Origin of the sequence: Kribbella sp. NPDC051718 (assembly GCF_040681515.1) — a bacterium.
Lineage (GTDB): Bacteria > Actinomycetota > Actinomycetes > Propionibacteriales > Kribbellaceae > Kribbella.
Genome location: NZ_JBFAYZ010000009.1, coordinates 342,597 through 394,439, shown reverse-complemented (window position 1 = coordinate 394,439; position 51,843 = coordinate 342,597). Strand labels below are relative to the sequence as shown.

Genomic DNA, 51,843 nt, shown 5'->3' with positions numbered 1-51,843 from the left:
TTCCTTCTTGATGGAACCACGGCACCCGCCCGGCGAAGTACTGGCACTGGCGGGCGATCCGACGGCGTAATCCGTTCCCTTCTCTCTCGAACAACAACTACTGGTACTTCAACTGCAACTACAAACAGCTACTGCGACTACGGAACTGCGAACTGCTACTTCGATCCGTCAAGCCGGGAACCCTTTCCAACCACTGGCTCCACAGGCTCTGACCTTGGCGTGAAACCCGGGCCCCTTCACTGATCGGCCCGGCGGAGTCCGCCGTCGTACCTACTTCACAACCTTGGACAGATCGTTAGCTGTCCACGTCAGCTTCGCTGTTCTTCTCTGTCAACGAGAAGAACACTACACACGCCACCAGGCAATGTCTAATCCAGCCACCACAGATATTGGATGTGTCTTGGATCAGCTTCGGCATCGCTGGTGGGGACATGCCATCGGCCGTTAACGTCTGGAGGCAAGAGCAAGACCGATGCGGGCCTGATCAAGAGGATGCCGAGTGCCGACACTTTTCGAGTTTGCAGGCGGGATCGAGGGGCTGCACCGCCTGGAGCAGACGTTCTACGACAGCGTGCTGAGTGACGCCGTACTACAGCCCCTGTTCGGGGCGGGGAAGCCTGAACACGTCGATCACCTGACGGCGTTCACCGCCGAGTCCTTCGGCGGCCCGGATCAGTTCTCTCGCGAGCTGGGCTTCGCGCACCTGATCGAGGTCCACCGTGGCCTGCAGATCACCGAGGCTCAGCGTCAGCGGTTCGTCGACCTCTACATGGACGCGCTCGACGCCGCCGACTTGCCACCCGATCCGGCGTTCCGCGAGGCGGTCCGTGAACACGTCGAGTTCGGCTCGCGCGTAGCGATGCAGAATTCGAACGCTGCAACTGACGCCGACCTTCACCCTCTACGCGACGTCCCCCGCTGGACCTGGGCCGGCGACACCAAACCCTAGCCTGGAAGGCCCGGGCCAACTCCAGCCCAACGGGCCCGTCCGCTCACCTGGTTCACGGACCGGGGCAGGGAGGTATTCCTACTTCGTTTCGTCCGCGAGGGTTTGCAGCAGCTCAGTGAAGCCGACACGCTGATCCGCTGGGATGCGTTCGATCAGCAAAGTGCGGACGGCTGCAGCATGAACGGGACGGGCAAGCTCAGCAACTGTGCGGCCCTCATCGGTGATCTCGACCTCGACGCCGTTGTCGACTTCGAGCCGTCGGACCAGTCGCCGGTCGACCATGCGGGTGAGCTGATGCGAGAGCCGACTGCGATGCCAGCCCATGGACGCGGCGAGTTCGTTCTGCCGCATGCTGCTGCCCGCGTCGACGATCCGGGTGACGATCCCGAAGTCCGCGTCGGACAGCCCCGTCTCGCGCGTGATCTCCGCCGCGATCCGGCCGCGCACGATCTCAGCGGCACGCTTGAACGCATGCCACAGGGCGATCTCGGTCTCGGTCAGCGGGGTGGTGGCCACCGCTCCATGTTGTCACATCAACACCTCCAGCAGTACCGTGTTGTCATGACAACACGATGAACGGCATCACTCATCACGCACTCATCACCGGCGGTAGCCGGGGAATCGGACTAGGTCTCGCCGCCCGACTCCTGGCACGGGGCGACCGCGTCCTCGTGACCGGGCGTTCGACACGGCTCCTTGCGGAAACCGCGGAGGCGCATCCCGGGCTGCAGACCTTCGCCGGCGACCTGAGCAATCCGGCAGACCGCGAGGCGCTGGCGGCGCACGTCCGCGAATCGATGCCCGGCCTCGACCTCCTGGTGAACAACGCCGGAATCCAGCGACGCGTCGCGCTCGCTGAGGACAACGCGCCCTGGGCAGAGCGACAGGCGGAGATCGACACTCTGCTCGCGGCACCCGCACACCTGGACCACCTGCTGATCCCCGTCTTACTGGCGCACGGCCGACCGGCAGCGATCATCGAGGTCACCTCCGGAGGCGCTCTGATCCCCCAACCGTTCGCGCCCCTCTACAGCGCCTGCAAGGCCGCACTGCACAGCTACTCCATGACCCTGAGGCACGCCCTCGCCGGCACCCCCTGCCGAGTCATCGAACTGATGCCACCAGCAGTCGCCACCGAACTCGCAGTGCCAGACAACACCCATGGCGCACCAGTCGACGACTTCTGCGACGCCGCACTGGCCGGAATCGACGCCGCCCTCGCAGGCGGACCACAGGTCATCGGGTACGGCCCAACCGCCACGGACGAAATCACCCAGCGCTTGCAGAGCGAGCAAGCCACCTTCGACAACAGCACCGCCCGATTCCCCGTGACGACCTACTAAGCAGCGAGGCATCTACCCGGCCATCTCGGGCCTTCCTGGTCAGGTAACGGAGCCGGCGCAGGCAACGCTAGCCGCAAGGGCTTCGGCGGCCTCTCCGGGATTGAGGGGAACATCTGTTCGAATGTCGGGTATGGTGGGGGCATGGGTGCTGATCTTCAGGCCTCCCTGCTGGATGCGTTCGAGGATCCCGCGTTGGGGTCGTTGGACGGGATTCGGCGGACGGAGCTGAGCCAGGGCGCGTGGATCGACGTGCTGCCGCGGTGGTTGACCGGGGCGGACCAGGTGTATGAGCGGCTGGCTGCCGACGTGCCCTGGCGGGATGAGCGGCGGCAGATGTACGACCGGGTGGTCGATGTTCCCCGGTTGCTGTGCTTCTACGGGGAGAATCAGGATCTGCCGTTGCCGATTCTCGATGAAGCGCGGGATTTGTTGAGTGAGCATTACGCGGAGGAGCTGGGTGAGCCGTTCCGGACGGCCGGCTTGTGCTTCTATCGCGATGGGCGGGACAGCGTCGCTTGGCATGGGGACAAGATCGGTCGGGGTAGTCGTGAGGACACGATGGTGGCCATCCTTTCGGTGGGTGAACCGCGGGTTCTTGCATTGCGGCCCAAGCCGGGTAACAACAGTGGGCCGGTGAGTTCGACCATTCGCTATCCGCTGGGGCATGGGGATCTGATCGTGATGGGTGGCAGTTGCCAGCGCACCTGGGAGCACGCGATTCCCAAGTCCTCCGGACACATCGGTCCGCGGATCAGCATCCAGTTCCGTCCCCGAGGCGTCCGCTGACGCCCAGCCCGACCGAGGCGAGTGGTCGGCTCGCCAGCGGTGGTGGGCTAGGCGGTCTTGGTCGGGTGGCCAGCGGCGGGCCGGGCGGAAGCGGCGGGGTGGGCGGGAGCGGCGGGGTGGGTAGGGGGACGGCTTGGACGTTGGTGGGGGTGGCCAGGTAGAAGGCCAGGAGGCGGATCGAGGCTGTCCGGCAGGTTTGGATGGCCGCTTGGATCCAGTCGTGATCTGAGGGTGGGTCTGGTTCGGGGCGGCCCAGGGCGAGGATCAGGGCGCCGTCGGGGCGGCTCTCCAGGACCGGGATCAGGGGTGCCAAGGCTCTGCTGCAGGACTTGGGTGAAGCCAGTGGGGCGTCGCGCGGTAGGTCAAGCAGGATCGACGCACGGAAGCGTGCTCGGCGGTCGCAGATCAGGGCTGCCAGGACGCCTTGGCGGCGCTCGGCCTCGGTGACGAAGAGGTCGACGGCGTTGGCGGCGAGAACGGGGTCGGTGAGTGGACGGGTGCGCCAGTTGATGGGGAGATCGCTGAAGGTCATACCTAGAACATGCCGTCGTTTTCCAGCCGATTCGCAGTTGTCCACAGGCCAATTGCGAGCACCTGAATTGGCCCATCGGATCTGCGGCGAAGTGGACCTCACGCGTGGGCCGATCGGCTTCTAGGCTCGAGGTACCAAAGAGCCGAGGGAGACCGAAATGACCACCACCCGCAGCACGAAGGCCGGTTCGCTGCTACCGCCGGCCGGGGCCGCTCGCAATCTCGCGTTCGCGCAGCTGGCCAACTCGGTGGGCGACGGCGCGTTCATCGTCACCTCCGCGCTCTTCTTCACCCGCGTCGTCGGCCTGTCCACCGCGCAGGTCGGGCTCGGCCTCACGATCGCGTGGCTGGTCGGCTTCCTGACCGGCGTACCGCTCGGCAACCTCGCCGACCGCAAAGGCCCCCGCGGCGTCGCCATCCTGCTGGCGCTGTCCACCGCGGTCTCCGTCGGTTCGTTCCTCTTCGTCCGCAGCTTCCCGCTGTTCCTGATCGCGGCCATCGCCTACGCGAGCAGCCAGACCGGCCTGACCGCCGCTCGCCAGGCGCTGCTGGCCGGCCTGGTCCAGCCGGCCGAGCGCACCAGGATCCGCGCCTTCCTGCAGTCGACGGTCAACGCCGGTCTCGCAGTGGGCGCCGCGTTCGGTGGTGTGGCGCTGCGATTCGACACTGCACCGGCGTACCTGACGGTATTCGCCATCGACGCCGCGAGCTTCCTGATCGCCGCAGCGCTGATCCACCGGGTTCCCGCAGTCCAGCCCGTCAAGCTCCGGGTCGCCGGCGAGCCCCGGCTGGCAGTACTGCACGACCGCCCGTACGCCGTACTGGCTCTGCTCAACGCCGTGATGCTGATGTTCATGCCGCTGCTCAGCCTGGTCGCCCCGCTGTGGATCGTCGAGCGCACCAACGCCCCCGGCTGGGTCGTCGCCTCGCTGCTGATCATCAACACGCTAGGCGTCACCTTCTTCCAGGTACGGATCGCTCGCTCCGTCACCAACCTCCGTACTGCGACCCGCTCAGTCCGCTTCGCCGGTGTCGCGATGCTGGCCGCCTGTGGGGTCTTCGCCCTCTCCGCCATCGGGATGGCCCCCGCCGGCGCGGCCGTAGTACTGGCTGTCGCTGCAGCGCTGCTGACGCTGGGCGAGATGAAGCTGGCCTCTGGCGCTTGGGAGATCAGCTTCGGCCTGGCGCCCGCCGACAAGCAGGGGCAGTACCAGGGCTTCTTCGGAACCGGCCCCGCGATCGCCCGGATGCTCGGCCCCGCGCTGCTCACCACGCTGGTCCTGGGATGGGGTCCGGTGGGCTGGATGATCGTCGGTGCGCTGTTCCTTGGGACCAGTGTGGTGACTGGTCCCGCCGTACGATGGGCAGCACGGACGCGGTCCGCCGGCCAGGTGACCGAGCCGTCTCTGGAGGAGGAGCAGGCCGCCTGATGGACATCCCCGGACTGGTCGAGATCACCTCGCAGGAAGAGCTGCGCGAGGTGGTCCCGGCGCCGTTGCAGGCCACCGCGGACAAGGTGCGCAAGGAGCTCCACGAGCTCGACAAGGAGTGGCTGGCCGCGTCGCCGTTCTGCCTGATCGCCACCTCGGCCGCCGACGGCAGCTGTGACGTCTCCCCCAAGGGCGACCCGGCCGGCTTCACCAAGGTGCTGGACGACTGCACGATCGCGATCCCGGAGCGGGCCGGCAACCGGCGGATCGACGGCTTCCTCAACATCGTCAGCAACCCGCACGTCGGGCTGATCTACCTGCTGCCGGGCCGCGGTGAGACGCTGCGGATCAACGGCCGGGCGCGGATCATCAAGGAAGCCCCGTTCTTCGACGACATGATCGTGAAGGGCAACCGGCCGCAGCTCGCGCTGCTGGTCGAGATCGAGGAGATCTTCCACCACTGCTCCAAGGCGTTCCTGCGCTCGAAGCTGTGGAAGACCGAGAGCTGGAACCCAGAGGCGGTGCCGAGCCGGGCCGAGATCGCCAAGGCGACGGACCGTCAGGACGCCGACCTGGCCGAGCTGAAGCAGTACTACGGTCCCAGCTACGAAGAAGGCATCTACAAGGTCAAGTACTGAGGTACTGCGAACGGAGCAGTCCGAAGTACTCCGTGGCGACGATGACACCGGACCGGCCCGACCTCTACGGTTCGAGGGTGAGCACTACTGAGCTGATCTCCGACGGCCGCCTGAGGCGGGTGCTGCTGCCTGCGGTCGTCACGGTCATCGCGGTGTTCGGGTCGTTCGGGTCGTCCAACAACCAGGAGGGGCGGCGGCACGGCGACTGGATCATGGTGCTGCTGGTTCTGATCGGCTCGGTGTCGCTCTACTGGCTGCGGAGTCATCCGATACCGGTGCTGTGGGCAACAGTCGTCTCGACGCTCGTCTACATGTTGATGCAGTACGGGTACGGGCCGGTGATCTTCGGCTTTGTGATCGCTGTCTTCACGGTGATCCGGACTGGGCATCGGCTGGCCGGTTGGGTCGGCCTGGTCACGCTGTACGCCGGGCACGTGCTCGGGCGGCTGGTGCTCGGCACCAACGATCAGAACGTCTACCAGGTACTCCTGGTCGGCACCTGCTTCGTGGTGCTGGGCTTCATGGCCGAGCTGTTCCGTGGGCATCGCGAGCGGGTGATGGCGGCCAACAAGACCAGGCGTGAGGCGGAGCTGCGGCGGGCCGGTGAGGAGCGGCTGCGGATCGCGCAGGAGTTGCATGACGTGGTAGCGCATCACATCTCGCTGATCAACGTGCAGGCGTCGACCGCGCTGCATCTGGTCGACCGACAACCGGAGCAGGCCGGGCCGGCGCTGGCGGCGATCAAGGACGCCAGCAAGGAGGCGCTGGTCGAGCTGCGGTCGATCGTCGGCGTACTACGGCAGTCCGACGAGTCAGCACCACGCCAACCGGTCGCCGGGCTGGACCGGCTCGATCACCTGATCAGCCGTACGTCGATGGCCGGGCTGGAGGTACACGCGATCGTCCACGGAGATCCCCGCCCGCTCCCGACCAGTCTGGATCGCGCGGCCTTCCGCATCATCCAGGAGTCGCTCACCAACGTGGTACGGCATGCGCAGGCGACTGCGGCGACCGTGCGGATCCAGTACGGCGAGGAGTCGCTGGTGCTGCAGGTGGATGACGACGGCTCGGCGTTGGCCGGGCCGCCACGCGAGGGAAACGGCATCGTCGGCATGCGAGAACGAGCCACCGCCCTGGGCGGCACCCTGACCGCTAGTCGCACTCCGACTGGCGGTCTACGAATCGTCGCAAACCTGCCGATCTGACGACCGACGCGCCGATCCGCCGCGTCGCCGGGGTCGCCGGATCGGCGGGGTCGCCGGATCGGCGGGGTTGCCGGATCGGCGGGTCGGCGAATCGGCGGGTCGGCGGACGTAGTACCGGCTGTCAGGGTAGGCGGACGTGGCCTGGGTTGAGGTCTGCGACCTTGTCCACGCCGAGTAGGGCCATGGTGCGGCGGACCTCGGTGGTGAGGATCTCTGCGGCTCGGGCTACTCCTCGTTCGCCGCCGGCCATCAGGCCGTAGAGGTACGCCCGGCCCACAAGGCAGGCGTCCGCGCCCAGGGCGAGGGAGGCGACGATGTCAGCGCCGCTCATGATGCCGGTGTCCAGGTAGATCTCAGCGTCCGTACCGATGGCCTTGCGGACCTCCGGGAGGATGCGGAGCGGCGTAGGAGCCCGGTCCAGCTGGCGACCGCCGTGGTTGGACAAGACGATGGCGTCGGCGCCTGCATCGACTACCCGGCGGGCGTCTTCGACGGTCTGGATGCCCTTGATGATGAGCGGGCCGTCCCAGATCGAACGGAGCCAGTTCAGGTCGTCGATGGTCATCGTCGGGTCGAAGAGCTGGTTCAGCAGGTCGGCGACCGTACCGCCCCAGCTCGACAGCGAGGCGAAGGTGAGCGGGCGGGTGGTGAGCAAGTTGGCCCACCAGGCCGGGTGCATCGAGGCGTCCAGCACTGTCTTGACCGTCAGCGACGGCGGGATGGTGAAACCGTTGCGGACATCACGAAGGCGGGCGCCTGCGACCGGTACGTCGACGGTCAGCATCAGCGCCTCGTACCCCGCGGCGGCTGACCGCTTCACCAGGTCCTCGCCGGCGGCGCGGTCCTTCCAGACATACAGCTGGAACCACTTGCGCGCGTCCGGTCCGGCCACGGCGACGTCCTCGATCGAGGTCGTACCCATCGTCGACAGCGCGTACGGGATGCCGATGTCCTGGGCGACCTTGACGACCGCACTCTCGCCCTCGTGGTTCATCATCCGGGTGAAGCCGGTCGGCGCGAATGCGAACGGCAGCTCCGAGCGCCGGCCGAGGATGGTCGTGCCGAGATCGATCTCGGAGACGTTGCGCAGGATGGACGGCTGCAGCTCCATCTCGCGGAACAGCCGCCGGGCGCGGCTCAGGCTGATCTCGGCCTCGGCGGCGCCGTCGGTGTAGTCGAAGACCGAGCGCGGCGTACGGCGCTTGGCGACCGCGCGCAGGTCGGCGATCGTGAGCGCCTTCGCCAGCCGGCGATCGGTCGCGTTCAGGGTGACCGGCTTCGGGCGCAGCAGCGGCTTGAGCTCGGACCAGCGCGGTATCTGGCGATCAGTCATCGGTGCTTCCCTCGGCAGGCGAACTGTGTGGTCGGACCACAGCATAGTCTGTGGTCCGACCACAGGGCTACACTCCGCTCTGTGAAGAACTACGAGCTGGTCCTGCACCGGGTCGAGGCCGATCTCGCGGCCGGTCGGCTGCGACTCGGCGAGCGGCTGCCCGGAGAACGCTCCCTGGCAGAGCAACTCGGGATCAGCAGGCCATCGGTGCGGGAGGCCGTGCGGGTGCTGGAAGCGATGGGGGTCGTCCGTACCGCGACCGGCTCGGGACCTGAGTCAGGCGCGGTGATCGTCGCCGAGCCGGCGTCACCGTTGACCGCGTTGCTGCGGCTGCACCTCGCGACGAATCACCTGCCGATGGGCGACATCGTGCAGACGCGGGTGCTGCTGGAGTCGTGGACGGCACGCGAGGCGGCGCATCATGCGGGGGCCGGGGATCTGGTGGCGGCTGAGGAGCTGCTGGATCGGATGGATGCTCCGGGGTTGTCGCCGGAGGAGTTCCATCTGCTGGACGCTGAGTTTCATGTCGCGTTGTCCGCGCTGGCTGGGAATGTGCTGATCGCGGCGGTGATGTCGTCGTTGCGTACGGCGATTCATGGGTACGTGCTGGCCGCGGTACCGAACCTGGCGGACTGGGACGCGACTGCGGTGGGTTTGCGAGCCGAGCATCGGTCGATCGTGGGGGCGATTCGGGCTGGGGCGGGCGACGAGGCGGCGAAGCTGATCACCGCGCATATCGAGGGGTTCTACCGGGCGGCTCAGCTGCGCTAGGGGTATGCGGTTCCGGCGATGAAGGGGATCTTGAACAGGCCGGAGGCGGTGTAGCGGGTCAGGTCGACGTCCGCAAAGGCGGCTTCGATCTCGGGGGCGAGATCGCGGCTGGGATCGCAGCCCCGGTCGACTACGCGGGTGATCGGGGCGATCATGCGTTGCATGCGCCGGAAGGCGCTCCCTGGTGGGGCTGCTACGTGTTCCATGAACACGAAGCGGCCGCCGGGGCGTAGTACGCGATGGACTTCGGACAGTACTGCGCTCAGGTTGTCGACCGAGCACAGTACTGCCGTCGAGAGAACCACATCGATGCTTGCTGAGGGCAACGGGATCGCCTCGGCGTGGGCGTCGAGGATCCGACGGGGGCCGGGCGCTGCCGTGGCGGCTTGGCTGAGGGCGCGGCGAGCTCGAGGATGGGGCTCGAGGCCGGTCCAGTCGATGGCGGGTGGGAGGAGCGGGAGGTTGGCGCCGTTGCCGGCGCCGATCTCCAGGACCTGGCCGGTGAGGGTGGCTAGCAAACTGCGTTTGAGAGATTGGTAGCCGGGCCAGGTGGTCATGTCGGGGTCCTCAGGCGGTCGGGTTGCAGCGGGCCTTGGTGGAGAGGGCTGTGCGGCGGAGGCCGAGGATGATCAGGCTACCGACCACGAGGTGGAGGGAGGCAAGACCGAGCTTGGCGCCGATGCCGATGCCCGCGGTGAGAGGGCTGGTGAGGGACAGGGCACCGGCGATCGTGGCGGTGATCGTCCAGGCTTTGCGGGCGGCGATGGTGTTGTGTTCGAGGATGGCGAGGAGAGCCCAGCCGGCCAGGGACATCACCAGCGACGCGATCAGGACCGACGGAGCGCCGATGTGGATTGTGCCGCCTTGTTTGGCTTCGAGGGTGAGGTCGAAGGCTTGAGTGAGGACGGCCCACCAGGCGACGGCGACGATCGTGGTGGTTCCGGCGACGGCGAGCCGGCTACGACCCTCGACACGGGTGGGGCGGGCTGCGGCGGTGCTCTGGGTTGTGGTCATGGGGTAAGGATTGGCGCGGGTGTGGGTTGGCGGCATCGGCCTGCGGGCTGGAGTGGGGTGGTCTCAGGTCGATGTGGCATCGACTTTGGTCGGTGGTGGGTCGAGCGGTAGGCGGCTTATGGTCGGCGGCATGGAGGAGATCTGCAGGCCGCCCAGGCATGAGCGCTGGGCCAACCTCATTGCGGTGACTGCCGTGGGAGCGCTGTCAGGAATGACGATCTTCGGGCGGCAGGCGGGAGACCTGCAACCGGGGTGGCTGGCTCTCGACGTCGCGGTCGGGATCGTTGCCTGTGGCCTCATTCCGGTACTTGGCCGATACCCGGTCCAGGGCGCCCTGGCGCAGGCTGCGTTGGCGATGCTCTCCCCCGCTGCGACGCCGCCGTCGACGGTCGGAACGTTGACCGTCGCGCAGCGTCGTACGGTGAAGACGGCCGCGCTCGTCGCTGCGGCCGGAGTTGCCGGCCATCTCGTGCAAGAGCTCTGGCGGCCGATCAACGGACTCGATCTCGGCTGGTACATCGTGCTGGATGTCGCCGTCCATGCCGCCCTGCTCGGCTGGGGGCAGTGGATGCAGGCCCGCCGGCAATTGCTCAATTCGCTGCGAGAGCGCGCTCTCCGGGCTGAGAACGAGCAAGGGCGGCGGGTCGCGGAGGCCCGGATGTTGGAGCGGACGAAGATGGCGCGCGAGATGCATGACGTGCTGGCGCATCGGCTGTCGCTGCTCGCGACGTACGCCGGCGCGCTCGAGTACAGGCCGGATTCCTCGCCGGAGAAGCTTGCCAAGGCGGCCGGGGTGATTCGGACCGGGGTGCATCAGGCGCTGGAGGAGTTGCGCGAGGTGATCAGCGTGCTTCGCGACAGCGAGATCGACGAACTTCCGGGCGGACGGCCGCAGCCGACGTTCGGCGATCTGGCCGGGCTGGTCGCCGAGTCGCGGGATGCCGGTGCGGAGATCCGGTACGCAGAATCGGTCACCACACCCGAATCGTTGCCACCGGCAACCGGGCGGACGGCGTACCGGGTGGTGCAGGAAGGGTTGACGAATGCGCGCAAGCACGCGGCCGGGCATCCCGTCACGCTGGTCGTCGACGGCAGGCCTGGTGAGTCGTTGCGGATCGAGCTCAGCAACCCGAGCGGCAACGGCGTACCGCTGGCGCCTGGGAGCGGTACAGGGCTGGTCGGGTTGACTGAGCGCGTACATCTCGCGGGCGGAACCCTGGATCACGGGCGCGCGCCCGACGGACGGTTCCGGCTGGAGGCGTCGCTGCCGTGGCCGGCGTGAGTCCCGCTACCGTGGCCGGTGTGAGTGAGACGATTCGGGTCCTGGTGGTGGATGACGACGCGTTGGTGCGGGCCAGTTTGGAGATGATGCTGGATGGGGCCAACGGGATCTCGGTCGTCGCGCAGGCTGCCGACGGGGATGAGGTGCCGGCGGCCGTCGATGCGCATTTTCCGGATCTTGTGTTGATGGATCTGCGGATGCCGCGGGTCGACGGGATCGTCGCGACGCGGCGGTTGCGGGCCCGGAAGAATCCGCCGGAGGTGATCGTGCTGACGACCTTCGACACCGATGAGAACGTGCTGCATGCGTTGCGTGCGGGGGCCAGCGGGTTTCTGCTGAAGGACACTCCGCCGGCGCGGATCGTCGAGGCAGTACGCCGGGTGGCCGCGGGTGATCCGATTCTGTCGCCGGCCATCACGCGGCGGTTGATGGACCAGGCGGCGACGCAGGCCGATGCGCATACGCGGGCTCAGGAAGCGTTCTCTCGGTTGTCGCCGCGCGAGTACGACGTGATGCTGGCGGTCGCGCAGGGCAAGGCGAACGCAGACATCGCGACCGAGCTGTACATGAGCGTGGCGACGGTGAAGGCGCACATCTCGCACATCCTCGGCAAGCTCGAACTCGGCAACCGCACGCAGATCGCCCTGCTGGCCCACGACGCCGGCCTCGCCTGACCGGCGGATGCTCTAGGTTTGCAGCATGATCCGGGTGTTGCTGGCTGATGATCAGGCGTTGGTGCGGGCGGGGTTTCGGTCCTTGCTGAATGCGGAGGACGACATCACCGTGATCGGTGAGGTCGCGGACGGTGCTGCCGCGTTCGAGCTGGCCAAGGCGGAGAAGCCCGACGTCGTTCTGATGGATATCCGGATGCCGGGGATGGACGGGCTCGAGGCGACCAAGCTGATCGGGGCCGAGGAAGCGCTCTCCGACGTGCATGTGGTGATCCTGACGACCTTCGACCTGGACGAGTACGTGTTCGAGGCGCTGCGGGTCGGGGCGAGTGGGTTCCTGGTCAAGGACACCGAGCCGGTCGAGCTGTTGCAGGCTGTCCGGGTCGTCGCTCGCGGCGATGCGCTGCTCTCCCCCGGCGTCACCCGGCGCCTGGTCGCCGAGTTCGCGAGCCGGAGCCGGCAGCCGCACGCCAGCAAAGAGCTTGATGTACTGACCGATCGCGAGCGAGAGATCGTCGCACTCGTCGGCGAGGGCCTCTCCAACGACGAGATCGCCCAGCGTCTCGTGCTCAGCCCGGCCACCGCCAAGACCCACGTCAGCCGCGCGATGGTGAAACTCGGCGTCCGCGACCGTGCCCAACTCGTCGTCATGGCCTACCAGACCGGCCTCGTCCGCCCCGGCTGGCTCGGCTGACCGCTCACCACCTGACGTACACTGTTCGTTGATCGAACAGTGTTCGCGATGAGGAGCTGGTGAGCGTGTCCAAGGTGATTGTCTTCGGAGCCGGTGGTGGCACCGGTCGGCAGGTAGTCGAGGAGGCCAGGTCGGCCGGGCATGACGTGACGGCGGCGGTACGCGATCCAGCGAAGGTGACGCTTGACGGCGTGCGGGTGGTCGCCGCCGACATCCGCGACGCGGCCAGCGTGCGGGCGGCGGTTGCGGGGCAGGACGCGGTGGTCAGCGCGGTGGGCACGCCCGGGAGGCGAGCGCTCGGCTTGTACTCCGAGGGCGGGCGGACGCTGGTGGCCGCGATGGAGTCAGCGGGAGTAGGTCGGCTGATCGCGATCACCTCCGCCGGAGTACGGCACGACGATCCGAGTTTCCCGCTCTGGTACCGGCTGGCAGCCCGGACGCTGATGCGCGAGCAGTACGGCGACATGGCGCGCTTGGAGGAGATCGTACGAGCTAGCAATCTCGAGTGGACGCTGGTCCGGCCGACCCGGCTGGTCGATGAGGATCCGAGCGGCGACTATCGCGTCCAGGATGCCGAGACGCCCAGGGGTGGGTCGCAGGTGAGTCGGGCGGATCTGGCGCGGTTCATCGTCGGTGAGCTCGACAAGCGCGAATGGGTGGGCGCGACGCCTACTATCGCGAGGTAGTTCTCTACTCCTCGTGAGGTAGCCGAGGTCACTCCTGGTGGGCGACGCGCTGAGGCGGCGTCGACCGGCACTGTCTAAGGCATGAACGCAACCGCTGCCCCGCTGGTCGAAGTTTCTGGGCTGACCAAACGCTATGGCGACACCTTGGCTGTCGATGGTGTCGATCTGACTGTTCTGCCGGGCGAGGTCTACGGCTTCCTCGGGCCGAACGGCGCAGGCAAGACCACGACCCTGCGCATTCTGACCGGGCTGATCTCGCCGACCAGCGGTACGGTCCGCGTGCTCGGCGGTACGCCTGGTCAGGCGCAGGTCCTCGCCCGGACCGGCTCGATGATCGAGTCGCCCGCCTTCTATCCGTACCTGTCGGGGCTCGACAACCTCCGCGTTCTCGCCGAGTACGCCGATGTGCCCCGCGCCCGGATCACCGAAGTACTCGCCCTCGTCGATCTGGCCGATCGCGCCCGCGACCGTTTCTCGACGTACTCGCTGGGGATGAAGCAGCGACTCGGTGTCGCCGCGGCTCTCCTCAAGGATCCCGAGCTGGTCATCCTCGACGAGCCCACCAACGGACTCGATCCGGCCGGGATGCGCGACATGCGCCGGCTCATCCGCGAGCTGGGCGCCGACGGCCGGACCGTCCTGTTGTCCAGTCACCTGCTCGGTGAGGTACAGCAGATCTGCGACCGCGTCGGCATCATCAGCGAAGGCCGGATGGTCGCCGAGCACACCGTCGACGAACTGCGGACCGAGCAGGAACTGGTGATCCGGGCGACGCCCCGAGAGAGCGCTCGCTCGCTTCTCATCGAGGCACTCGGCGCCGCCGCCGTCCATCTGTACGACGAAACCCTCAGGGTCAAGGTCGCGCCCGACCGCGCCGCCGAGGTGAACCGCCTGCTGGTCGAGAAAGGGATCGCGGTCTCCGAACTGCACAGCACAGAACGCGCTCTCGAGGATGTCTTCTTCGAGCTGACCACCGCCACGGACAAGGAGAAGACCCATGCTGGGTAGTTATCGCGCCGAGCTGCTCAAGCTCCGCAAACGATCAGCCGCCTGGGTGCTGTTCGGGGCCGGGCTCGTCCTCAGCCTGATCTTCGGTTACCTGCTGCCCTACCTCGGCTACGTGACCGGCGACGGCAACCAGCAGACCGACGGTATCCCGCGCGCCGAGGTACTCCGCGGAGTTCTGCCGGAACGCGTGCTGGACAACACGATCGGCGGCTTCCCCGTCTTCGCGGGAGCGCTCGCTCTGGTGCTCGGCGCGATCGTGGTCGGCGGCGAGTACACCTGGGGAACGCTGAAGACCATCCTCACCCAGCGCCCTGGCCGAGGCACGTTGCTGGCCGGCCAACTGCTCGGTCTGCTGACCATGCTGGCCGTCTGGGTGCTCGGCATCTTCGTCGCCTGCGCCCTGTGCAGTATCGGGATCGCCGCGGCCGAGAATGCGCCGATGGCTTGGCCCGGTCCGCTCGCCCTGATCAAAGGACTCGCCGGCGGCTGGCTCGTCCTCAGTTCCTGGTGCCTGGCCGGCGCGGTACTGGCCGTTGCCTTCCGCAACGTCGCGCTCCCGATCGGGCTCGGCGTGGTCTGGATCCTCGGGATCGAGACGCTGCTGGCCGGGGTGGTCAGCAGCCTGCTTCCCGATCTCGAGGTCCTGTCCGACGCGCTACCGGGTGCCAACGCCGGCGCGCTGGTGTTCAGCGTGACGGGGATGAATTCGGCAGACGCGCCGCCCGGAGTACGGGATGCCGTGTCGGGAGATCGCGCTCTCCTGACCGTACTCGGCTACGCCGCCGTCTTCGTCGTACTGGCCGTCGTCACCACCCGGCGCCGGGACGTCAGCTGAGCTTGAGCCCCGCGTGGCTGAGGCAGAGCTCGCAGAACATCGCGTTGGCCCAGGAGAACCACTCCCGGGTGAAGTTGGCCGGGTCGTCGGTGTGGAACGACTCGTGCATCTGCCCGGTCCCACCAGTGGTGTCGCGCAGCAGCTCGAGCAACTGTTGCCGCTCGGCAGCCGACGTGCTGGTCAGGCCTTGGACGGCCAGCGCGATCGGCCAGATGTGGTCCGGCGGGGTGTGCGGGCTGCCGATCCCGGCGCCGTGAGTACCGCTGTAGTAGTACGGGTTCTCCGGGCTGAGCAGGAGTGAACGGGTCGCCAGGTACGTCGGGTCGTCGGCCGCGGCGAACCCCGTCATCGGCGCCGACAGCAGGCTCGGCATGTTCGCGTCGTCCATCAGCAACCGCTCCCCCGAGCCGTCCACCTCATAGGCGAAGACCCGGCCGAGCGACGGGTGGTCGACCGTGCCGAACTGGGCGATCCCATCGTCGATGGTGACCTTCAGCTCCTTGGCGCGATCGCCGAGCGCGGCGTCGTCGAGCACCTCGCTCGCGATCGCCTGCAGGTAACCGAGTACGACCGAGGCGAACATGTTGCCGGGCACGTTGAAGCCGTGCTCGGTGGCGTCGTCACTCGGCCGGAAAGCGCTCCACGACATGCCGGTCCGCTGGGTCGGCTGCCCGAGACCGGCACGGATCAGCGAGTCGCTCGGCCGGTCGTCGTGCCGCTGGAACCGGTACGGCGACTTGGCGTCGTGATCCAGCTCGGTCTCCAGCACCTCCAGGGCCGCGGCCGCCGCCACCCGGAAGCGATCGTCGATCACGTCCTTGCGTCCGGTGATCCGCCACAACCGGTAGGCCAGCTCGATCGGGTAGCACAGCGAGTCGATCTCGTACTTGCGTTCCCACACCCACGGCGACATCTCGGTCTCGTCGGTGGTGTGGCCGGCGCCGTTCGCCTCGCGGTTGAAGGCGTTCGCGTACGGGTCGAGCGCGATGTACTCGAGCTGGCGGTGCAGTACGCCGATCAGTACGTCCTGCAGGGCCGGGTCGTCGGCGCAGAGCACCAGGTACGGCCGCAACTGGGCGGCGGAGTCACGCAACCACATCGCGGGGATGTCACCGGTCAGCACGAAGGTCGTACCGTCCGGCAGCCGCTCCGCGACGGCGGGCAGGTTCTCCGCCATCGACCGGTGGAACATGTCCGCGATCACCTGGTCGCCGGTCGCCTGGCGGACCTTCTCGGTGGCGCGGGCTAGTACCTCGGGATCGATACCGGTCATCAAGACATCACCTTTCAGCGGACCCGACTACGACAGGTGGAGCGCTCTCTGCGGGTCCGAGCAGGAGCACTGAGGGGTTGGGAGAGAACGTGTGGTCGAGCACCAGGCTGGCGGCGCCGACCGCACCGACGTCCGCGCCGAGCGCGGTCCCGGTGACGACGAAAGGATGCACGGAGCGAACGAGAAAGCGCTCTTCCAGCGCGGCCCGGACGGCCTGGTCGAAGAAGGGCGCCAGCTGGTCCCAGTGCGGGCCGCCGAACACGACGCGTTCCAGATCGAGCAGGTTCGCGATGTCCTCGACCACCTTGGCGATCCGTTCGGCCAGTGCGGCGATCAGCTCGCGCGCCACCTTGCCGCCCGGCGCGTCGCCGCTCGGCGCGCTGCCATCCGCCTGCCTGCCACCGGCCGCGGCCTGGTCGCAAAGGTCGGCGAAGGCGACGTCGACCGCGTGCCGGTCGTCGAGATCGATGCCCTTGGCAAGTACTCCGGCCTGGATCCCCTGCTGGACGAGATAGCGCGGCTGGCTCGTCTCGCCGACACAACCGCGGCGTCCGCAGAAGCAGACCGGCCCGTCGGGATCGACCATCACGTGGCCGATCTCGCCGACGTTGCTGCTCGAACCGCGGACCACCTCGTCACCGATCACCAAGCCGACGCCTACCCCGGTACCGAGGTAGAAGAAGACGAAACTACCGCGACCGTTCGGGCCGCCGGCCCACTTCTCGGCGGATGCGGCCGCAGTGACGTCCTTGTCCAGCAGGACCGGGAGGCCGGTCAGCACCCGCAGGGCGTCGCGCAACGGGACCAGGTGCCAGGCGCTCAGGTTCGGCGGGTTCACCACGACACCGCGCTCGACGTCGATCGGCCCGGGTGCCGCGATGCCGACGCCGACCACGCGTTCCCGCGGCGCGCCTGCCTCGGCGATGACCTGCTCGACTGTGGCAGCGATTCCCGCGATCAGTACGTCGGGGTCGTCGGATGCCGGCGTCTCCGCGCGGCGGCGGACCACGACCTGGCCGGTCAGGTCGAGGACGACCGTCGTGACGACCGCTGGGTCGAGATGCACACCGACGGCGTACTGGCCGGTGGGCTCGAGCTCGAGCAGGGTGCGCGGTTTGCCGAGGCCGGTGCTCTTCTGGCGGCCGGCCTCGCGGACCAGGCCGGCGTCGAGCAGTCGGCGGGTGATGTTGGAGATGGCCTGGCCGGAGAGACCGGTCGCGGCCGCGATCTCGACCCGGCTGAGCCGTTCGTCGGCCCGCCGGATCGCGTCCAGCACCACCGTGTCGTTGAAGCCACCCACGCGATCGAGATTCGTACCCCGGCGCACTACCGCCGGCGGCTGGTCGCTGCTCACCACTCCCCCTGTCTCCACTGCCCCACCCACCCCTGCACCGCTGCTCACGCCTCAGCCGGCGGCCGGGTCCGCGCCCCAGGGGCGGGACCAGTCGTAGCGAACCGTGTCGGTGCCGGCCCGCCAGGCGGTCGGCGTGGTGTTCACCAGCCAGTCGAGCGGCTCGATCCCACCATCCGCGGCGTTGCCACCACTGAGCGCCAACCGTATACCGTCGCCAAGATCGCGGTCCGTCTGCGGCGTCCTGCCCGCCGGGTCGACGGAGACGAAGAGAGCGCTCCCCGACCGGGCGACGAGGTCGAGGAACTGGCGGTTGAGTTCCCAGGGCGTCTGCGGCGTACAGGGCACGCAGTCGGCGTCGACGGTGAAGAACCGGCCGTGCTGCGGCAGCCGGAAGGCCAGCGAGTTGATGCCCATCTTGCGGGTCCGCTCCCAATCGCGGCCGGAAGTGTCGTCGCCGGTGCGCTGCACGTCGACCAGGCCGGCGGCCAGATGGCCGACGGTGTTGCAGCCGATGAGGACGAGGTCGTCGGCGGCGGCGCGGATCTCGGCGTACAGGTCGAGGATGATCTCGGCGGTGGTACGGGTGGTGTCGTGGAACTGCCAGCCGTCGTCGGTCAGGTGCGCACCCATCGCGGGGCCGAAGCGGCCGAAGAGGTCGTAGGTGCTGAAGTCATGTTTGACGAGTTCGAAGCCCCAGTCCTTGAAGCGGCGCAGGTCGGCTCTCAGGAGGTCGAGGACCTCGGGGTGGGTCGGATCGAGGGCTCGGCCGAAGCCGTCGGACTGGCCGGCGCGGCGCCACGGACCGTCTTCGCGCGAGAGCAGTGGGCGGAACCAGAGGCCTGGTCGGGCACCCAGGTCTTTGACCGCTAGAGCTGTCCTGGCCATGTCGTCGAAGAGGCCCGAGATACCGCTCTCCCACGGGCCGCCGGAGCCGTTCCCGCCGGGGTTCCAGCCGTCGTCGACGACGCTGAAGGGTTTGACGGGGTGGCCGTCGGCCAGTTCGACGACGGTTGCGGCGTCTTGCAGTACTGCCTTTTCGTCGAAGCCTTCGCCATACGCGTAGTACCAGTTGTTGGCGCCGACGACGGGGCCGATGTCTCGCGGGGTGATGCCTGTACTCATTGCTTCGACGGCGGTGTGGAGGGTGCGCCACGGCGTACCGGCGTCCTCGAAACGGCGGACTGTTGCTGCCTTCAGTTGGCGACCGTCGAGTTGGGTCGGACCGCCGCCGTTGCGGAGGTCGAGCCAGAGAGTGAAGCCGGTCTGGTCGACGGTCCAGGAGCAGAAGGCGCCCGGGTGGACATCGACGCCGGCGCCGAACGTCTTGCCGGTCTTCTGGTCGTGCCCCAGCCAGTACCACGGAAGAAACCGCTCGGGCTGGAGATGCCGCCACTGGAGATCACCGTACGACCGCTCCCACGCATCCCCGAGGATGAGCGCCTCAGCCGGAATCGGCTCGTCCCAGCGCAGCGCTACCCGCGAGACAGCGCCGGCAGTAACCACCACTTCACCAGCTGACCAATTCACCTCGGATTTGCTGGCCAGGCGCAGGTCGTCCGTTGGGGTGGGCTGGAGGAAGACCTGGGTGGGCTCGTTCACGGGAAAGAGCCTACCCAGATTTACCCCATCGAGTTGATTTAGTACGTCTTGTAATAGATCAGTTCGCCGGACTCACCGGTGCCGGCGCCTTCGCTGGGGATGAAGAGCGTCATCACCAGCGCCGGCTGACCGTTGGGAGCGCGGAGGGCGGTGATGGTCGGGTTGGCGAAGGCGGTGCTGCCGGCGTCGGTGCGGATCGTCGTACGGTCCGCGTTGCCGGTCTGGTAGTCGTAGACGAAGGTGCGCCAGGAGCCGAAGTCGCCCTTGGTGTACTGACCCTCGATCAGGCCGAAGCTGTAGCCGCGGAAGCTCACCTGGTCGCGGTCGCCGATGTTGCCGCCGACGTTCCAGTACAGCAGCGCGTTGTCGAAGTTCGGCTGGGCCGACGTCGTCCAGGAGCTGAAGTTGGTCAGCCGGCCGCGTTGCTGGCGGTCGCGGTCGCAGTTCCACCAGTAGTGGCCGCCGAGGTCGATCGTCGAGTGGTCGATGTCCGGAGAGAGCGTGATCCCGTAGATGTTCGGGGTGCCCTCGGCGCAGGACGAGAGCCGGCGGGGTGCGTCGAAGGAGCGGGTCACGCGGCCGGCGAGCAGGTCGGCGCGGTTGGCGAAGTACCGGAAGGCCAAGTGGTTGTTGCCGCCGCCTGGTTGCTCCTGCTCCCAGGCCATCACGAAGCCGCCGTTCGATGCCTGTGCGATGGTCGGTTGGGAGGCGGGGCCGGTGTTGCTGCCGGCCAGTTCGCGGACCCAGTGCCAGTTGAGGAGGTCGGTCGAGGTGGCGAGGTTGACGCGGAAATGGCCGTCGCTCGCCATGTGGTGCGAGACGGCGAGGTAGCCGCCGGTGGTGTCCTGGATGATCTTGACGGTGTCCATGACGTGACCGGCGTCGTCTTTTGCGGCGTACCGCTTGCCGGTTGCTCCGACCACGTTCTCGACGATCCCGCGCAGCTCGGCTCGCGCCGGATCAGAAGCAGCAGTCGTGCTGGCTGTGGCGAGGGAGGTGGGGGTTGCGATAGCGGTGAGGGCTAGTGCGGCGAGTAGCAGGCGGTCGATGCGCATGTCAGGTCCCCAGGGTTTCGATCGCTTCGACCAACCGGTCGACGTCGGCTTGATGCGTGTACGGCGCCAGACCGACGCGGACCGCACCGGTGTCGCCGAGGCCGAGATGGCGGGACGCCTCCAGCGCGTAGAACGATCCCGCCGGTGCGTTGACGCCCGACTCGGCCAGCTTGGCGGCGACGGCGCGCGAGTCCCAGCCGTCGACGGAGAACAACAGCGTCGGCGTACGCCGCTGCGCGTGGCCGTAGAACGTGATCCCGCTGATCGCGCCCAGCCGGGCCTCGAGGTCGACGCGCTGGGCGTCCTCGTGTTCCTCCACCAGCGCCAGCGAACTCAGTAAGCGCTCTCTGCGATCGCCGGACGCCACTCCCCCGAGCCCCGCGATGAAGTCGACGGCCGCGGTGGTACCGGCCAGCAACTCGTACGGCAGGGTGCCGAACTCGAACCGCTCCGGCACCACATTGCTTGCCGGAAGCAACTTGTCTGGATGCAGCTCCTCGAGCAGGCTCGGCGCGGCGGAGAGCACTCCACAGTGCGGGCCGAAGAACTTGTACGGCGAACAGGCGTAGAAGTCGGCGAACGACGCGTCGATCGCCGAGTGCGCGGTCAGGTGGACGCCGTCGACGTATACCAACGCGCCGGCGTCGTGGACGAGCGTCGTGATCGCCTCGACGTCCGGGCGGGTGCCGATCAGGTTGGACGCGGCCGTGACCGCAACCAGCCGCGTCTGCGACGAGAGCAGCGGCGCGATGTCGTCCAGCTCCGAGGTCTCGGGATCGAACTCGAGCCACCGGACCGTCGCGCCGACCGCTTCGGCTGCCTGCACCCACGGCCGGATGTTCGCGTCGTGGTCGAGCCGCGTGACGATCACCTCGTCACCCGGACCCCAGTTCTTGGCGAGCGTACGGGCGAAGTCGTAGGTCAGCTGCGTCATGCTCCGGCCGAAGACGATGCCGCCCGGATCGGTCCCCAGCAGATCTCCCATCGCCTGCCGCGCGTCGACCACGATCGCGTCCGCCCGCCGCTCGGCGGCGGTCAACTGCCCCCGATTGGCCAACGCCGACACCATCGTCGCCGCCACCACGTCAGCCACCACCTGTGGCGTCTGCGACCCACCGGGCCCGTCGAAGTGCGCGGCCCCTTCACTCAACGCCGGGAACTGCTTGCGGACGGCATCCACCTCAAAGCCCATGCCGCCATCCTGCCCCGAAGCACCGACAACAAGCCGCCCACCGAGTGTCGTCGACCTGTTGAGCAGTGCCGCCGCCACCTCCCCCAAATCTCCGCAGTGGGAACCTGGCACACCAGCCGTCCACCATCGGAACACCCGGCCTCTGTCCCGCCTGACCATCTGCTTGCGCGCTGTTTCGGGGATCCTGTCCCGAGCGACAGGTAGTGCACTCCGAGACGGTGTACACGGGATGAAAGTTTACGCTCAAGGTGCACTAGCTGCCGTTGCCTATGTCCTGTCGATCGGGACATGTCCGGGGTCGCAGCTGCTGAGCTGCGCCGAGGGGGCGCGCGGGTTTGGGCGGCATTGCTCACGGTTGCCCGATTGTGGGCAGGAAGGGGAAATTGTCGGAGGGATGATGCAGGATGTCAGGAGTGAGCACCCTTTCGACTCCTGACAGTGTTCCGGTTCGGGCTTGGCTGCCGACCATGTTGACCCTCGGCGCGATCTGGGGGTGCAGCTTCCTGTTCATCTCGGTCGGGGTGCGGGAGTTACATCCGGCGTACCTCGCACTGGGGCGGGTGATCGCGGGGTCGTTGGTGCTGCTGACGATCCTGTTGATCAAGCGGGAGTCGTTGCCGCGGTCGCCGCGGATCTGGGCGCACAACTTCGTCGCCGCGGCGGTCGGCTCGGCCATCCCGTGGACCTTGTTCGGGTACGGCGAGCAGCGGGTGCCCTCGCTGCTGGCCGGAATCTGGAACGGGATCACCCCGTTGGTCGTGCTGCCGATCGCGGTTTGGGCGTTCCGGACCGAGAGGTTCACCCTGCAACGGGTGCTCGGCCTGCTGATCGGCTTCGCCGGCATGATGGTCGTGCTCGGCGCCTGGCAATTGCACGGCGGGTCGGATCTGACCGGTCAGCTGTTCTGTATGGCGGCTGCCGTGTCGTACGGCATCGCCATCCCGTACCAGAAGAGGTTCATTGCCGGCAGCAACCTGTCCGGGACCGCGTTGTCGGCGACCTTGCTGATCTGTTCCACAGTGCAGCTGGCGATCGCGGCGCCGATCCTGACCGGCCAGGCCCCGCCGGTGCCGTCGTCGCTCTCGCTCGAGGTGATCGGCAGCGTGATCGCGCTCGGCGCGCTCGGCAGCGGAGTTGCGTTCGTGCTGAACCTGCGGCAGATCCGGCTGGTCGGCGCGAGTATGACCTCGATGGTCACCTACATCATGCCGATCTTCGCGATCCTGGCCGGCGTGCTCGTGCTGGGCGAGCACCTCACCTGGTACCAGCCGGTCGGCGCGGTGATCGTGCTGGCCGGGGTCGCGGTGTCCCAAGGGGTCGTCAGTTCGGTCCGATCGCGCAGGCGGCCGAAAATCGCGGCTGAGCCGGAGCCCGCTCCGGTACGGTGAAAACGCCGGGCCGCGCCGGTCGGGGGGAGACCTTCCGGCGCCGGCGCCCGGCGTACCGGGGAGGAAAGCATGAGCACGACCGCAGTACCTGACACGCACGAAATGGTGATCATCCACCGGGTGTTCCGGCGCGAACTCGGGCTGCTGCCCGGCCTGATCAGCCAGGTGACCGTGGGCGACACCGGGCGCGCGGCGCTGGTCGGCGAGCACCTGACCGACATCGTGTCCTCGCTGCATCACCACCACGAGGGCGAGGACGACCTGCTCTGGCCGCCACTGCTGGCGACGGCCACGCTGGAAAAAGACCTGATCCACCGGATGGAGTCCCAGCACGCCGCGTTGTCCACCGCGCTCGACCAAATCGACAAGCTCGCCCCGGCCTGGGCGGCGACGGCGAACCAGGCCGATCGGGACGCGCTCGCGACCGCGGTCAGGGACGCATCCACGATCCTCGAAGAGCACATGGGCGAGGAGGAGCAGCAGATCCTGCCGCTGGTCCGCCAGTACCTGACCGCCGAACAGTGGAACAAGCTCGGCGAGCGTGGCGCGAAGTCGATCGAGGACAAGCGCAAGCGGTTGCTGTTCCTCGGCATGATCCTCGAGGAGTGCTCGCCGGAGGAGGAGCGGGACTTCCTGAAGAAGATGCCGGCCCCGGTCCGCGTGCTCTGGAAGGTGGTCGGCCGCCGCGCGTACGACGGCTATGTCCGGATGATCAGGCGCTCTTCCTGAGGTTGGGCACCGCCGCGACGATCACCGCGACGAGGGCGAGCAGAGTGCCGGCGACGACCGGGAGGGTGACCTTCTGGTCGGAGGCCGGCACGAACAGGTCGATGAAGAGGCTGCCGATCAACTGACCGGCGATCGTGCCGAGGCCGAGTACGAACACGCCGACGATGCGGACGACGGCAGCGGCCGCGCTGATGAAGATGACGCCGCACATACCTCCCAGGTACAGCCAGGGGTTGGACGGGAGGCTGTTCGGTGCACCGCGGACCAGCAGGTCGACGAGGAAGACGACCAGTAACGCGGCGAAGCCCACCAGGAAGTTGATGACGCCGGCCGCGATCGCTCCGGAGGCGTCGCCGGCGGCAGTCTGGGCCACTCGGCCATTGATAGCTTGCTGCACTGCAGTAAAGACCCCACCCAGGGCGGGGAGCAGGGCGAGCAGTAGACCGGACGGGTGGTGCAACCGATCGGACACAGCCAGTACTACGGCCGCCGTCGCCAACACTGCACCCACTATCCGCAGTGGCGTATAGGCCTGGCGTCCGGCCGGGCCGAAACCCAGGCGGTCCACTACCAAGCTACTGACGGCCTGCCCAGCCACTACGGCGACAATGAAGACTGCTACGCCGATCACCGACACCGTGATCGACTGGGTGGCAACCAGGAACGCACCGGCGAGTCCACCGATGCACTGCCACCATCTGAGCAGTCCGCGGCCATCAGAAGGCGTCCTGATGGTTCGCCAGACTCTCCCCACCGAGCGGCGTATCGGTGGGATCACCGCGCAGCCGGCCAGCAGGACGACGAGCCCGCTACCGAAGGAGACCAGCGCGGCCGGTACGCCGTCGCCGAGCCGCTGGCCGAGCTCGCCGTTCAGTCGGGACTGGATCGCGAACAGCATCCCGATGCCGAAAGCCGCCGTGAGCCCGATGAACTGGTGCTGCTGGGCACTTCGGGCAGGGCGGATTGCGGTGGCGGTCACTACCCCATCATGACCGTTCGGCTTCACGCACCTGACGTCAGGTCCGTCTGATGAGCGCCAGGTACATCGCGTCGGTGCCGTGGATGTGCGGCCAGAGCTGCAGGTCCGGCCCCTCCCCCAGCGACGGCACGTCGGGCAGCAGCGCGCGGGCGTCCTCCAGCACGGCGTCACCACGCTTCGCCAGTACTGCGTCCACTACCGCCCGGGTCTCCATCGGGTGCGGCGTGCAGGTCACATATGCGACCACACCGCCCTTGCGCACAGAGGCGATCGCCGAGTCGAGCAGTTGCTCCTGCAGCGGGCGCAGCTCGACCACGTCTTCCGGAGTACGCCGCCAGCGCGCCTCCGGCCGCCGCCGCAGCGCACCGAGCCCACTGCACGGCACGTCGGCCAACACCCGGTCGTACGAACCTTCAGGCCAGGTCGGCTTGGTACCGTCGCCGACGAGCACCTGGTGGTTGCCAGGTACAGCACGCAGGTTGGACCGCACCAGCTCCGCACGGTGCGGCAGCGGCTCTACGGCCGTGATAGCCACGCCACGCTGGCGACCGATCGCCGCGAGCAGAGCGGCCTTACCGCCAGGCCCGGCGCACAGGTCGAGCCACTTGGCATCTCTGCCCTCCAGCGGCGCCATTGCGAGCGCAGTGGCGACCAACTGCGACCCCTCGTCCTGTACTCCGGCCCGCCCGGCGGACACCGCCGAGATCCGGCCCGGGTCGCCACCACCTTGCAAGACGGCCGCATACGGGGAGTACCGGGCCTTGGTCGCACCTGCCTCGACCAGGTCGTCCACGGAGGCCAGACCGGGCCGTGCCACCAGGGTCACCCGTGGTGGCTCGTTGTCGGCGTCCAGCAACTCGTCCAGCTCGTAGCCGTCGGTGTGGAGCGCGTCGGCGAAGGCCTCGACGATCCAGCGCGGGTGCGCCTTCGCGATCGACAGGAAGCCGAACAGGTCGTCGTCGGAGTGCGGGGCGACATCGACGATCCACTGGTCGAACGTGCGCTGGCTGACCTTGCGCAGGACCGCGTTGACCAGGCCGCTGCGGCTCTGGCCGGACACGACGCGGGTCAGGGTGACCATCTCGTTCACGGCGGCGTAGGAATCGACGCGCATCCGGAGCAGTTGGTGCGCACCCAGGCGGAGCAGGTCGAGCAGCTCGGGGTCCAGCTCGGCGAGTGGCCGGGAGACGTTGCCGGCCAGGATCGCGTCGTACGTGCCCTGCCAGCGCAGTGTGCCGTGCACGAGCTCGGTACAGAAAGCGGCGTCCCGGCCGCTCAGCTTCTGGTCGCGCAGGGCCTTGTTGAGGGCGAGGTTCGCGTAACCGTCCTGCGAGGTGACCTGACGGATCACCTGATAGGCGACCTGCCGGACCCTGTCGGGGCGGCGCTGCGGCGCCCGGTTGCGAGGACTGCGGTCGCTCACTCTGCCTTCGATTCCGGACCGAGGAGGTCTTCGGCGGTGATCCGCACACCCCGCGCCCAGTCGGCGGCGGCCATCGGCTTCTTGCCCTGCGGCTGGACGGTGGCGAGCTTCAGTACCTTGCTGCCGGTACCGACCTCGACGCTCGACTTGGTCGCGCGCAGCTCGCCTGGCAACAGATCGTCCAGATCAGTCAGGTCGACGTCCAGCACCTTCAGCCGCTCGCCGCGGAACGTCGTCCAGGCGCCCGGCGCCGGGTTGCACCCACGAACGAGCCGATCGACGCGCTGAGCCGGCGCGTTGAAGTCCAGCTCGGCATCCTCGACGTTGATCTTCGGCGCCAGCGTGATGCCGTCGGCCGGCTGCTCGACGGCCACCAGGGCACCGGCCTCGATGCCGTCAAGGGTGTCGACGAGCAGCTTGGCGCCGGACTCCGCGAGCCTGGCGAGCAGGTCACCGGCCGTGTCCTTCGGCCCGATCGGCTCAGTCAGTACGCCGTACACCGGACCTGCATCGAGCGCCTTGACGATCCGGAAGGTGGTGGCCCCGGTGACGTCGTCGCCGGAGATGAGCGAGTGCTGCACCGGCGCGGCGCCACGCCAGGCCGGGAGTACCGAGAAGTGCAGGTTGATCCAGCCGTGCGGCGGGATGTCGAGCGCGGCCTGCGGCAGCAAACCGCCGTACGCGACGACCGGGCAGCAGTCCGGCGCGATTTCGGTCAGCCTGGCGAGGAACTCGGGATCGCTCGGCTTGACCGGCTTGAGCACCTCGACGCCGAGCTCCTCGGCGTACTGCGCGACCGGGGAGGCCACCAGCTTGCGACCGCGACCGGCGCTGGCGTCCGGCCGGGTCACGACGGCGACCAGTTCGTGGCTGCTGGCAACGATCGCGCGGAGCGCGGTGACGGACACCTCGGGGGTGCCGGCGAAGACTACTCTCACAGGCCGAATCCGTTCATGGGGTGCGGGGAGACCTTGACCTGCGGCGGGCCGGACAGCCCGGACCACTCGGCCTCGCGGATCGCCTTCATCGCGGCCTTCCGGGTCAGCGTGTCCAGCCGGTCGACGAACAGTACGCCGTCCAGGTGGTCGGTCTCGTGCTGGATGCAGCGCGCGAGCAGGTCCGAGCCCTCGATCACCACCGGCTCGCCGTACATGTTGAAGCCTCTGGCGACGACGCCCATCGCGCGGCGGCAGTCGAAGGTCAGGCCGGGCAGCGACAGGCAGCCCTCGGGACCGAACTGCTCGTCCACCGACAGGGTCAGCTCCGGATTGACCAGGTGGCCGAGCTCGCCCTCGACGAAGTAGGTGAAAACGCGCAGGCCGACGCCGATCTGCGGCGCGGCCAGCCCCGAGCCGGGGGCGTCCTGCATGGTGTCGGTCAGGTCCGCGACCAGCCTGCGCAGCTCCGCGTCGAAGTCGACGACGGGGTCGGCCTTGGTGATCAGGACAGGATCGCCGAACAGGCGGATGGGTTGGACCGACACGCAAACTCCACAGCACTCACCGAAAGGGGGACCGGACAAGTCTAGTGGTCACCCCGGTTGCGCTCCGCAAGCCGCCTACCGTCGCCGACAGCGACCACCCCACTCCACATTGTTGCCACAAGCACGTACTGTGGTCTCAGGCGTACCTACAGTCACTACCGTCACACGCCTCTCGGGAGACCACAATGCCCACAGCCACACGGGGGGCAGCCGGACTGATCCTGCTCGGCGCCCTGATAGCTCAAGCTCCACTGGCCGCCGCCTACGCACCGCGCGAGCCGGACGCGGGGGTCGCAGCGCCCACCACCGGCCCCAGTACGGCACCGACCACGGTTCCTACGACTGTGCAGCCGACCGGCACACCGACGATCGATCCCGAGCCGGACCCGACCGCTCCCACCGCTCCGGACGACAAGTGGCCGGGCGGCGAGCCGGTCAGCGAGCCGCCGGCGGCCAACTCGTGGACCGAGGTCGTGCAGCAGGTGATCCGCACGGCGCCGGAGTCGTCGATGCTGCGGGCAACCGCTCTCGCGGACCAGAGCAAGCAGGTCATGCGGTGCTTCAAGCTCCAGACCGAGAACTACTGCCTCGGACTGGGCTTCGTCGATCAACTGCCCAGCGGTGCGCAGCTGACCGCGATGACGGCCGCGCCCGAGCCTGCGATCGGCAGCCGGAGCGCCGACGGTGACGCCGAGCAGGACATCGCGACGGGGGCGTCGTCGCCGGCCGAGTTCGTCAGCGAGCGGTCCTCGTTGCCGGACAACGCCCGGCTGGACGCGGAGCTCGACGAGATGCAGGCGGCCTGGGACGGCCGCGAGAAGGCGCGCGCCTTGCGTGAACTCGACGCGTCGGCCAGTACTTCGGACGAGCCCGGCCAGACGACAGCCACCGCTCCCGCTCCCACGGCAGAGCCGACCGCGGCCGCGACCGTACCTCCGACGGCCACGCCCACCCCGACTCCGACCACGCCCGAGCGGACGACGCCTGCCTCGCCCGGGCAGCCGAAGCCCAAGCCGCCGGTGTCCGTGCCGGTCAAGCTGCCGTCCTCGTCGTACATCATGAAGGGCTACGCGACCTCGCAGGACAAGGGCTACTGGTGTGGCCCGGCGACCTTCCAGTCGATCGACTGGGCCGACGACAACCAGAAGGACACCCAGTCGTCCTGGGCCAAGGACCTCGGCTCGTCCAGCTCCGGCACCGGGATCTCGTCGATGGTCAAGCAGACCAACCTGAAGACCGATTGGGACCTCGCGGCCGGCACGTACATCGTCCAGAACGTCGGTCACTGGAACACCCAGAAGTTCTTCAGCGTGCACCAGAACCACCTCGGCGACGCCAAGCCGGCGCCGGTGATCGAGCACGTGCAGCTGCTGAAGCGCTACTTCCCTTACCTGGCGTTCAACCACAGCGGCCACTACCAGGTCGGCCGCGGCTACGACACCAAGAAGGGCACCATCGGCATCTACGAGGTGTTCAACGAGCGGCGCTTCAACAGCCGCGGCAACACCACGAACGGGCCGAAGAACATCCCGGCGTCGGCGCTGTTCAACGCCACCCTGGCCAACACCTTCCAGAACATCGGCCTGTAGGCGAATGCGTCCCTCACTGGCTCCTGTCGCAGTCCTCGCCGGGCTGGCGCTGCTCGTCAGCGCCTGCTCGTCGGACCAACCAGAGAGCGCTCCCCCAGGCCAACCGAGCACAACCGGTACGCCGGGCGCCACCAAGACGCCGGCGAGCCCGGACAGTATGCCGAACTCGCCGAGCGTCCCGCCCACCCCGGCAGGGCCGCCGATGCTGACCAAGATCCTGCAGCAGCCGGTCGACGGTCAGCACGTCGTCACCCAGCAGCGGAAGTACCTCGTCACCCGCGGCAGCGACGACGCGGGCATCACGACGGTGACCGATCGGGCGAGCAAGCGGGTCGTCGTCAAGCACGTGCCGCCGGCCGGGTTCGTCGCCCAGTCGCCGGTCGTGATCGACGACCAGTGGGCGCTGATCGAGGACATCCGCGATGCCGGGCCGGATCCGGAGATCCGGGCGTACCGATACGACCTGAGCACTGGGAAGTCCGTCGACCTGGCGTCGCAGAAAGCGCTCCCGCGGATCTCCGAGCCGGAGATCGGGGCCGCCGATGGGACCTTCGCCTACAGCAGTACCGACGCTAAGCGCAGGTCGTGCCTGGTGATCGCGGAGCTGGCGTCGTTGAAGGCGCGCACGGTCGACTGCGTGGCCGATCCGGGGTATGTCGCGGATCCGGTCGTGTCGGCCGACTCGGTGACGTTCAGCGAGATCACCTCGCCGCAGACGACCCGCCGGTGCAAGCGGCTGCTGACCGCACCGCTGGCCGGCGGCGCGGCAAAGCCGGTCGTGGCGGCGAAGAACTGCATCCAGTGGAGCGGGGCTTCGTTGCGAGGGGCAACCGTTTGGTCGGAGATCGGCGCGTCGGATCCGGATCAGTACCAGAGCACTGGGTACGTCCGGGAGACGGCCGGTGGATCGGCCCGGTCGATCGGGCCGATCGTCACCGACACCATCGTTGCTTGTGGCAACTGGATTCACTGGGAGGTACGGACGGTGACGGAGGGCGTGGAGCGCTTCCAGCTGCAGCGCTGGCAGCCGGGGCTGGGCCGCCCGCAACACATCTACGCCACTCCCCCGGATGCCGCCGTCACCCCACCGACCTGCCAGGACGGCAACCTCATCTTCGAGGTCGCCCATCTCGGCGCGGGGTCGAAGTACACCGAAGCCCTTCAGGTGACCACTGCTTAGACCGGCAGACCGCGCTCTCTGAGCTGGCGGCGGAGAGTCGCGGCGTCGGTGAAGACCTCGGCGTCGAGGCCGACGGCGCGAGCAGCGACGATGTTGTAGTCCTTGTCGTCGGTGTAGAAGCTGCGTGCCGGGTCGAGGTCGTAGCGCTCGAGCAGGATGCGGTAGATCTTCTGGTCGGGCTTGATCGTCTGCTCGGTCCCCGAGACGACCTCCCCGGTGAAGCCGGCCAGGATCGGGAACGCCTGCTTCGCGACCTCCCACTTCTCCGCCGAGAAGTTCGTCAACGCGTACGTCGGGACGCCCTGCGCGCGCAGTTCGGTGAGCAGCTCGGCGGTGTCCTCGATCAGCCCACCGACCATCTTGAGCCAGCCGGTGTCGTATGCCTCGATCCACTCCGCATGCTCGGGATGCAACGAGCTGAGCTCGGCGACCGCGTCGGCCCACCTCCGCCCGGCATCCATCTGCAGATTCCACTCCGGCGTGGCGATCTTGCTCAGGAAGTGCGCACGCTGCCCCGCGTCGGGGATCAGCTCGCGATAGAGGTATTCGGGGTTCCAGTCCAGCAACACCCCACCGATATCGAACACCACATCGTCAACACTCCGCTCACTCATACCGCAACCCTACGAAACGCGTGGTCGATCCGGTCGCTGGGTGCTGGGCGTGAAAGGTGCCGCCGACTTGATGGTTCGTAGGACGGGGGCGCTCTCCAAGGAGGTGATCTCGGGGAATGCCGCGAGGCGGTGGGTCAGGTAGTGGTGGAGGGAGTCTGGGTCGGGGCTGAGGGCGTGGGCGGCGAGGTTGGTACGCCCGGTGGTCGCTGCCACGAAAGCCAGCTCGTCATGCTCGGCGAGCGCCTTGCCAACCCGGTCGAGATGCGCCGGTACGACGGACATCCAGAGCAGCGCTCCGGTCGTCACCCCGAACAGCGCCGGATCGAGGTCGACGTCGAAGTAGATCGCCCCGCTCGCCCGCAGCTCACCCAACCGCTTCGCCACCGTCGCAGCCGACCACCCCGTCGCCACGGCCAACTCCGCAAACCCAGCCCGCCCGTCCTGCCCCAACACCGCCAACAACCGCTGATCGGGAGTACCAACCGAGGCTGTACCTCCCTGCATTTCGTCGAATATCAACTGGTGTTGCTGGGCGGGGGTTAGTGCCTTCAGGTGGGCTCGCCACGCGGTGGGGCCGCCTCGGTACATGTGGAGGAGGTAGTGGGCTGAGACGGCGGTGATGCCGGTGGTGCGGGAGATGTCGTGGAGTAGGAGGGCGTTGCCGTCGCCTGGGGTTGTCTGGATGATTGCGGAGATTTCGGTACCACCTGAGGCGAGGCGGACCCACGAGGTGTCCTCTCGCTTGGCTAGCGCGCGGGCCAGGTCCTGAGCGGCTTGTGGTGTGGCCGTCAGGCGGGCCAGCCATTGGGCTTGGCCAGCACGTCGCGGGTCGGCCAACCCGACCACTCGCAGACCGGCGTCGGCGACGAGCCGCCGGTAGCGGCGCGCGATCGTCTGGGTCGAGTTGCTAGGCGGTCTCCTCACCCATGCCGACCTCTTCGGCAGCTCATGGCGCGCGGTCTTCGCAGTGAATCTGCCCCTGGGACTAGCGGTCGTGATCGCCACCCCGCTCCTGCTCGAAGACCGCTCGACTCTGCGCCTGCGCCCCGATCTCGCAGGGAGCGCTCTCCTGCTGATCGCGACCGTCCTGATCGTCTACCCGCTGATCCAGAGCAACCGATGGATCCTGTTGCCGGCCGGGCTGCTCCTCGCCACGGTCTGGCTGGTGCAGCAACGAAGGCGCAACCGCGCCGGCCGGACGCCGCTGGTCGAGTTCAGCCTGTTCGAGAACCGCGGATTCGCCGCCGCCCTCATCACCTCGGCCCTGTTCTTCGCCGTACTGACCGGAGCAACGCTGGTCGTCGTCCTGTACCTCCAAGTCGGACTGCACCAGGGCGTATTGCACGCCAGCCTCATCTTGTTGCCTTGGTCAACGGCTTCCGGCCTGGCGTCCTGGCTGGCCGGCAGCCGGCTGATCCCGAAGTACGGGACCAGCCGGATCATGTTCATCGGCTTGGCGACCTTCGCCACCGGCCTGGTGCTGGTCATCGCCGGGATCCGTCTGCCCGTCTCGCTCGGCATCGCCGGGCTCGGCGCCGGCTTGTTCACCACACCGTTCTTCACCGAGGCACTGCATCGCGTGCGCCCCACCGAGACAGGCTCGGCGGCGGGCTTGCTCAACGCCGTCCAGCAACTCGGCGGCACCATCGGTGTCGCGCTGCTCGGCACGATCTTCTTCCACCACCTCTCCCCCACTCACCCGAAGGCCGCGGCAGAGAGCGCTTTCTGGGTCGCCCTGATCCTCGTCGCCGCAGCAGCCACCTCGACGGCGTTCATGCGAAGCCGGGACTAGGCGCTGGCCACCAGGCCGTCCTCAGCGGCCTTGTTCGCGGTGGCTCGGGCATGGAGAGCCGGGGCCAGGGCGAGTTGGCCGACGAAGAGGATGCCGCCCAGGGCAGCGCACGCGAGCCAGACGGTTACCCGGCCGGCGTGTTCGAGGGTGTTGGTGCCGAGCAACGGACCGATGACGCTCCCCAGCCCGAACGACATGCTTCCCGCCAGCCCCATATAGCCACCGCGCAGGTCGACCGGCGCGAGGTCGGCGAAGACCGCGCCGATCACGGCGGCGAACCCGATCTCGCCGATCGTCCATACGACCACCGACAGCCCATATCCCCACCAGTTGTGCACGATCGCGCCCAGCCCGAAGCCCAACCCAACGATCAGCATCGAGCCGGCCAGCAGTTTAGGTCGGTCGAGCGCCGCCAGCCGCCGGTTGACGAACGGTTGCACCAATACGATCACGACGCCGTTCAACGCGATCACCAGCCCGTACGTCGACGAAGGCAGCCCGTCCCCGGCCATTGCCAGCGGCAACGTCGAGTACCCCTGGAAGTAGATCGTCGCGTAACCGATCTGCAGCAGGATCATCAGCAAGAAGGTGGTGTCCCGCAATACGACCGGCAGCAACGGCCGGCGCGGCCCGTCGTCGAGGACCGGCCGGGTCTCCGGCACCATCCGCCAGATCACCAGCGCCGCGACCACCGACGTACCGGCGTTGATCCAGAACAGCCGGTTGTAGCCGATGCTCGCGAGCACGCCGGCGCTGACTGTCGAGACGGAGAAGCCGAGGTTGATCGCCCAGAAGAGCAGCCCGTACGCCCGTACGCGCTCTCTTGGCTGGAGCAGGTCGGCGACTGTCGCCTGGACGGCGGGCCGGAACAGGTCGCCCATCAGGCCGACCACGAAAGCAGCCGCCCAGATCGTCATCATCGAGCGCGCCGAGCCGAGCAGGATCAGCGCGGCCGCAGTACCGAAGAAGCCGATCAGCATCGTCCGGCGGCGGCCGAAGCGGTCGGACAGCCAGCCGCCGACGAGCTGCGAAACGACGGATCCGGCACCGACCGCAGCCGCCACGGCACCCGCTGTACCGGCGGAGAGGTGGCGGTCCTGGGTCAGATACAGAACCAGGAAGGGCTGGACGAAACTGCCGAGCCGGTTGACCAGCTGGCAGACCCACAGAGCCCAGAAAGCGCGTGGCAGGCGCGGAGCGTCGTTCATACGCTCTACTCTCGGCGGGCCCGGCGAGGGTGTCGAACATTAGGTCCAGGACTAATCCTTTCACCGCGGCGGTCCCAAAGATTAGAGTGCGGGAGTGATCACTCTCAGGCTCAGCACCGACGACGTGAGCCGGATCAGGTTCGCGTTCTCGCCGGTCTGGGAGACGGTGACGAGCATCCGGGCATTGAGCAACAGTACGGCGAGCAGCGTGCACGGACCGTGGCTGCGCAAGGTCCGGCCGTTGCTGGCCGGGTACGACCTATCGTTGCTCAAGGCCCTCATTCCACCGGTGAGCTACATCCCCGACTTCATCACGCCGGCGCCACCGCGTCGCTCGACCAGCTTCGAGTCAGGTCTCGCGGCCGTCGCCGCCACTCCCCTGCCGCTCGTCGTCGCCGAGTTGAAGAAGTTGCATGCGGAGACTCCGCACCCGATGCTGCCGGAGCTGATCGCCAAGCCGGCCGAGGCAGTGGAGCGGATCACGTCGGCACTCGAGGAGTACTGGCACCTCGCGATCGAGCCGGACTGGCGGCGGATGCGGGCGCTGCTGCAGGACGACCTCGCGTTCCGGTTGGAGGAGCTGGCCAGCGGTGGTGTCGAGCGGGTGTTCCGCAATCTGCATCCCTCGGTGAACTTCCGCGGCGACCGGATCGAGATCGACCGCCCGTACTGCTGCGACGGCGAGCCGCTCCCCGGCCAGGGCCTGCTGCTCGTGCCCTGCGTCTTCGCCTGGCCGGCCGCGCTTCCGGTGACCGCGGCACCTCACGTGCCGACCATCACCTACCCACCCCGGGGCCTCGGCCGCCTTTGGGAGTACCAGGAAGACGCCAGCGAATCGCCACTCGGCGACCTGGTCGGCAAAACCAGAGCCGCCATCGTCGGCCACCTCGACCTGCCGATGTCGACCACCCACCTGGCCCACCAGCTAGGCGTCTCCGCCCCCACCCTCAGCGTGCACCTCAGCATCCTGCGCGCCTCCGGCGTAGTCGACTCCCGCCGCGACGGCCGCGCGGTCCTGTACTACCGCACGTCCCTCGGCGATCACCTGCTGAGCGCCTCCCGCCCAGCCGCCCTAGCCTCCGCCTAAGCCGGCTGGACCGGCAGGACCCCGCGGCAGGAGCGGCCGGCCGCTAGCCGAAGGCGGCTGGGTCGATTTGGACTCGGACGGAGCCGAGGAGTTTCTTGGTGCTCCGGGCAGCCTGGCCCTCCTTGAGTGCTCGCGCCAGGTTCGGGCCGGAGGCTCGTGGCGTTCGGACCACGGCGCGGGAGGTCTCGTCGTCGAGCGCGACCGGGCCGAGAACCTCCAAGCCTGCTTGGGGGTCCACCAATTGCTGGACCCGGGCGACGAGGTCGGAGACGGCGTCGGTCGGGCCGGTGAGCTCGGCCAGTTTGGCGGCCGGCGCGAGGCGCGCAGTACGGCGGTCCTCCAGCTCGCGGGCAGCGAAACCCTCCGGACTCCAGCGGACTACTGCTTGCAGCGGTAGCGCCGATGGTTCGCCCACCATGATCACTGTGCCACCGTCGCGCGCCGGGCGGACCAACGCGGCCGCGTTGAACCAGCGGCGTACTGCCTCTTCGGGGGCTCGCAGGTCCGGTCGCGCCAGCAAGAGCCAGGTGTCCAGCAGCAAGGCCGCGCTGTAGCCACCGGTGGCAACCGGCTCGGCACCTGGCGTGGTGACGATCAACGCGGGCTCGTCCGAGACGGCGTCGAGCATGTTGTCGCCACCCGACGTACGGACGAGCACTCCGGGGAAGGCACGACCCAGCTCCTCCGCAGTACGCCGCGCGCCGACGATCGCCGCGCGCATCCGCGTGTCACCGCACTCCGGGCAGCGGTGATCCGCCGCCGGACGCCCACATACGCTGCAACTGGGCGGTCCCGATCCACCAGTACGCCGCAGCGAACCGCCGCAGGTCGAGCAGCGCGACGGCGCCCGGCAGGTCTGGCAGACAAGGCTCGGCAGGTACCCGGCTCGCGGGACCTGGACGAGCACCGGTCCCGTCTTCAGTCCTTCCCGCGCGATCTCGAACGCCCGATGTGGGAGGCGTGCTGCCCGAGCCGCCGGATCCCGCTTGAGGTCATGGTCGGACTCGCCCGAGATGTGGATGGACGGCGCGGCGGCCCGGACGACCTTCCGGTCCGCGATCAGCTCGACGGCCCAACCGGACTCGATCAGCGCCGCGGCCTCCGCGGATCGCGCGAACCCGCCCAGGAGCACCGCACACTTCTGCCGGTACGCACGCAGCAGCAACACCTCGCGTGCATGCGGGTAGGGCGCGCGCGGCTCGGCGTACGAGTCGTCTCCGTCGTCCCAAAGCGCAACGAGTCCCAGGTCGGCGACTGGCGCGAAGGCTGCGGCACGCGTGCCGATCACGACGCGGGTGCTGCCACGCAACGCGCTGAGGAACGCCCGGTACCTGGCTGTCGGACCCAGGTCGGCGGACAGCGTGACGAATCCGCCCGGCCCGAGCACCGCAGCACAGGCCGCTGCCAGCCGCTCGAGGTCGCGGGCATCCGGCGCCAGCAGAAGCGCCCCACGACCGGACGAGGCACAGACGGCGGCCGCCTGCGCAAAGGCCGTCGCCCAATCAGCTCCGGCGACAGCGGTCCAGATCGCGCGCGGCCCTTCGGACCGGGTCAACGCGTCGAGGAAGCCCGAAGCCAGCGGGTACGGCGCCCACTCCGAGCGCGAGTCGGACGTCACTGGGCGGACGGGTTGGGTGCACTTGAGCACCTCGGCCTCGACCTTCGCATGGCGAGGAGGCACCGCCAGGCGGGTCACATCAGCCAGCACCCCGGCGTACCGGTCGGCGACCGCGCGACACAGGTCAGCCACCTCAGGGGTGAGCACCTGCTCGGGCGAGACGACCTTGCGGATCCTCGCCAGCTTGCCCTCGTGCTCGGACGACTCCAGCCGCTCCAGCACGAAGCCGTCCAGGTCCTTGCCCGCGAACCGCACCTTCACCCGCGCCCCCGGCTGGGCCGCGTCGGCGAGATCGTCGGGGACCAGGTAGTCGAACGGCCGGTCCAGATGCGGCAGCGGCATGTCGACCGCGATCCGGGCGACCGGCAGTGACGTGGTGATCCCGGCCGGCTCCTTGGTCCGCGAACGCCGAACGGTCTCGCGAAGCAGCGTCAGCTGCTCAGGTGAGTCCCCGTTCGATGCCACCGCCGAAGCCTAGTCGCCCAGGCCCACCTCCCGCCGCACCCCTGTGCACAACCCGCCATGACTGGCGACCTTGAACACCAAGCGGCGACCTTGAACACGTTATTACCTGTTCAAGGTCGCCACTGGGTGTACGAGGTCACCGGTGGTTGTCCGAGGTCGCCGGTGGGGGTGCTAGGTGACTACTTGTTGACGGCTGCCTTCAGGGCTTCGACGCGGTCGGTGCGCTCCCAGGTGAAGTCTTCGCCGGTACGTCCGAAGTGGCCGTTGCGGGCGGTCTGGGCGTAGATCGGGCGGAGCAGGTCGAGGTCGCGGATGATCGCGGCCGGGCGCAGGTCGAAGACCTCGAGCACTGCATCGCTGATCTTGTCGACCGGGACCGTCTCGGTGCCGAAGGTGTCGACGTAGAAGCCGACCGGCGCCGCCTTGCCGATCGCGTAGGCGACCTGGCACTCGGCCCGCTTGGCCAGGCCGGCGGCGACGATGTTCTTCGCCACCCAGCGCATCGCGTACGCCGCCGAGCGGTCGACCTTCGACGGGTCCTTGCCGGAGAAGGCGCCGCCACCGTGCCGGGCCATCCCGCCGTAGGTGTCGATGATGATCTTGCGGCCGGTCAGCCCGGCGTCGCCCATCGGGCCACCGATCTCGAACCGGCCGGTCGGGTTGACCAGCAGCCGGTAGTCGGTCGAGTCGATGTCGAACTGCTCGAGCACCTGGTCGACGACGTGCTTCTTCACATCCGGCGACAGCATCGAGTCGAGGCTGATGTCGGCCGCGTGCTGGCTGGACACCACCACGGTGTGCACCCGGACCGCCAAGTCGTCGTCGTACTCGATCGTCACCTGGGTCTTGCCGTCCGGGCGCAGGTACGCCATCGTGCCGTCCTTGCGGACCTCGGACAGCCGCGCCGACAGCCGGTGCGCGATGGTGATCGGGAGCGGCATCAGCTCGGGCGTCTCGTCCGACGCGTAGCCGAACATCAGCCCCTGGTCGCCGGCGCCCTGCAGGTCTAGGGCGTCCTCGGACAGGTCCGAGCGCGTCTCGTACGCCGTGTCGACACCCTGCGCGATGTCCGGCGACTGGCTGCCGATGGCGACCGTGACGCCGCAGGACGCGCCGTCGAAGCCCTTCAGCGACGAGTCGTAGCCAATCTCGAGGATCCGCTCCCGGACGATGCCGGGGATGTCCACGTACGCCGTCGTGGTGACCTCGCCGGCCACCACCACCAGCCCGGTGGTCACCAGCGTCTCCACCGCGACGCGGCTCTTCGGGTCCTCGGCCAGCAGTGCGTCGAGAATCGAGTCACTGATCTGGTCAGCGATCTTGTCCGGGTGACCTTCAGTCACCGACTCGGACGTGAAAAGGCGCCGTGCCACGGATTCTCCCTGGATTTCCTCGTCTGCCACCCGGCAGGGGAGATCGTCCCCCGCCCGTACACCACCTCACGCGGTGTTCTTTGGAAGTATGCCAGCAGATCGTTCCGCGAACCCGGAAGTGGCCGCGAATCGCCCAATTGCTGAGACTTCCCACTCACATCATGGACATCCCCGCGTAAACCAGGCGATGTATTTCTCGCCACAGCAACTAAGGCAAGCCTTACCCGGCAGTCAATCCGAGGGCCTGCGCGCCGATGAAGTAGTGGGAGTACTGCGGGTAGAACCGGGGTTCGGCCCAGAGCGTCCAGTAGACGGGGTCGACCGGGGATTGGCCGGCCGGTGAGTTGAGCGCCGGCGTACTGCGTGGCGCTGATGGGGAAGCGGCCGGCGCCGAACAGGACTTCCGTCGCCGAAGCGACTTCGGTCGAGTAGGGGCTCGGCAGGACTATGACTCAGGCGTGGGCGCCGACTGTGACCTCGCAGATCGTCAGCACCGGCTGGGCGCCGACGACGGCGCCGAGCCGGTCGGCCTCCTCGTCGAGCCGGCGGAGCTGCGCCGGCTTGAGCGAACGGAGTGGCTCGACCGTGAGGTGGAGCTTCCGGCCGTTCTTGCGTTGATGCCAGACACCCGCGACGATCCCGTCGACGAGCAGCAGCGGATAGTTACCGGCCTGACCTCTCGCGAGAGCGCGATCCCAGGCCTTGCCGGGAAAGAGCAGCTCACGCGGATGACTGCCCACGCCGTACGCATCGAAGTACGGGAGCAACCGGACGCCACGGGCAGGAGCGGCGCCGAAGTCGGTGTCGCCACGGACGAGCCAAGCAGCCTGCCCGTCGAGCACGACCTCCTCCAACTCGTCAGCTCGCTCGGTGAACACCTTCGCAGCAGCCACCGGCGAGATACTGAGCCATCGAGCGAAGTGTTGCGGCGTCGCCGGCCCGTAGGACCAGAGGAACCGCCGCAACAGCTCAGTGAGCGCCTTCTCAGCACTTACCGCCTCGAACGGCGCGAACCGATGCGGATTGGTGTACGTCGTGTTGCGCCCGCGATTGGGTCCATAGCAAAGCACCCCGGCGTTGGCCGCCTCAGGGATCGACTGCCGCCACCGCGGCCAGAACGTCTGGAAGGCGGGCATCACCAGATCCCCCGCCCACGGCCCGGTCCGCCCGATCACCTCGTCGCTCAGCTCATCCACGGTCAGATCGTCATCGGCCAGCGCGTCCCCGATCGCCGCGATCACCTGCTGCGTCTGCTCCGGCGTCATCCGCATCACCAGCGGCGCCGTCGACTTCGGCGGCTGCAGAGCGGCGAGGGCGCTCACCCAGCTGGCCAGCTCATCGGTCGGCAGCAGATGAACGGTCCCCCGCGGCCCGAACGTCTTCACCAGGCTCCGGTCATCCCACAGCGCCCGCTGAACGTCCTCCCGCGTCCCACCATCCATCCGCAGCGCGACGGAGATCTCCGCAGCCGACAACACCTGAGCATGAGCCCCGGCCATCGCCCGTACTACGTCCGCCGGGCTCCCGTCAGCGGGAACGCTCAGGTGGTGTCTCGCCATCCGCCGCGCGACGACCGCCGGCCAATTCAGCTCCATACCAGCAGGCTAGGACGAGAAGCGGTCAGCTTCTGTCCTCAGCAGCTCAGTGCCAGTGGGTGGCGACGAGGTTCCAGATGACGCCGGCCAGGGCGTCCTTGCTGCCGGACGGCACCGGCAGGGCGGCGCCGTCGCGGTCGAGGATGACTGCCTCGTTCACGTCGCTGCCGAAGACCTTGCCGCCGGACACGTCGTTGACGACGAGCAGGTCGCAGCCCTTGCGCTTGAGCTTGGCTCGGCCGAGCTCCAGGACGCTGTGCTCGCCGTCCCCGGTCTCGGCAGCGAACCCGACGATCACCTGGCCGTCGCGGCGGCGGTCGTGCGAGACGGTAGCCAGGATATCCGGGTTCTCGATCAGGCTGACGGCCGGGACCGAGCCGTCGCCGGTCTTCTTGATCTTGTGCTCGGCAACGTCGGCCGGGCGGAAGTCGGCCGGCGCGGCGGCCATCACGATCGCGTCGGCGTCACCGGCCCGGCCGGTGATCTCGTCGTACAGATCGCGGGTGCTGGTGACCTGGACGACCTCGACGCCGGCCGGGTCGGCCAGCTCGGAGTTGGCGGCGACCAGGGTCACCTTGGCGCCACGGGCGGCGGCGATCCGGGCGAGCGCATAGCCCTGCTTGCCGGACGAGGAGTTGCCCAGGTACCGGACTGGGTCGAGGTGCTCGCGGGTGCCACCGGCGCTGATCAAGACCTGTTTGCCGGTCAGATCGGCCACCGACTGGCCTGCCGCGCGCGCGGCCTCGTCGGCCAGCATCAACTGGCTGATGGCGAAGATCTCCGACGGCTCGGGCAGCCGGCCACGGCCGGTGTCGGCGCCGGTCAACCGGCCGACAGCGGGGTCCAGCACGGTGATACCGCGCGAACGCAGGGTGGCGACGTTGGCCTGGGTGGCCGGGTGCTCCCACATCTCGGTGTGCATCGCGGCCGCGAACAGGATCGGGCAGCGGGCCGTCAGGAGCGTGTTGGTGAGCAGGTCGTCGGCCAGCCCGTGGGCGGCCTTCGCGATCAGATTCGCGGTCGCGGGCGCGACGACAACGAGGTCCGCGCCCTTGCCGATCCGGACGTGCGGTACCTCGTGAACGTCGTCGAACGGGTCGGCCGTCACCGGCTGACCCGACAGCGCCGCCCAGGTGGCGGCGCCGACGAACTCCAGGGCGGCCGCGGTCGGCACCACCCGGACACTGTGCCCGGACTCGGTCAACCGGCGGAGCAGATCGCAGACCTTGTACGCCGCGATCCCGCCACCGACGCCGAGTACTACCGACGGCCGCTGCCCTGTGGTCGTCATCTAGACGGTGTTACTCGGACTTCTCCGCGGCGGCAGCGGCGGCTTCCGCCTCGGCCTCGGGGTCGATGTCCGTGCAGGTCAGCACGCCGTCGTTGATCTCGCGCATGGCGATCGAGAGCGGCTTCTCCTGGACGTGGGTCTCGACCAGCGGTCCGACGTACTCCAGCAGGCCTTCGCCGAGCTGGCTGTAGTAGGCGTTGATCTGCCGCGCCCGCTTGGCCGAGTACAGCACCAGCTTGTACTTCGAGTCGGTGTGGGTGAGCAGGTCGTCGATCGGCGGGGAGGTGATGCCGATGGCGACGGGCTGGTTGCCAGACAAAATGTCAGCTCTTTCCAGAGATGTTGGGTGATCGAATCAACTTTACCAACTGATCGGCCGCTTCCCGAACCGACGCGTTCACGATCGTCACGTCGAACTCCTTCTCGGAGGCCAGTTCGAGGGTCGCGGTCTCCAGCCGGCGCTCCCGCTCCTCGGCCGTCTCGGTCCCCCGGCCGACCAGCCGGCGGACCAGTTCGTCCCAGCTCGGTGGGGCCAGGAAGACGAAATGCGCCTCCGGCATCGTCTCGCGGACCTGCCGGGCGCCCTGCAGGTCGATCTCCAGCAGCGCCGGACGGCCCTCGGCCAGCTTGTCCAGAACCTGCTGCCGGGGCGTCCCGTAGCGGGCCGCCTTGTGCACCACGGCCCACTCGAGCAGCTCGTCGTCGGCGATCATCCGGTCGAACTCCTCGTCGGAGACGAACAGGTAGTGCACGCCGTGCACCTCGCCCGGCCGGGCCTTGCGGGTGGTCGCCGAGACCGAGATCCAGATCTCCGGGAACCGCTCCCGGATGTCGGCCGCCACCGTCCCCTTGCCGACCGCGGTCGGCCCGGCCAGCACGGTCAGCCGCGCGCCACCGGTCTCGCCGTCGCTCACGCCCGCACCGGCCCGCCCGGACTCCGCACCGGCCTGCCCGGGCTCAGCTGCGCCCTGCGCCGGACCGGCGGGCCGAGCCCGCTCGGTGTCGTCGGTCGGACCGTTCCCCGTGGCCACGTCAGTCTCCAGCTCAGTCGACTCCAGCTCACTCGACATCAGCTCGGTCGAGGTCAGCTCAGTCTGCATCATCGGCGTCACTCGGCGAACTCGCGCATCAGCGCGGCGATCTGGTTCGTGCCCAGACCGCGCACCCGGCGGGTCTCGGAGATCCCGGCCCGCTCCATGATCTGCTGGGCCCGCACCTTGCCGACGCCCGGCACGCACTGCAGCAGCGCGCTGACCCGCATCTTGCCGATCACGTCGTTGGTCTGCCCCTCGTGCAGCACCTCCGTAGGAGACGCCCCCGAGTGCCTGATCCTGTTCTTGATCTCCGCACGCTCACGCCGTGCGGCCGCAGCCTTGTCCAGAGCAGCCGCGCGCTGCTCCGGGGTCAAAGATGGAAGTGGCACCGTCTCACCTGTCCCGTTGTGTGTCTTCGCAGGTGAACCTAGCCAAACACTCCCTCCGACGGCAAACAACACACCAAGCGGCGACGACGGCATCCGGACGTGAGTCCGAACACCGTCGTCGCCGAACAGCGGTGGAGCTGTCGCGCTAGGTGATCGTGAGGCAGCCGACGCAGGTCGAGGTACCGCCGTCGGAGTTCGTCACCGTGATGTTGCGGACGCCGGCCGAGCCGGTGATCGAGGACGTCGTGATGTCGATCTGATTCGCCGAGCGGCTGATCAGCAGCACGTTGATCCCCGAGCCGCCGGAGAAGGTCACCTGACTGGTCGAGGTGAACCCGCTACCGGTGATCGAGAACGACTTGAGCAGTCCCCTGGCCACCGTGGCCGGCGAGGCGCCGGTCACCTTCGGGGCCAGGTTCACGGTCAGGCAGTTGGCGCAGGTCGCGGCGTAGGTGTCGGGCCGGCTGACCACGACGTTGCTCTTGGCCACGGCCGCCGTCGCGTCGGTGTTGATCACGGCGTTGATCCGGGTCGCGCTGACGTACAGGTAGGACGTCATCGTCACGCCGCTACCGGTGAAGGACGGCACCGAGGCCGCCGTGAAGCCGGTGCCGTTGATCGCCACGGCCCGGCCGGTCAGGCCCTGCGAGAACGCGTTCGGCGTGATCGACGTGACCGTCATCGCGCTGCGCAGTTGGACCACGACGCTGGTGCTGACGCCGACGTTGCCCGCCGCATCGGTACTGGACGCGCTCAGCGTGTACGTCCCGGCACCCAGGCCCGAGACGGGCGCTGACCAGGCCCCAGCAGCCGCCGTACTGGTCAAGGTGCTGACCAGCGTCCCGGTGGTGTTGCTGCCCGCGTAGATCTTCAGGGTGACCGTGGCGCTGTCACCGGTCAGTGTCCCGGTCGTACCGGACGCCGTGAACGACGTCGCGGTGATCGCCGTGTTGGTAAGCGGACTGGTGATCCGTACCACCGGCTTGGTCGTGTCCACCGTGAACGTCGACGTGCTGGTACCGACGTTGCCGGCCGCGTCGGTCTGGGTGGCCTGTGCCGTGAACGTGCCCTGCGGAAGCGATGCAGGGGTCACTCCCCACGCCCCGGCGGTGATCGGTGCACTCACCGTCTGGCGCGGAGTACCGGTCGCCGTGGCGCCGTTGTAGATGCGCAGCGTCGTGGTTGCCGCGTCACCCGTCGCCGTGCCGCCGGTACCGCTGATCCGGGGCGTGGTGACATTGACGCTCGAGTTGTTCACCGGCGCGGTGATCGCGATCGCCGGTGGCGTCGTGTCGACCGTGCTGGAGACCACGAAGGTCCGTGGCGCGCTGAAGCCGGTCAGGCCGTTGCCGGTCTGCTTGGCCTGGACGGTGTAGGTGCCGTCGGCAAGCGGTCCGGGCAGCGTGGTGGTCCAGGCACCGGCCACATTGGTGGCGTCGGCCGTCAGTACCGGAGTGCCGGTGCTGTAGGGACCGGAGTAGAGCGAGACGGTGACATTGCCGCCGGTCGCCTGTCCGGTACCGCTCACTGTCGGGCCAGTACCAACCGTCTGACCCGCGGTCGGCGCGGTGACGATCGGGTTCGGGATTGTCTGCCCGCCGCTCATCACCTCGGCGACGGTCTTGACCGAGATGCCGCGACTGGCGTTGGCCGTCAACCAGTCCAAGAACTGGCTCAGCGTCGTGTCGGAGACCGGGCGGTAGCCGGCCATGCAGGCGTCGAAGTTCGCGCTGCCCGCGTAGCAGATGTCGTGGAAGAGCATCGGCACCCAGCCGCCGGCCCGGTCAGCCGGACCATTGACGGCGTCCTGCAGCCACTGCAACGTGATCGGGCCGTCGTACGTCGTACCGAGAGCCTTGAAGCTCCATGGCTCCGATGGCGGGATCGACTCGCTGTAGAGCGGGCCACCCACCAGGAGGCTGCCGCCAGTCCGGCCGGACTGGTAACCACAGCCCTTGATGATGCTGACCGCTTGCGCGTTGAAGGCCGCGAACGGGTAGGCGAAGCTGGCCGGCGAGAAGCCCAGCGCCTGCAGCCGGGCCCGGTCGTCACAGGCCTGGTGCCAGCGGTAGTCGAAGCTGGTGTCCGCGGCGGTCATGTCGACGTGGTCGAGCGTGTGTCCGCCGATGTCGTGCCCGTCGGCCTGCAGGGCGTGGATCTGGGTCCACGTCATCGCGCCGGGTTCTGCGGCGTCCACCGCACCGCTGTTGATGTAGAAGGTGCCGTGCATGTTGTGCGTCGCGAACATCGTACGCGTCCCGTACTGACTGAGGTCGCCGTCGTCGAAGGTGAGCGAGACCACCGTCGGGCGCGGCGGCAACGGCGGCTGCGCGGCGGCACCCATCACGTCGCGGACCCGCTTGATCGTCGTACCGGTCGGCGCGTCGGTGCTCTGCAGCCAGTCGATGAAGGCGGACAGCACGTCCTTGTCGATCGACTGGTAGCCACCCATACAACTGGAGTAGTCCGAGGCGGTCGAGTCGCAGACGTTGTTGAACGCGATCGGCAGCCAGCCGCCACCGTTGCTAGAGGCAACATTCACCGCGTTCTGCAGATCAGCGAGCTGGAGCTGGCCGCCGCCCAGGCCGACCGTGCTCAGCCGGAAGGCGTCGGTCGGCGGGAGCTGTTCGGCGTACGGGCCGGACGAGTTGGGGTCGAGACCGCCGACGGTCCGGCCGGACAGGTAGCCACAGCCCTGGACGATGCTCTCCGCGTTCGCGTTCACCGCGGCGAACGGGTAGCTGAAGCTCTTCGGGTCGTACCCCAAGGTGGTCAGTCGTTGCTTGTCGCCACAGACCTGGTCAACCTTGTACTGCTGCGTGGTGCCCGGATCGGTGAGGTCGACGTGGTCCGTCGTCACGCCACCGATCTCGTCGCCGTCGCGGTAGAGCGCGTCGGCGTGCCACGTCGCCATGTAGCCCGGCGCGTTCGCCTCCACCACCCTGCTGGACAGATAGAACGTCCCCTGCACGTTGTGGGCAAGCAACACCGGCCGCGCATGCTGGTACTGCGAGAGCAACCCGTCGTTGAACGTCAGGGACACTACAGTTTCGCCCGCGGCCTGCGCCTGCGAGGCGAACGTGAATTGCCCGAACGAGATCACTACCGCGAGCGCGGCAGTGCCCCGAACGGCGCGTGACTTGACCAAGCCTGACACTGACACCGAGGCCCCCCTGGCATCTGATGCGAATCCAACCCTAAGGACGCCGCTCGAAGCGCGGACGTCCCCCCGAGGATGAGGCTAGCACCGGAAGACCGTTTCGGATACGAGCGGACGATCCGCTTCCGGCCGACTCCGGGCCGTGTGCGGCCCGGTTCCTTTTACGGACTGCTCAGGCTCAGTTGAGCTTCGGCACGTCGACCTTGCAGGAGTCCTTGGCCTGGGTCGCGATCGCCTTGTAGGCGGACGTGACCGGGCCGAGCTGCTTGGCCAGCCGGGCCAGCTCGACCTCGTTCTTCCCGGCCTTCTGGGCTTTTTCGGCGAAGCTGACGATGACCTTCCAGTCATCCTTCACCTCGTCCGGCGCGCTGTCGCGGAGCTTCTTCGCGTCGTCCAGGATCTTCACGTAGTCGGCCGGCTTGGCCGGATCGACATTTGTCGCCGACGCTGCATAACCCGCCAGATCGACACAGTAGGCCTGCGCGTCGGTGCAAGCGGTCAGCCCGGCGGACGCGATCACGATCGTCGCGGTCGTGAAGGCGGTACGTCGCATCAGCTGGTTCGTCCTCAACTCGAGATGGTGACGTTGCAGGTGTCCTTGCCCTGTTTCGCGATCGCCTCGCCGGCGGTCACCAGCTTCGGGCCGCTGTCCTTGGCCAGCTGGTCCAGCTTGGCCTTGTCGCCGCCGGCGTCCTTCACGTCGGCGAGGTACTGGCTCATCACCTTCCAGCTGTCCTTCAGCTCGGCCGGCGACGACTTCGACAGCTTCTTCGCCTCGGTGGTCAGCTTGTCGACGTCTTCTGGATTGCTCAGGTCCTTGAAGTTCTTGACCGCCTCGCCGTAGTTCTGCAGCTCGCTGCAGTAGTTGGCGCCACCCGCGCAGGCCGTCAGAGTTCCGCCGCTCAACACCACTACCGCCACCAGGGCAGCACCCTTACGCATTCCAGACCCAACTCTCGTTCAACGTGTCAGTAACCCAGACTCAGTAACCCAGTACGGCCCGGAACGCGTCGTTCGCGCGATCGGCGGCATCCCGCAGCGACGCGGCGTCCGGGCCGGCACCGAGGATCTCACGAGAGCTGGACGGTACGACGTTGCGCACCGCCGAACCGAAGACATCTTTCAGCCCTTCGGCCGTCCCGCCCTGCGCACCGAGTCCCGGGGCGAGCAGCGGGCCATGGATGTCGAGGTCCTCCCCCGTCGACTTGATCGTCGCGCCGACGACGGCACCGAACGAGCCCAGGTCGTCGGCTCCGGCGTTGAGCTCCCGCAGACCGTCGAGCACGGCACCGGCGACGGTCGGCCCGTCGACCGTGCGGGCGGACTGGAACTGCGGACCCTCGGGGTTCGACGTCAGGGCCAGCACGAACAGCCCGGCACCGGCCTCGCGGGCCTCGTCGATCGCGGGCTGCAGCGAGCCGAAGCCGAGGTACGGGCTCACGGTCAACGCGTCGCAGGCCAGCGGGCCCTTCTCCGCCAGGTACGCCGAGGCGTACCCGGCCATCGTCGAGCCGATGTCTCCGCGCTTGGCGTCGATGATCACCAGGGCTCCGGCTTCGCGGAGTTTGATGGTCGCCTGCTCGAGGACGTAGATGCCCGCCGATCCGAACCGCTCGAAGAACGCCGACTGCGGCTTGAAGACGGCGACCCGGTCGGCCAGCGCGTCGACGACGCCGTACGTGAACGAGGCCAGGCCCTCGGCGGTGTCGGGCAGGCCCCACTGGTCGAGCAGGTGCGAGTGCGGGTCGATGCCGACGCAGAGCGGGCCGCGCTGGTCCATGGCTGCCCGGAGGCGGGTTCCGAACGGCTTGTTCTGCATGGGTTCACGCTCTCTCATCGGGAGGCAAGCTTTCGGTTGGTACGGCGTACGAGGCCTGGGCCGCGGTAGATCAGGCCGGTGTAGATCTGGACGAGGCTGGCGCCGGCGTCGAAGAGGCGGACGGCGTCGTCGGGGTCGAGGATGCCGCCTACGCCGATGATGGGGAGCGCTCCATTGGTACTTGCGTTGATCTGGGCAACTGTTTTGGCCGAGATCTCGGTGAGGGGCCGGCCCGAGAGACCGCCGGTTTGTCCGGCCTGCCATTCGTCTGTGGGGGCCAGACCGTTACGGCCGATCGTCGTGTTGGTGGCGATGATGCCGGCCACGCCGACGTCGGTGCAGACGCCGAGCAGTTCGTCGATCGCCTGCTCGGTCAGGTCCGGCGCGATCTTCACCAGGATCGGCTTCGGGTCGCGGCCGCCGGTGCTCATCGCTTTTGCTTCGGTATGCAGAGCGGTCAGCAGTTCGCGGAGGTGGCCGGAGTCCTGGAGAGAGCGCAATCCCGGGGTGTTCGGGGAGCTCACGTTGACGGCGAAGTAGTCGCCGTACCGGTAGAGGCGCTGGAGTGAGGTGACGTAGTCGCCCACCGCGTCCTCCAGCGGGGTCACCTTGGACTTGCCGATGCTGATGCCGAGTGGGTAGCCGAGGTCCCCGTACGCCGCCAGCCTGCGGGCCAGCGGCTCGGAGCCCTCGTTGTTGAAGCCCATCCGGTTGATGACCGCTTCGCTCTCGACCAGCCGGAACAGCCGCGGCTTCTCGTTCCCCGGCTGCGGCTGCGCGGTCACCGTGCCGACCTCGACGAACCCGAACCCGAGCGACCGCCACGCGGGCAACGCCACACCGTTCTTGTCCATCCCGGCGGCCAGCCCGACCGGACTCGGAAAACGCACCCCGAACACGGTCCGCTCCAGCCCGGCCGGCAACGCACCGTACGACTTCGAGATCGCAGCCACCGCTCCCGGGACGCGACTCAAGCGCCGCATCCCGTGAAGCGTCTGCTCGTGGGCAACCTCCGCATCGCCTCTACCGAGGCGATAGAGGACGGGCCGGACGAGCCGCCGGTACATCAACTCGCCGCCTGCGGCGGCGAGGCGGGGGAAGGCGCGGCGGCGTGGCCCGTGGGCCCGGTTGGCGAGGCGCTGGCTACGGCCGGCTGACCGTCGGCCTCGCCGCGGATGCGGCTGGCCCAGTCCTGGAGCGAGCGGACGCCGATGTCGCCGGCCTGTTGGGCTTCGATGCCCTGGACTGCTGCGCCCAGCCCTTGCACGGTGGTGATGCAGGGGATGTTGCGGGCGACGGCGGCGCTGCGGATCTCGTAGCCGTCGAGGCGGGGTGAGCCGTCCTTGGTGATGCCGATCGGGGTGTTGACGATCAGGTTGAGCTCGCCGTCCTGGACCATCTGGACGATCGTCGGCTCGCCGTTCGGGCCCGGACCCTGGCTGCTCTTGCGGACCGTGACCGCCTGGACGCCGTTGCGGCGCAGTACGTCCGCGGTGCCCTCGGTCGCGTAGATCTGGAAGCCGAGGTCGGCCAGCCGCTTGACCGGGAAGATCATGTGCCGCTTGTCCCGGTTCGCGACCGACACGAACACCTTGCCGGCCGTCGGCAACGGCTGCGAGGCGCCGGCCTGCGACTTGGCGAACGCCGTACCGAAGGTGGTGTCGATCCCCATCACCTCACCGGTGGACCGCATCTCCGGCCCGAGCACCGTGTCGACGGACGCGCCGTCGATGGTCCGGAACCGGTTGAACGGCATCACGGCTTCCTTCACCGCGATCGGCGTCGACGCGGGCAGCGTGCCACCGTCGCCGACGGCCGGCAGCATGCCTTCGGCCCGCAGGTCCGCGATGGTTGCCCCGAGCATCACCCGGGCGGCCGCCTTGGCCAGCGGCGTCGCGGTCGCCTTCGACACGAACGGGACCGTCCGCGACGCGCGCGGGTTCGCCTCCAGTACGTAGAGCACGTCCCCGGCCAGCGCGAACTGGATGTTCAGCAGACCCCGTACGCCGATGCCGCGGGCGATCGCCTCGGTCGACTCGCGGATCTTCTGGATGTCGGCACTGCCCAGCGTGATCGGCGGCAGCGCGCAGGACGAGTCGCCCGAGTGCACCCCGGCCTCCTCGATGTGCTCCATCACGCCACCCAGGAACAGCTCGTCGCCGTCGAACAGCCCGTCGACGTCGATCTCGACCGCGTCGTCGAGGAAGCGGTCGATCAGGACCGGGTGCTCCCAGTTGGCGGAGAGCGCTCCCCCGCTGAGCCGCTCGAGCGCGGCGGTCAGCTCGGCCTCGGAGTACACGATCTCCATGCCGCGGCCGCCGAGCACGTACGACGGCCGGACGAGCACCGGGAAGCCGATCTCGGTGGCGATCTCCTGGGCCTGCTCGAACGACATCGCGGTGCCGTGCTTGGGCGCCGGCAGGTTCGCGTCGGACAGCACCTTGCCGAAGGCGCCGCGCTCCTCGGCCAGGTGGATCGCCTCGGGCGAGGTACCGACGATCGGTACGCCGGCGTCGCTCAGCCGCTGGGCCAGGCCGAGCGGCGTCTGGCCACCCAGCTGGACGATGACCCCGGCGACCGGGCCGGCCTGCATCTCGGCGTACACGATCTCCAGGACGTCCTCGCAGGTGAGCGGCTCGAAGTACAGCCGGTCGGAGGTGTCGTAGTCGGTGGAGACGGTCTCGGGGTTGCAGTTGACCATCACGGTGCAGTAGCCGGCATCGCGCAGCGCCATCGATGCGTGCACGCAGGAGTAGTCGAACTCGATGCCCTGGCCGATCCGGTTCGGACCCGAGCCGAGGATGAGGACGGCGGGCGTCTCGCGCTTCGCGACCTCGGTCTCCTCGTCGTAGGACGAGTAGTGGTACGGCGTCGCAGCCGCGAACTCGGCCGCACAGGTGTCGACCGTCTTGAAGACCGGCCGGATCCCGAGCGCCTGCCGGACGCCGCGGACGACGTCCTCGGTCAGATCGCGGATCTCGGCCAGCTGCAGGTCGGAGAACCCGTGCCGCTTCGCGAGCTTGATGATCTCCGGCGTGAGCCGCGGGGCGGCCGCGACCTGGCCGGCGGTCTCGTGGATCAGGTACATCTGGTCGACGAACCACGGGTCGATCTTGGTGGCATCGAAGATCTGCTCCGGCGTCGCGCCGGCCCGGATCGCGTCCATGATCGTCCGCAGCCGGCCGTCGTGCGGCGTCTTGATCGCCTCCAGCAACGGCTCCAGCTCGGAGGCCGGCGGCTCGGCCCAGGAGAACCGGGCCTCCGGCTTCTCCAGCGACCGCAGGGCCTTCTGCAATGCCTCGGTGTAGTTGCGGCCGATCGCCATCGCCTCGCCGACGCTCTTCATGTGCGTGGTCAGCGTGGCGTCCGCGGCCGGGAACTTCTCGAACGCGAACCGCGGCACCTTGACGACGACGTAGTCCAGCGTCGGCTCGAAGCTGGCCGGGGTCTGCTTGGTGATGTCGTTCGGGATCTCGTCCAGGGTGTAGCCGATCGCGACCTTGGCGGCGATCTTGGCGATCGGGAAACCGGTCGCCTTCGAGGCCAGCGCGGACGAGCGGGACACCCGCGGGTTCATCTCGATCACGATCAGCCGGCCGTCGGCCGGGTTCACCGCGAACTGGATGTTGCAGCCGCCGGTGTCGACGCCGACCTCGCGGATGATGCCGATGGCAAGGGTCCGCATCGTCTGGTACTCGCGATCCGTCAGCGTCATGGCCGGCGCGACGGTGACCGAGTCGCCGGTGTGCACACCCATCGGGTCGACGTTCTCGATCGAGCAGATGATCACGACGTTGTCCGCCTTGTCGCGCATCACCTCCAGCTCGTACTCCTTCCAGCCGACGATCGACTCCTCGATCAGCACCTCGGTGGTCGGGCTGGCGGACAGGCCGGCACCGGCGATCCGGCGCAGGTCGGCCTCGTCGTAGGCCATCCCCGAACCGACGCCGCCCATCGTGAACGACGGCCGGACGACCA

Annotated in this window: 49 protein-coding genes (1 of these 49 cut by a window edge); 19 read left to right on the top strand and 30 right to left on the bottom strand. The window is 68.3% G+C overall.

Annotated elements, in window-relative coordinates; translation table 11 throughout:
• Nucleotides 1–499 precede the first annotated feature (499 nt).
• A complete protein-coding gene (locus tag AB0M15_RS31450; RefSeq protein WP_363826005.1) occupies nucleotides 500–949 on the top strand; it encodes a group II truncated hemoglobin in 450 nt (149 codons plus the stop codon).
• Nucleotides 950–1,027: 78 nt separating this feature from the next.
• Here the strand turns inward: AB0M15_RS31450 and AB0M15_RS31445 are convergent, their stop codons facing one another.
• Complete coding sequence (locus AB0M15_RS31445) at nucleotides 1,028–1,465, bottom strand: MarR family winged helix-turn-helix transcriptional regulator (RefSeq protein ID WP_363825996.1); 438 nt, start codon at nucleotides 1,463–1,465, stop codon at nucleotides 1,028–1,030.
• Between the two features lie 56 nt (nucleotides 1,466–1,521).
• Here AB0M15_RS31445 and AB0M15_RS31440 point away from each other — a divergent pair, with 56 nt between their 5' ends.
• Complete coding sequence (locus AB0M15_RS31440; protein ID WP_363825992.1) at nucleotides 1,522–2,292, top strand: SDR family NAD(P)-dependent oxidoreductase; 771 nt, start codon at nucleotides 1,522–1,524, stop codon at nucleotides 2,290–2,292.
• A 141-nt stretch (nucleotides 2,293–2,433) separates the two neighbouring features.
• Nucleotides 2,434–3,078: an alpha-ketoglutarate-dependent dioxygenase AlkB gene (locus tag AB0M15_RS31435; RefSeq protein WP_363825990.1), complete on the top strand. Its 645-nt coding sequence runs from the start codon at nucleotides 2,434–2,436 to the stop codon at nucleotides 3,076–3,078.
• Here AB0M15_RS31435 and AB0M15_RS31430 read toward each other — a convergent pair.
• Nucleotides 3,044–3,610: a hypothetical protein gene (locus AB0M15_RS31430; RefSeq protein WP_363825987.1), complete on the bottom strand. Its 567-nt coding sequence runs from the start codon at nucleotides 3,608–3,610 to the stop codon at nucleotides 3,044–3,046. The genes AB0M15_RS31435 and AB0M15_RS31430 overlap by 35 nt on opposite strands.
• Before the next feature lie 157 nt (nucleotides 3,611–3,767).
• On the opposite strand from AB0M15_RS31430, the gene AB0M15_RS31425 reads away from it, so the two are divergent.
• The 3 genes from AB0M15_RS31425 to AB0M15_RS31415 all read left to right on the top strand — a co-directional run bounded on the left by AB0M15_RS31425 (nucleotide 3,768) and on the right by AB0M15_RS31415 (nucleotide 6,882).
• Complete coding sequence (locus tag AB0M15_RS31425; protein WP_363825984.1) at nucleotides 3,768–5,039, top strand: MFS transporter; 1,272 nt, start codon at nucleotides 3,768–3,770, stop codon at nucleotides 5,037–5,039.
• Nucleotides 5,039–5,677, top strand: coding sequence for a pyridoxamine 5'-phosphate oxidase family protein (locus AB0M15_RS31420; protein ID WP_363825981.1), 639 nt, complete (start codon nucleotides 5,039–5,041; stop codon nucleotides 5,675–5,677). The genes AB0M15_RS31425 and AB0M15_RS31420 overlap by 1 nt, the downstream gene beginning before the upstream one ends.
• A gap of 77 nt (nucleotides 5,678–5,754) precedes the next feature.
• Nucleotides 5,755–6,882, top strand: coding sequence for a sensor histidine kinase (locus AB0M15_RS31415; RefSeq protein WP_363825978.1), 1,128 nt, complete (start codon nucleotides 5,755–5,757; stop codon nucleotides 6,880–6,882).
• Between the two features lie 121 nt (nucleotides 6,883–7,003).
• On the opposite strand, the gene AB0M15_RS31410 is transcribed toward AB0M15_RS31415, so the two are convergent.
• Nucleotides 7,004–8,215 (bottom strand): alpha-hydroxy acid oxidase, encoded by a 1,212-nt coding sequence (locus AB0M15_RS31410; RefSeq protein ID WP_363825975.1) that lies wholly within the window; start codon nucleotides 8,213–8,215, stop codon nucleotides 7,004–7,006.
• A gap of 81 nt (nucleotides 8,216–8,296) precedes the next feature.
• Here AB0M15_RS31410 and AB0M15_RS31405 point away from each other — a divergent pair, with 81 nt between their 5' ends.
• On the top strand, nucleotides 8,297–8,986 hold the full coding sequence (locus AB0M15_RS31405) for an FCD domain-containing protein (RefSeq protein WP_363825973.1): 690 nt from the start codon (nucleotides 8,297–8,299) through the stop codon (nucleotides 8,984–8,986).
• On the opposite strand, the gene AB0M15_RS31400 is transcribed toward AB0M15_RS31405, so the two are convergent.
• Both AB0M15_RS31400 and AB0M15_RS31395 read right to left on the bottom strand, forming a co-directional pair.
• Nucleotides 8,983–9,543, bottom strand: coding sequence for a class I SAM-dependent methyltransferase (locus tag AB0M15_RS31400; RefSeq protein ID WP_363825970.1), 561 nt, complete (start codon nucleotides 9,541–9,543; stop codon nucleotides 8,983–8,985). The genes AB0M15_RS31405 and AB0M15_RS31400 overlap by 4 nt on opposite strands.
• Before the next feature lie 10 nt (nucleotides 9,544–9,553).
• Entirely contained in the window at nucleotides 9,554–10,000 is a 447-nt protein-coding gene (locus AB0M15_RS31395) for a DUF6069 family protein (RefSeq protein ID WP_363825967.1), read from the bottom strand.
• Between the two features lie 130 nt (nucleotides 10,001–10,130).
• Here AB0M15_RS31395 and AB0M15_RS31390 point away from each other — a divergent pair, with 130 nt between their 5' ends.
• The 6 genes from AB0M15_RS31390 to AB0M15_RS31365 all read left to right on the top strand — a co-directional run bounded on the left by AB0M15_RS31390 (nucleotide 10,131) and on the right by AB0M15_RS31365 (nucleotide 15,176).
• Nucleotides 10,131–11,282 carry a histidine kinase gene (locus AB0M15_RS31390; RefSeq protein WP_363825965.1) on the top strand — a complete coding sequence of 384 codons (1,152 nt, stop codon included), beginning with the start codon at nucleotides 10,131–10,133 and terminating at the stop codon, nucleotides 11,280–11,282.
• A gap of 11 nt (nucleotides 11,283–11,293) precedes the next feature.
• Nucleotides 11,294–11,956 carry a response regulator transcription factor gene (locus tag AB0M15_RS31385; RefSeq protein WP_363826034.1) on the top strand — a complete coding sequence of 221 codons (663 nt, stop codon included), beginning with the start codon at nucleotides 11,294–11,296 and terminating at the stop codon, nucleotides 11,954–11,956.
• Between the two features lie 25 nt (nucleotides 11,957–11,981).
• Nucleotides 11,982–12,647, top strand: coding sequence for a response regulator transcription factor (locus AB0M15_RS31380; protein WP_363825960.1), 666 nt, complete (start codon nucleotides 11,982–11,984; stop codon nucleotides 12,645–12,647).
• Nucleotides 12,648–12,712: 65 nt separating this feature from the next.
• Nucleotides 12,713–13,333 (top strand): SDR family oxidoreductase, encoded by a 621-nt coding sequence (locus AB0M15_RS31375; RefSeq protein WP_363825956.1) that lies wholly within the window; start codon nucleotides 12,713–12,715, stop codon nucleotides 13,331–13,333.
• Between the two features lie 81 nt (nucleotides 13,334–13,414).
• Nucleotides 13,415–14,341 carry an ABC transporter ATP-binding protein gene (locus AB0M15_RS31370; protein WP_363825954.1) on the top strand — a complete coding sequence of 309 codons (927 nt, stop codon included), beginning with the start codon at nucleotides 13,415–13,417 and terminating at the stop codon, nucleotides 14,339–14,341.
• Nucleotides 14,331–15,176, top strand: a complete 846-nt coding sequence (locus tag AB0M15_RS31365; RefSeq protein ID WP_363825946.1) for an ABC transporter permease subunit — start codon at nucleotides 14,331–14,333, stop codon at nucleotides 15,174–15,176. Before AB0M15_RS31370 ends, AB0M15_RS31365 begins: the two co-directional genes overlap by 11 nt.
• Here AB0M15_RS31365 and AB0M15_RS31360 read toward each other — a convergent pair.
• Genes AB0M15_RS31360 through AB0M15_RS31340 form a run of 5 tightly spaced genes read right to left on the bottom strand, consistent with a single transcriptional unit; the run spans nucleotide 15,169 to nucleotide 21,649 of the window.
• The gene (locus tag AB0M15_RS31360) at nucleotides 15,169–16,449 is read right to left on the bottom strand and encodes a glycoside hydrolase family 125 protein (RefSeq protein ID WP_363825939.1); all 1,281 of its coding nucleotides are present in this window, start codon (nucleotides 16,447–16,449) and stop codon (nucleotides 15,169–15,171) included. The two genes, AB0M15_RS31365 and AB0M15_RS31360, sit on opposite strands and share 8 nt — an antisense overlap.
• Before the next feature lie 7 nt (nucleotides 16,450–16,456).
• Nucleotides 16,457–17,803, bottom strand: coding sequence for an ROK family transcriptional regulator (locus tag AB0M15_RS31355; RefSeq protein WP_363825936.1), 1,347 nt, complete (start codon nucleotides 17,801–17,803; stop codon nucleotides 16,457–16,459).
• A gap of 51 nt (nucleotides 17,804–17,854) precedes the next feature.
• A complete protein-coding gene (locus tag AB0M15_RS31350; protein ID WP_363825934.1) occupies nucleotides 17,855–19,402 on the bottom strand; it encodes a hypothetical protein in 1,548 nt (515 codons plus the stop codon).
• 38 nt (nucleotides 19,403–19,440) lie between these two features.
• On the bottom strand, nucleotides 19,441–20,457 hold the full coding sequence (locus tag AB0M15_RS31345; protein WP_363825931.1) for a hypothetical protein: 1,017 nt from the start codon (nucleotides 20,455–20,457) through the stop codon (nucleotides 19,441–19,443).
• 1 nt (nucleotide 20,458) lies between these two features.
• Nucleotides 20,459–21,649 (bottom strand): cysteine desulfurase-like protein, encoded by a 1,191-nt coding sequence (locus AB0M15_RS31340; RefSeq protein ID WP_363825928.1) that lies wholly within the window; start codon nucleotides 21,647–21,649, stop codon nucleotides 20,459–20,461.
• A gap of 467 nt (nucleotides 21,650–22,116) precedes the next feature.
• On the opposite strand from AB0M15_RS31340, the gene AB0M15_RS31335 reads away from it, so the two are divergent.
• Both AB0M15_RS31335 and AB0M15_RS31330 read left to right on the top strand, forming a co-directional pair.
• Entirely contained in the window at nucleotides 22,117–23,037 is a 921-nt protein-coding gene (locus AB0M15_RS31335) for a DMT family transporter (protein WP_363825925.1), read from the top strand.
• Nucleotides 23,038–23,106: 69 nt separating this feature from the next.
• Complete coding sequence (locus AB0M15_RS31330; RefSeq protein ID WP_363825922.1) at nucleotides 23,107–23,766, top strand: hemerythrin domain-containing protein; 660 nt, start codon at nucleotides 23,107–23,109, stop codon at nucleotides 23,764–23,766.
• On the opposite strand, the gene AB0M15_RS31325 is transcribed toward AB0M15_RS31330, so the two are convergent.
• The 4 genes from AB0M15_RS31325 to def are packed head-to-tail and all read right to left on the bottom strand — an operon-like array spanning nucleotide 23,750 to nucleotide 27,651.
• Complete coding sequence (locus AB0M15_RS31325) at nucleotides 23,750–24,745, bottom strand: DMT family transporter (RefSeq protein WP_363825915.1); 996 nt, start codon at nucleotides 24,743–24,745, stop codon at nucleotides 23,750–23,752. The two genes, AB0M15_RS31330 and AB0M15_RS31325, sit on opposite strands and share 17 nt — an antisense overlap.
• Nucleotides 24,746–24,782: 37 nt before the next feature.
• Nucleotides 24,783–26,168, bottom strand: a complete 1,386-nt coding sequence (locus AB0M15_RS31320; protein ID WP_363825909.1) for a transcription antitermination factor NusB — start codon at nucleotides 26,166–26,168, stop codon at nucleotides 24,783–24,785.
• On the bottom strand, nucleotides 26,165–27,106 hold the full coding sequence (fmt, locus tag AB0M15_RS31315) for a methionyl-tRNA formyltransferase (protein WP_363825906.1): 942 nt from the start codon (nucleotides 27,104–27,106) through the stop codon (nucleotides 26,165–26,167). The genes AB0M15_RS31320 and fmt overlap by 4 nt, the downstream gene beginning before the upstream one ends.
• Entirely contained in the window at nucleotides 27,103–27,651 is a 549-nt protein-coding gene (gene def, locus AB0M15_RS31310) for a peptide deformylase (protein ID WP_363825903.1), read from the bottom strand. The genes fmt and def overlap by 4 nt, the downstream gene beginning before the upstream one ends.
• A 185-nt stretch (nucleotides 27,652–27,836) precedes the next feature.
• Between def and AB0M15_RS31305 the strand changes: the two genes are divergently transcribed.
• Together AB0M15_RS31305 and AB0M15_RS31300 are read left to right on the top strand one after the other, a co-directional pair.
• Nucleotides 27,837–29,240, top strand: coding sequence for a hypothetical protein (locus AB0M15_RS31305; protein WP_363825895.1), 1,404 nt, complete (start codon nucleotides 27,837–27,839; stop codon nucleotides 29,238–29,240).
• Nucleotides 29,241–29,244: 4 nt separating this feature from the next.
• A complete protein-coding gene (locus AB0M15_RS31300; protein ID WP_363825890.1) occupies nucleotides 29,245–30,420 on the top strand; it encodes a hypothetical protein in 1,176 nt (391 codons plus the stop codon).
• Here the strand turns inward: AB0M15_RS31300 and AB0M15_RS31295 are convergent.
• A complete protein-coding gene (locus AB0M15_RS31295; RefSeq protein ID WP_363825887.1) occupies nucleotides 30,417–31,034 on the bottom strand; it encodes an HAD family phosphatase in 618 nt (205 codons plus the stop codon). The genes AB0M15_RS31300 and AB0M15_RS31295 overlap by 4 nt on opposite strands.
• Before the next feature lie 9 nt (nucleotides 31,035–31,043).
• A complete protein-coding gene (locus AB0M15_RS31290; protein ID WP_363825884.1) occupies nucleotides 31,044–31,958 on the bottom strand; it encodes an Lrp/AsnC family transcriptional regulator in 915 nt (304 codons plus the stop codon).
• A 43-nt stretch (nucleotides 31,959–32,001) separates the two neighbouring features.
• Here AB0M15_RS31290 and AB0M15_RS31285 point away from each other — a divergent pair, with 43 nt between their 5' ends.
• The gene (locus AB0M15_RS31285) at nucleotides 32,002–32,826 is read left to right on the top strand and encodes an MFS transporter (RefSeq protein ID WP_363825881.1); all 825 of its coding nucleotides are present in this window, start codon (nucleotides 32,002–32,004) and stop codon (nucleotides 32,824–32,826) included.
• Here AB0M15_RS31285 and AB0M15_RS31280 read toward each other — a convergent pair.
• On the bottom strand, nucleotides 32,823–34,034 hold the full coding sequence (locus AB0M15_RS31280; protein WP_363825875.1) for an MFS transporter: 1,212 nt from the start codon (nucleotides 34,032–34,034) through the stop codon (nucleotides 32,823–32,825). The genes AB0M15_RS31285 and AB0M15_RS31280 overlap by 4 nt on opposite strands.
• Nucleotides 34,035–34,128: 94 nt before the next feature.
• On the opposite strand from AB0M15_RS31280, the gene AB0M15_RS31275 reads away from it, so the two are divergent.
• Complete coding sequence (locus AB0M15_RS31275) at nucleotides 34,129–35,121, top strand: winged helix-turn-helix domain-containing protein (RefSeq protein ID WP_363825871.1); 993 nt, start codon at nucleotides 34,129–34,131, stop codon at nucleotides 35,119–35,121.
• Between the two features lie 43 nt (nucleotides 35,122–35,164).
• On the opposite strand, the gene AB0M15_RS31270 is transcribed toward AB0M15_RS31275, so the two are convergent.
• From AB0M15_RS31270 to carB, 13 genes are all read right to left on the bottom strand, one after another.
• Complete coding sequence (locus AB0M15_RS31270; RefSeq protein WP_363825868.1) at nucleotides 35,165–37,204, bottom strand: primosomal protein N'; 2,040 nt, start codon at nucleotides 37,202–37,204, stop codon at nucleotides 35,165–35,167.
• Between the two features lie 179 nt (nucleotides 37,205–37,383).
• Entirely contained in the window at nucleotides 37,384–38,577 is a 1,194-nt protein-coding gene (metK, locus tag AB0M15_RS31265; RefSeq protein ID WP_363825866.1) for a methionine adenosyltransferase, read from the bottom strand.
• Between the two features lie 452 nt (nucleotides 38,578–39,029).
• A complete protein-coding gene (locus tag AB0M15_RS31260; protein WP_363825863.1) occupies nucleotides 39,030–40,172 on the bottom strand; it encodes a winged helix DNA-binding domain-containing protein in 1,143 nt (380 codons plus the stop codon).
• A gap of 46 nt (nucleotides 40,173–40,218) precedes the next feature.
• Nucleotides 40,219–41,463, bottom strand: coding sequence for a bifunctional phosphopantothenoylcysteine decarboxylase/phosphopantothenate--cysteine ligase CoaBC (coaBC, locus tag AB0M15_RS31255; RefSeq protein WP_363825861.1), 1,245 nt, complete (start codon nucleotides 41,461–41,463; stop codon nucleotides 40,219–40,221).
• Nucleotides 41,464–41,473: 10 nt separating this feature from the next.
• A complete protein-coding gene (rpoZ, locus tag AB0M15_RS31250; RefSeq protein ID WP_328325165.1) occupies nucleotides 41,474–41,782 on the bottom strand; it encodes a DNA-directed RNA polymerase subunit omega in 309 nt (102 codons plus the stop codon).
• Between the two features lie 4 nt (nucleotides 41,783–41,786).
• Nucleotides 41,787–42,377, bottom strand: a complete 591-nt coding sequence (gmk, locus tag AB0M15_RS31245) for a guanylate kinase (RefSeq protein WP_363826031.1) — start codon at nucleotides 42,375–42,377, stop codon at nucleotides 41,787–41,789.
• A 194-nt stretch (nucleotides 42,378–42,571) separates the two neighbouring features.
• Nucleotides 42,572–42,886, bottom strand: coding sequence for an integration host factor, actinobacterial type (gene mihF / locus AB0M15_RS31240; protein ID WP_026163363.1), 315 nt, complete (start codon nucleotides 42,884–42,886; stop codon nucleotides 42,572–42,574).
• A 145-nt stretch (nucleotides 42,887–43,031) separates the two neighbouring features.
• Nucleotides 43,032–45,989, bottom strand: a complete 2,958-nt coding sequence (locus AB0M15_RS31235; protein WP_363826022.1) for a polysaccharide deacetylase family protein — start codon at nucleotides 45,987–45,989, stop codon at nucleotides 43,032–43,034.
• Nucleotides 45,990–46,224: 235 nt separating this feature from the next.
• Nucleotides 46,225–46,617, bottom strand: a complete 393-nt coding sequence (locus tag AB0M15_RS31230) for a hypothetical protein (RefSeq protein ID WP_363825856.1) — start codon at nucleotides 46,615–46,617, stop codon at nucleotides 46,225–46,227.
• Complete coding sequence (locus tag AB0M15_RS31225) at nucleotides 46,614–46,967, bottom strand: hypothetical protein (protein WP_363825853.1); 354 nt, start codon at nucleotides 46,965–46,967, stop codon at nucleotides 46,614–46,616. The genes AB0M15_RS31230 and AB0M15_RS31225 overlap by 4 nt, the downstream gene beginning before the upstream one ends.
• Nucleotides 46,968–47,028: 61 nt before the next feature.
• The gene (gene pyrF / locus AB0M15_RS31220) at nucleotides 47,029–47,865 is read right to left on the bottom strand and encodes an orotidine-5'-phosphate decarboxylase (RefSeq protein ID WP_363825850.1); all 837 of its coding nucleotides are present in this window, start codon (nucleotides 47,863–47,865) and stop codon (nucleotides 47,029–47,031) included.
• Between the two features lie 14 nt (nucleotides 47,866–47,879).
• Nucleotides 47,880–48,932, bottom strand: a complete 1,053-nt coding sequence (locus AB0M15_RS31215) for a quinone-dependent dihydroorotate dehydrogenase (RefSeq protein ID WP_363825847.1) — start codon at nucleotides 48,930–48,932, stop codon at nucleotides 47,880–47,882.
• Nucleotides 48,932–51,843, bottom strand: partial view of a carbamoyl-phosphate synthase large subunit gene (gene carB, locus AB0M15_RS31210; RefSeq protein ID WP_363825844.1) — the 3' portion only. It continues 496 nt past the right edge of the window; 2,912 of the gene's 3,408 nt are visible here — the last part of the coding sequence; the start codon falls outside the window, past its right edge — the gene reads right to left on this strand; it ends in the stop codon at nucleotides 48,932–48,934. The genes AB0M15_RS31215 and carB overlap by 1 nt, the downstream gene beginning before the upstream one ends.

Bases quoted from the DNA above. Each gene is read 5' to 3' on its own strand.
- coaBC (WP_363825861.1), bottom strand. From the start codon at position 41,463: ATGACGACCACAGGGCAGCGGCCGTCGGTAGTACTCGGCGTCGGTGGC.
- AB0M15_RS31435 (WP_363825990.1), top strand. From the start codon at position 2,434: ATGGGTGCTGATCTTCAGGCCTCCCTGCTGGATGCGTTCGAGGATCCC.
- AB0M15_RS31420 (WP_363825981.1), top strand. From the start codon at position 5,039: ATGGACATCCCCGGACTGGTCGAGATCACCTCGCAGGAAGAGCTGCGC.
- AB0M15_RS31370 (WP_363825954.1), top strand. From the start codon at position 13,415: ATGAACGCAACCGCTGCCCCGCTGGTCGAAGTTTCTGGGCTGACCAAA.
- AB0M15_RS31430 (WP_363825987.1), bottom strand. From the start codon at position 3,610: ATGACCTTCAGCGATCTCCCCATCAACTGGCGCACCCGTCCACTCACC.
- AB0M15_RS31400 (WP_363825970.1), bottom strand. From the start codon at position 9,543: ATGACCACCTGGCCCGGCTACCAATCTCTCAAACGCAGTTTGCTAGCC.
- AB0M15_RS31280 (WP_363825875.1), bottom strand. From the start codon at position 34,034: ATGAACGACGCTCCGCGCCTGCCACGCGCTTTCTGGGCTCTGTGGGTC.
- AB0M15_RS31300 (WP_363825890.1), top strand. From the start codon at position 29,245: ATGCGTCCCTCACTGGCTCCTGTCGCAGTCCTCGCCGGGCTGGCGCTG.
- AB0M15_RS31395 (WP_363825967.1), bottom strand. From the start codon at position 10,000: ATGACCACAACCCAGAGCACCGCCGCAGCCCGCCCCACCCGTGTCGAG.
- AB0M15_RS31330 (WP_363825922.1), top strand. From the start codon at position 23,107: ATGAGCACGACCGCAGTACCTGACACGCACGAAATGGTGATCATCCAC.
- AB0M15_RS31440 (WP_363825992.1), top strand. From the start codon at position 1,522: ATGAACGGCATCACTCATCACGCACTCATCACCGGCGGTAGCCGGGGA.
- AB0M15_RS31305 (WP_363825895.1), top strand. From the start codon at position 27,837: ATGCCCACAGCCACACGGGGGGCAGCCGGACTGATCCTGCTCGGCGCC.
- AB0M15_RS31215 (WP_363825847.1), bottom strand. From the start codon at position 48,932: ATGTACCGGCGGCTCGTCCGGCCCGTCCTCTATCGCCTCGGTAGAGGC.
- AB0M15_RS31295 (WP_363825887.1), bottom strand. From the start codon at position 31,034: ATGAGTGAGCGGAGTGTTGACGATGTGGTGTTCGATATCGGTGGGGTG.
- AB0M15_RS31360 (WP_363825939.1), bottom strand. From the start codon at position 16,449: ATGACCGGTATCGATCCCGAGGTACTAGCCCGCGCCACCGAGAAGGTC.
- AB0M15_RS31425 (WP_363825984.1), top strand. From the start codon at position 3,768: ATGACCACCACCCGCAGCACGAAGGCCGGTTCGCTGCTACCGCCGGCC.
- AB0M15_RS31345 (WP_363825931.1), bottom strand. From the start codon at position 20,457: ATGCGCATCGACCGCCTGCTACTCGCCGCACTAGCCCTCACCGCTATC.
- pyrF (WP_363825850.1), bottom strand. From the start codon at position 47,865: ATGCAGAACAAGCCGTTCGGAACCCGCCTCCGGGCAGCCATGGACCAG.
- AB0M15_RS31260 (WP_363825863.1), bottom strand. From the start codon at position 40,172: ATGGAGCTGAATTGGCCGGCGGTCGTCGCGCGGCGGATGGCGAGACAC.
- AB0M15_RS31410 (WP_363825975.1), bottom strand. From the start codon at position 8,215: ATGACTGATCGCCAGATACCGCGCTGGTCCGAGCTCAAGCCGCTGCTG.
- AB0M15_RS31365 (WP_363825946.1), top strand. From the start codon at position 14,331: ATGCTGGGTAGTTATCGCGCCGAGCTGCTCAAGCTCCGCAAACGATCA.
- AB0M15_RS31335 (WP_363825925.1), top strand. From the start codon at position 22,117: ATGTTGACCCTCGGCGCGATCTGGGGGTGCAGCTTCCTGTTCATCTCG.
- AB0M15_RS31340 (WP_363825928.1), bottom strand. From the start codon at position 21,649: ATGGGCTTTGAGGTGGATGCCGTCCGCAAGCAGTTCCCGGCGTTGAGT.
- AB0M15_RS31390 (WP_363825965.1), top strand. From the start codon at position 10,131: ATGGAGGAGATCTGCAGGCCGCCCAGGCATGAGCGCTGGGCCAACCTC.
- AB0M15_RS31380 (WP_363825960.1), top strand. From the start codon at position 11,982: ATGATCCGGGTGTTGCTGGCTGATGATCAGGCGTTGGTGCGGGCGGGG.